This is a genomic window from Amaricoccus sp. B4 (assembly GCF_043226085.1).
Classification (GTDB): Bacteria; Pseudomonadota; Alphaproteobacteria; order Rhodobacterales; family Rhodobacteraceae; genus Amaricoccus.
This window is the reverse complement of sequence record NZ_CP171225.1, coordinates 1-55,183: the sequence shown is the minus strand read 5'-3', so window position 1 is coordinate 55,183 and position 55,183 is coordinate 1. Positions and strand designations below refer to the sequence as shown.

54 protein-coding genes, 1 tRNA gene and 1 riboswitch (1 of these 56 cut by a window edge) are annotated in these 55,183 nt (G+C 65.8%); of the genes, 22 read left to right on the top strand and 33 right to left on the bottom strand.

Annotation, left to right across the window (positions count from 1 at the left end; genetic code table 11):
• From ACF66B_RS00275 to ACF66B_RS00260, 4 genes are all read left to right on the top strand, one after another.
• On the top strand, positions 1–441 hold the 3' portion of the coding sequence (locus tag ACF66B_RS00275) for an NAD-dependent succinate-semialdehyde dehydrogenase (protein WP_111428795.1). Its footprint begins 1,035 nt before the window's first position; the window shows 441 of its 1,476 coding nt (coding positions 1,036–1,476); the start codon falls outside the window, past its left edge; it ends in the stop codon at positions 439–441.
• A gap of 655 nt (positions 442–1,096) precedes the next feature.
• A complete protein-coding gene (locus tag ACF66B_RS00270; protein WP_162683173.1) occupies positions 1,097–1,981 on the top strand; it encodes a DUF4102 domain-containing protein in 885 nt (294 codons plus the stop codon).
• Between the two features lie 274 nt (positions 1,982–2,255).
• A complete protein-coding gene (locus tag ACF66B_RS00265) occupies positions 2,256–2,489 on the top strand; it encodes a helix-turn-helix transcriptional regulator (protein ID WP_392663623.1) in 234 nt (77 codons plus the stop codon).
• A 333-nt stretch (positions 2,490–2,822) separates the two neighbouring features.
• Positions 2,823–5,348: a DNA-primase RepB domain-containing protein gene (locus ACF66B_RS00260; RefSeq protein WP_162683174.1), complete on the top strand. Its 2,526-nt coding sequence runs from the start codon at positions 2,823–2,825 to the stop codon at positions 5,346–5,348.
• Between the two features lie 1,087 nt (positions 5,349–6,435).
• Here ACF66B_RS00260 and ACF66B_RS00255 read toward each other — a convergent pair.
• Positions 6,436–6,747 carry a hypothetical protein gene (locus tag ACF66B_RS00255; protein ID WP_162683175.1) on the bottom strand — a complete coding sequence of 104 codons (312 nt, stop codon included), beginning with the start codon at positions 6,745–6,747 and terminating at the stop codon, positions 6,436–6,438.
• Between the two features lie 819 nt (positions 6,748–7,566).
• On the opposite strand from ACF66B_RS00255, the gene ACF66B_RS00250 reads away from it, so the two are divergent.
• The 6 genes from ACF66B_RS00250 to ACF66B_RS00225 all read left to right on the top strand — a co-directional run bounded on the left by ACF66B_RS00250 (position 7,567) and on the right by ACF66B_RS00225 (position 10,455).
• Positions 7,567–8,178, top strand: coding sequence for a hypothetical protein (locus ACF66B_RS00250; RefSeq protein ID WP_392663621.1), 612 nt, complete (start codon positions 7,567–7,569; stop codon positions 8,176–8,178).
• 89 nt (positions 8,179–8,267) lie between these two features.
• On the top strand, positions 8,268–8,996 hold the full coding sequence (locus tag ACF66B_RS00245; RefSeq protein WP_111428799.1) for a hypothetical protein: 729 nt from the start codon (positions 8,268–8,270) through the stop codon (positions 8,994–8,996).
• Entirely contained in the window at positions 8,993–9,424 is a 432-nt protein-coding gene (locus ACF66B_RS00240) for a hypothetical protein (protein ID WP_111428800.1), read from the top strand. Before ACF66B_RS00245 ends, ACF66B_RS00240 begins: the two co-directional genes overlap by 4 nt.
• Positions 9,421–9,900 (top strand): hypothetical protein, encoded by a 480-nt coding sequence (locus tag ACF66B_RS00235; protein WP_111428801.1) that lies wholly within the window; start codon positions 9,421–9,423, stop codon positions 9,898–9,900. Before ACF66B_RS00240 ends, ACF66B_RS00235 begins: the two co-directional genes overlap by 4 nt.
• On the top strand, positions 9,893–10,207 hold the full coding sequence (locus ACF66B_RS00230; RefSeq protein ID WP_111428802.1) for a hypothetical protein: 315 nt from the start codon (positions 9,893–9,895) through the stop codon (positions 10,205–10,207). Before ACF66B_RS00235 ends, ACF66B_RS00230 begins: the two co-directional genes overlap by 8 nt.
• Positions 10,204–10,455 (top strand): hypothetical protein, encoded by a 252-nt coding sequence (locus tag ACF66B_RS00225; RefSeq protein WP_111428803.1) that lies wholly within the window; start codon positions 10,204–10,206, stop codon positions 10,453–10,455. The genes ACF66B_RS00230 and ACF66B_RS00225 overlap by 4 nt, the downstream gene beginning before the upstream one ends.
• Positions 10,456–10,590: 135 nt before the next feature.
• Here ACF66B_RS00225 and ACF66B_RS00220 read toward each other — a convergent pair.
• From ACF66B_RS00220 to ilvA, 3 genes are all read right to left on the bottom strand, one after another.
• Positions 10,591–10,666: transfer RNA gene (locus ACF66B_RS00220), tRNA-Thr, on the bottom strand.
• 204 nt (positions 10,667–10,870) lie between these two features.
• On the bottom strand, positions 10,871–11,644 hold the full coding sequence (locus ACF66B_RS00215; RefSeq protein WP_111428804.1) for an alpha/beta fold hydrolase: 774 nt from the start codon (positions 11,642–11,644) through the stop codon (positions 10,871–10,873).
• Between the two features lie 13 nt (positions 11,645–11,657).
• Positions 11,658–12,920 (bottom strand): threonine ammonia-lyase IlvA, encoded by a 1,263-nt coding sequence (gene ilvA, locus ACF66B_RS00210; protein WP_111428967.1) that lies wholly within the window; start codon positions 12,918–12,920, stop codon positions 11,658–11,660.
• Between the two features lie 202 nt (positions 12,921–13,122).
• On the opposite strand from ilvA, the gene ACF66B_RS00205 reads away from it, so the two are divergent.
• Positions 13,123–15,096 carry a bifunctional 2',3'-cyclic-nucleotide 2'-phosphodiesterase/3'-nucleotidase gene (locus tag ACF66B_RS00205; protein ID WP_111428805.1) on the top strand — a complete coding sequence of 658 codons (1,974 nt, stop codon included), beginning with the start codon at positions 13,123–13,125 and terminating at the stop codon, positions 15,094–15,096.
• A gap of 84 nt (positions 15,097–15,180) precedes the next feature.
• Here ACF66B_RS00205 and ACF66B_RS00200 read toward each other — a convergent pair whose 3' ends face one another.
• The gene (locus ACF66B_RS00200; RefSeq protein WP_111428806.1) at positions 15,181–15,378 is read right to left on the bottom strand and encodes a hypothetical protein; all 198 of its coding nucleotides are present in this window, start codon (positions 15,376–15,378) and stop codon (positions 15,181–15,183) included.
• 174 nt (positions 15,379–15,552) lie between these two features.
• On the opposite strand from ACF66B_RS00200, the gene ACF66B_RS00195 reads away from it, so the two are divergent.
• On the top strand, positions 15,553–16,551 hold the full coding sequence (locus ACF66B_RS00195) for a DUF6635 family protein (RefSeq protein WP_111428807.1): 999 nt from the start codon (positions 15,553–15,555) through the stop codon (positions 16,549–16,551).
• Positions 16,552–16,583: 32 nt separating this feature from the next.
• Here ACF66B_RS00195 and ACF66B_RS00190 read toward each other — a convergent pair whose 3' ends face one another.
• The 6 genes from ACF66B_RS00190 to ACF66B_RS00165 all read right to left on the bottom strand — a co-directional run bounded on the left by ACF66B_RS00190 (position 16,584) and on the right by ACF66B_RS00165 (position 22,592).
• Positions 16,584–17,264, bottom strand: a complete 681-nt coding sequence (locus tag ACF66B_RS00190) for a PQQ-dependent catabolism-associated CXXCW motif protein (protein ID WP_111428808.1) — start codon at positions 17,262–17,264, stop codon at positions 16,584–16,586.
• Positions 17,261–18,103, bottom strand: coding sequence for a substrate-binding domain-containing protein (locus ACF66B_RS00185; protein WP_162683176.1), 843 nt, complete (start codon positions 18,101–18,103; stop codon positions 17,261–17,263). Before ACF66B_RS00185 ends, ACF66B_RS00190 begins: the two co-directional genes overlap by 4 nt.
• Positions 18,084–18,620, bottom strand: a complete 537-nt coding sequence (locus tag ACF66B_RS00180; RefSeq protein WP_111428810.1) for a c-type cytochrome, methanol metabolism-related — start codon at positions 18,618–18,620, stop codon at positions 18,084–18,086. The genes ACF66B_RS00185 and ACF66B_RS00180 overlap by 20 nt, the downstream gene beginning before the upstream one ends.
• Positions 18,621–18,706: 86 nt before the next feature.
• The gene (locus ACF66B_RS00175; protein ID WP_111428811.1) at positions 18,707–20,509 is read right to left on the bottom strand and encodes a methanol/ethanol family PQQ-dependent dehydrogenase; all 1,803 of its coding nucleotides are present in this window, start codon (positions 20,507–20,509) and stop codon (positions 18,707–18,709) included.
• A gap of 113 nt (positions 20,510–20,622) precedes the next feature.
• Positions 20,623–21,453, bottom strand: coding sequence for an S-formylglutathione hydrolase (gene fghA / locus ACF66B_RS00170; RefSeq protein ID WP_111428812.1), 831 nt, complete (start codon positions 21,451–21,453; stop codon positions 20,623–20,625).
• Positions 21,454–21,461: 8 nt separating this feature from the next.
• Complete coding sequence (locus ACF66B_RS00165) at positions 21,462–22,592, bottom strand: S-(hydroxymethyl)glutathione dehydrogenase/class III alcohol dehydrogenase (protein ID WP_111428813.1); 1,131 nt, start codon at positions 22,590–22,592, stop codon at positions 21,462–21,464.
• A gap of 169 nt (positions 22,593–22,761) precedes the next feature.
• On the opposite strand from ACF66B_RS00165, the gene ACF66B_RS00160 reads away from it, so the two are divergent.
• Positions 22,762–23,367: a hypothetical protein gene (locus ACF66B_RS00160; RefSeq protein WP_111428814.1), complete on the top strand. Its 606-nt coding sequence runs from the start codon at positions 22,762–22,764 to the stop codon at positions 23,365–23,367.
• A 19-nt stretch (positions 23,368–23,386) separates the two neighbouring features.
• Here ACF66B_RS00160 and ACF66B_RS00155 read toward each other — a convergent pair whose 3' ends face one another.
• Positions 23,387–23,950: a manganese efflux pump MntP family protein gene (locus ACF66B_RS00155; protein ID WP_111428815.1), complete on the bottom strand. Its 564-nt coding sequence runs from the start codon at positions 23,948–23,950 to the stop codon at positions 23,387–23,389.
• A gap of 28 nt (positions 23,951–23,978) precedes the next feature.
• Positions 23,979–24,120: riboswitch (yybP-ykoY riboswitch) on the bottom strand.
• A gap of 70 nt (positions 24,121–24,190) precedes the next feature.
• Positions 24,191–25,231: a quinoprotein relay system zinc metallohydrolase 2 gene (locus ACF66B_RS00150; RefSeq protein WP_111428816.1), complete on the bottom strand. Its 1,041-nt coding sequence runs from the start codon at positions 25,229–25,231 to the stop codon at positions 24,191–24,193.
• Between the two features lie 194 nt (positions 25,232–25,425).
• On the opposite strand from ACF66B_RS00150, the gene ACF66B_RS00145 reads away from it, so the two are divergent.
• Positions 25,426–26,241, top strand: coding sequence for a quinoprotein dehydrogenase-associated SoxYZ-like carrier (locus ACF66B_RS00145; RefSeq protein ID WP_111428817.1), 816 nt, complete (start codon positions 25,426–25,428; stop codon positions 26,239–26,241).
• Positions 26,242–26,246: 5 nt separating this feature from the next.
• Here ACF66B_RS00145 and ACF66B_RS00140 read toward each other — a convergent pair whose 3' ends face one another.
• The 6 genes from ACF66B_RS00140 to ACF66B_RS00115 all read right to left on the bottom strand — a co-directional run bounded on the left by ACF66B_RS00140 (position 26,247) and on the right by ACF66B_RS00115 (position 32,435).
• On the bottom strand, positions 26,247–26,600 hold the full coding sequence (locus ACF66B_RS00140; RefSeq protein ID WP_111428818.1) for a hypothetical protein: 354 nt from the start codon (positions 26,598–26,600) through the stop codon (positions 26,247–26,249).
• Positions 26,597–27,241, bottom strand: coding sequence for a hypothetical protein (locus ACF66B_RS00135; protein WP_111428819.1), 645 nt, complete (start codon positions 27,239–27,241; stop codon positions 26,597–26,599). The genes ACF66B_RS00140 and ACF66B_RS00135 overlap by 4 nt, the downstream gene beginning before the upstream one ends.
• A gap of 85 nt (positions 27,242–27,326) precedes the next feature.
• Positions 27,327–29,315 carry an ATP-binding protein gene (locus tag ACF66B_RS00130; RefSeq protein ID WP_392663608.1) on the bottom strand — a complete coding sequence of 663 codons (1,989 nt, stop codon included), beginning with the start codon at positions 29,313–29,315 and terminating at the stop codon, positions 27,327–27,329.
• Between the two features lie 269 nt (positions 29,316–29,584).
• Positions 29,585–30,751: an FIST N-terminal domain-containing protein gene (locus tag ACF66B_RS00125; protein WP_111428821.1), complete on the bottom strand. Its 1,167-nt coding sequence runs from the start codon at positions 30,749–30,751 to the stop codon at positions 29,585–29,587.
• Complete coding sequence (locus ACF66B_RS00120; RefSeq protein WP_111428822.1) at positions 30,748–31,437, bottom strand: response regulator transcription factor; 690 nt, start codon at positions 31,435–31,437, stop codon at positions 30,748–30,750. The genes ACF66B_RS00125 and ACF66B_RS00120 overlap by 4 nt, the downstream gene beginning before the upstream one ends.
• Positions 31,438–31,601: 164 nt before the next feature.
• On the bottom strand, positions 31,602–32,435 hold the full coding sequence (locus tag ACF66B_RS00115) for a hypothetical protein (RefSeq protein WP_111428823.1): 834 nt from the start codon (positions 32,433–32,435) through the stop codon (positions 31,602–31,604).
• A gap of 193 nt (positions 32,436–32,628) precedes the next feature.
• Here ACF66B_RS00115 and ACF66B_RS00110 point away from each other — a divergent pair, with 193 nt between their 5' ends.
• The 6 genes from ACF66B_RS00110 to ACF66B_RS00085 all read left to right on the top strand — a co-directional run bounded on the left by ACF66B_RS00110 (position 32,629) and on the right by ACF66B_RS00085 (position 39,003).
• Positions 32,629–33,093 carry a MarR family transcriptional regulator gene (locus tag ACF66B_RS00110; RefSeq protein WP_111428824.1) on the top strand — a complete coding sequence of 155 codons (465 nt, stop codon included), beginning with the start codon at positions 32,629–32,631 and terminating at the stop codon, positions 33,091–33,093.
• A 289-nt stretch (positions 33,094–33,382) separates the two neighbouring features.
• A complete protein-coding gene (speA, locus tag ACF66B_RS00105) occupies positions 33,383–35,278 on the top strand; it encodes a biosynthetic arginine decarboxylase (protein ID WP_392663603.1) in 1,896 nt (631 codons plus the stop codon).
• Between the two features lie 16 nt (positions 35,279–35,294).
• Entirely contained in the window at positions 35,295–36,506 is a 1,212-nt protein-coding gene (locus ACF66B_RS00100) for a saccharopine dehydrogenase family protein (RefSeq protein ID WP_111428825.1), read from the top strand.
• 30 nt (positions 36,507–36,536) lie between these two features.
• Positions 36,537–37,700, top strand: a complete 1,164-nt coding sequence (gene nspC / locus ACF66B_RS00095) for a carboxynorspermidine decarboxylase (protein WP_392663601.1) — start codon at positions 36,537–36,539, stop codon at positions 37,698–37,700.
• A gap of 148 nt (positions 37,701–37,848) precedes the next feature.
• Positions 37,849–38,694 carry an agmatinase gene (gene speB, locus ACF66B_RS00090; protein ID WP_111428827.1) on the top strand — a complete coding sequence of 282 codons (846 nt, stop codon included), beginning with the start codon at positions 37,849–37,851 and terminating at the stop codon, positions 38,692–38,694.
• A gap of 111 nt (positions 38,695–38,805) precedes the next feature.
• Complete coding sequence (locus tag ACF66B_RS00085) at positions 38,806–39,003, top strand: CsbD family protein (protein ID WP_111428828.1); 198 nt, start codon at positions 38,806–38,808, stop codon at positions 39,001–39,003.
• A 74-nt stretch (positions 39,004–39,077) separates the two neighbouring features.
• On the opposite strand, the gene cobU is transcribed toward ACF66B_RS00085, so the two are convergent.
• On the bottom strand, positions 39,078–39,599 hold the full coding sequence (gene cobU / locus ACF66B_RS00080; RefSeq protein WP_111428829.1) for a bifunctional adenosylcobinamide kinase/adenosylcobinamide-phosphate guanylyltransferase: 522 nt from the start codon (positions 39,597–39,599) through the stop codon (positions 39,078–39,080).
• Between the two features lie 197 nt (positions 39,600–39,796).
• Between cobU and cbiB the strand changes: the two genes are divergently transcribed.
• A complete protein-coding gene (gene cbiB / locus ACF66B_RS00075; protein WP_111428830.1) occupies positions 39,797–40,738 on the top strand; it encodes an adenosylcobinamide-phosphate synthase CbiB in 942 nt (313 codons plus the stop codon).
• Positions 40,739–40,871: 133 nt separating this feature from the next.
• Positions 40,872–41,432 carry a hypothetical protein gene (locus tag ACF66B_RS00070; RefSeq protein ID WP_111428831.1) on the top strand — a complete coding sequence of 187 codons (561 nt, stop codon included), beginning with the start codon at positions 40,872–40,874 and terminating at the stop codon, positions 41,430–41,432.
• Here ACF66B_RS00070 and ACF66B_RS00065 read toward each other — a convergent pair whose 3' ends face one another.
• The 13 genes from ACF66B_RS00065 to dnaA all read right to left on the bottom strand — a co-directional run bounded on the left by ACF66B_RS00065 (position 41,433) and on the right by dnaA (position 55,183).
• A complete protein-coding gene (locus tag ACF66B_RS00065; RefSeq protein WP_392663596.1) occupies positions 41,433–42,089 on the bottom strand; it encodes a thiamine diphosphokinase in 657 nt (218 codons plus the stop codon).
• An 11-nt stretch (positions 42,090–42,100) separates the two neighbouring features.
• The gene (locus ACF66B_RS00060; RefSeq protein WP_392663594.1) at positions 42,101–42,598 is read right to left on the bottom strand and encodes a CreA family protein; all 498 of its coding nucleotides are present in this window, start codon (positions 42,596–42,598) and stop codon (positions 42,101–42,103) included.
• A 16-nt stretch (positions 42,599–42,614) separates the two neighbouring features.
• A complete protein-coding gene (locus ACF66B_RS00055; protein WP_111428833.1) occupies positions 42,615–42,851 on the bottom strand; it encodes a DUF2842 domain-containing protein in 237 nt (78 codons plus the stop codon).
• A gap of 113 nt (positions 42,852–42,964) precedes the next feature.
• Positions 42,965–43,693 (bottom strand): sulfotransferase family 2 domain-containing protein, encoded by a 729-nt coding sequence (locus ACF66B_RS00050; RefSeq protein ID WP_111428834.1) that lies wholly within the window; start codon positions 43,691–43,693, stop codon positions 42,965–42,967.
• 112 nt (positions 43,694–43,805) lie between these two features.
• Entirely contained in the window at positions 43,806–45,098 is a 1,293-nt protein-coding gene (locus ACF66B_RS00045) for an adenylosuccinate synthase (RefSeq protein ID WP_111428835.1), read from the bottom strand.
• Positions 45,099–45,336: 238 nt separating this feature from the next.
• Entirely contained in the window at positions 45,337–46,929 is a 1,593-nt protein-coding gene (gene serA, locus ACF66B_RS00040) for a phosphoglycerate dehydrogenase (RefSeq protein WP_111428836.1), read from the bottom strand.
• A 1-nt stretch (position 46,930) separates the two neighbouring features.
• The gene (locus tag ACF66B_RS00035; RefSeq protein ID WP_111428837.1) at positions 46,931–47,425 is read right to left on the bottom strand and encodes a GNAT family N-acetyltransferase; all 495 of its coding nucleotides are present in this window, start codon (positions 47,423–47,425) and stop codon (positions 46,931–46,933) included.
• Positions 47,426–47,443: 18 nt separating this feature from the next.
• The gene (locus tag ACF66B_RS00030; RefSeq protein ID WP_111428838.1) at positions 47,444–48,637 is read right to left on the bottom strand and encodes a phosphoserine transaminase; all 1,194 of its coding nucleotides are present in this window, start codon (positions 48,635–48,637) and stop codon (positions 47,444–47,446) included.
• 136 nt (positions 48,638–48,773) lie between these two features.
• Positions 48,774–50,768, bottom strand: coding sequence for a monovalent cation:proton antiporter-2 (CPA2) family protein (locus ACF66B_RS00025; RefSeq protein ID WP_111428839.1), 1,995 nt, complete (start codon positions 50,766–50,768; stop codon positions 48,774–48,776).
• 79 nt (positions 50,769–50,847) lie between these two features.
• Positions 50,848–51,285: a VOC family protein gene (locus tag ACF66B_RS00020; RefSeq protein WP_111428840.1), complete on the bottom strand. Its 438-nt coding sequence runs from the start codon at positions 51,283–51,285 to the stop codon at positions 50,848–50,850.
• A 6-nt stretch (positions 51,286–51,291) separates the two neighbouring features.
• A complete protein-coding gene (gene recF / locus ACF66B_RS00015) occupies positions 51,292–52,383 on the bottom strand; it encodes a DNA replication/repair protein RecF (RefSeq protein ID WP_111428841.1) in 1,092 nt (363 codons plus the stop codon).
• A 130-nt stretch (positions 52,384–52,513) separates the two neighbouring features.
• The gene (dnaN, locus tag ACF66B_RS00010; protein ID WP_111428970.1) at positions 52,514–53,632 is read right to left on the bottom strand and encodes a DNA polymerase III subunit beta; all 1,119 of its coding nucleotides are present in this window, start codon (positions 53,630–53,632) and stop codon (positions 52,514–52,516) included.
• A gap of 123 nt (positions 53,633–53,755) precedes the next feature.
• Entirely contained in the window at positions 53,756–55,183 is a 1,428-nt protein-coding gene (gene dnaA, locus ACF66B_RS00005; RefSeq protein WP_392663589.1) for a chromosomal replication initiator protein DnaA, read from the bottom strand.

The following is a 55,183-nucleotide window of genomic DNA, read 5'->3' as shown; positions in this document are numbered from 1 at the left end:
GAGAAGGTCGAGGAACACATCGCCGACGCCCTCTCCAAGGGCGCCGAGGTCGTGACCGGTGGCAAGCCGCACGCCAAGGGCGGCACGTTCTTCGAGCCCACGGTGCTGACCGGCGTCACCCAGGACATGAAGGTCGCCTCCGAGGAAACCTTCGGCCCGGTGGCCCCGCTCTTCCGCTTCGACGATGTCGAGGACGTGATCGCGAAGGCCAACGACACCATCTTCGGCCTCGCCTCCTACTTCTACGCCCGCGATCTCTCGCGCGTCTTCCGCGTGGCGGAAGCGCTCGAATACGGCATGGTCGGCGTCAACACCGGCCTCATCTCGACCGAGGTCGCGCCCTTTGGCGGCGTGAAACAGTCGGGCCAGGGCCGCGAGGGCTCGAAATACGGCTGGGAAGACTACATCGAGGTCAAATACATCTGCCTCGGCGGCATCTGAGCCAGGCCCGCAACGCCTCCGGCCGCCCCGCTCCGGGCGGCCGGGATCAGGGCATCGCCCGGCGCCCAGGCTGACGGCCGGGCACCCGCGCCGCCAGGCCTGTCGCGCGCCATCCCGGCGGAACGGGATACCTCTGGCCGGAAGAAATCGGCATGTGCCGCGACCGTGCAGGCTGTCCCACATCTCGCAGAGTCACGAACCGATTTTCGGAGCATGAAGCTCAGCGCTTCCTTTGAGACAACGCGATCGAAAGGGGTTACTGCTGAAAGATTGGCGCAATTAAATTGAGCCATACGTATTTCTTGTTATTTTCGTATCATCAATATTAACGTTTTATGGCATCAGACTGCCTGCATCCTTTCAAGCGGTCGAGCTGATTTCCAGGAGGCGGCACACATCAGCATTAAACAATGCTGTTTCTCGTGATCTTGCATCTCCGATGCCTGAAAAGAGTGGCGATGCAAAAACAGGAGTTTCATTTCCCGGATCGGGAAATGGTGCCGGTGAAGGGAACCGACCCCTATTCCAGACTGTTCCGGGAACGTCCATATAACCGTTAACCATCAATGCCTTGGGTCTCTGTGTATTCTTGACGGCTCCACGATTGTCCGCCATGTTCCCAAAATAATTGTTGGGCGTGATGTGGGGCGATACCGTGGGCAAGGCTACGGGACGGCACAAGGACAAGAGGCTCTCGGCGGCAGATGTGCGGTCTCTCAAGCGGGGCTTCCATGCTGACGGGCACGGGCTCTATCTCAAGGTTGAGCCGAACGACGCCAGACGGTGGATACAGCGGATCACCATCGGAAAGAAGCGGCGGGATATCGGGCTCGGCTCGCCGCCGCGGGTGTCGCTCAAGGAGGCTCGCGAGAAGGCGCTCGACAACCTTCGCATCGCCCGAGCCGGTGGCGACCCGACGGCGAAGCCCGCCGCCGTGCCGACATTCGAGGTGGCGGCACGTGCCTGCCTAGCGGAGCTTGCGCCGACCTGGACCGGGCCTCGGCAGTCTGCCATCTGGTGGCGCAGCATGGAGGCTTACATCTTCCCCGCACTCGGCTCGCGCCCTGTTGATGAGATATCGGCACAGGCGGTGCGCGCCGTGCTGGAGCCCGTCTGGACCTCGAAGCCCGAGACGGCGCGGAAGCTTGTCCGCCGGGTGCAGGCGGTCTTCCGGCACGCGCTGGGCAGGGGCTATATCCGCGAAGACCCGTCCGCCGGGGTCACCAACACCCTCCCTAGGCACACGGACCGGGCCGCCCACCATGCCGCCCTGCCCTATGCCGAGGTGGGTGCTGCCGTCGAGAAGATCCGGGCGACACAGGCTTGGGCGGGCACGAAGCTCGCTTTCGAGTTCCTCGTGCTGACGGCTGCGCGCTCGGGCGAGGTCCGGGGCGCACGGGTTTCGCGCGAGCTTCCGCATGTGGGGAGGCGAGGAGACGTCGCACCCGAGGGAGATCATCGAGCACGCCCTCGCGCATGTGCCTGCAAGCCGGGTCGAGGCCGCGTATCTCCGGGACGCTCCCCTGCTGTCGAAACGTAGGGCGCTCATGGTCGAGTGGGCCGAATATGTGATGGGATGTCACAATCTGAAATAATTCGTGATGTCCGGTGCGTTTCCCAGGTGGTCCGAGGAATGGTATTTTGTCCACATCGGCAGGGTGAGACCAAACGCGCCACCTGAACACCCAGTATACATCGGTCGGAGAGCCTCCCGGCCAACATCCTGGCCGACATAGCCTCAGAGACATTGGGTCGTCTCCAGGCATTTCACGAGCGAACGGCATTCGCTTGTGCAGTGCACTTGGAGGACACCCGTGCCTGACGCGAACGATTTCGGCATCGAGCCGACCCGGCTCTATCGGCGCCCTGCCGTCGAGGCCGCAACCACCCTTTCCCGGTCTCAAATCTACCTGCTCATGGATGCTGGCGATTTTCCCCGCCCGCTACGCCTCGGCCCGCGCTGCGTGGCTTGGAAGGGCAAGGACCTTCTGTCGTGGCTGGAGAGCCGCGAGGTGTCGGACCCCCGCTCGCACGGGGTTTCGCGATGAGCGACGTTACCTCAGCCGGAGTAGGCATTGGGGTTGGCATCAAGTTCCCGGCCCCGGCGCAGAAGCCCAAGCCCACAGAACCCGAGCCCGCGAAAGAAGAAGCCCGGCGGGCAACCCCGCCGGGCCAAGGAGAACGTAACCGTAACACCGATTGCGCAGGCGTGGAGAACCTGTGCCGAGCCACCGGGAGCCCCGATGACATGCCCGAATAGTATACCACAGCATACCGAGAGGCAACTGCGACAGGACCATGCGGACCGGGAAAGGTTCATTGCCGAGATCCTGGGCGGCGACGTTGGCAGGCTCTTTCACTGGAACGGAGACGCAGGCGGCATGCACCGTGCCACCGAGCGCGATGCGCACCTCGCCAGCGTCTACTGCGTCGCGGACACCGGCCGGAACGGCGCGAGGAACGGCGCCAGCTTCAAGGCGCTGCACCTGATCGTGCTGGATGACATAGGCCACAAGGGGACCAGAGCCCCGAGCGCCCTGCCGCAGCCTGCGGCGATCGTAGAGACGCGGCCGGGCTCGCAACAGTGGGTCTATCGCCTCGCCTCGCCGGTCACGGACAAGGCCGAAGCCGACGCCCTGATGCGGGCCGTTGCCGCGGCAGGCTTCGGTGACAGCTCGGGTCACAACAAGGTCAGGGTTGCACGCCTGCCGGGCTCACAGCCCTCGGGCAAGGAGAAGGCGCGGCTCGTCTCGCTCGAGCCTGGGCGGACGATAACCGGGCTGGCCGACCTCGGCATTGCCCCAGCGCCCGAGCCGGAGCACGTGCGGCGGACCGGGAGCGGACCTGTCGGCCCTGCCATGCCGCTCTGGAAGGTGGAGGCCCTGCTCGCCCTGATGCCGTTGGGCGAAACCCCCGACTGGTGGACCCGCGACGATTGGGTGAAGGCGATGCACGCGATCCGGGCGGAGACAGACAAGGCCGACGACTTCGAGGCATACGAGCGGGCGTTCTACGACTGGACCTCGGGCTTCCCGGACGGCGATGCCGAGGGCGACGTGGAGAATTTCCGGCAGACGGTCCCGCACGGCGCCACCGGCGGAAGTCTGGCATGGCTGGCGCAGCGTTGGGCGGGCAAGGAGGCCGTCGAGCGGGCCGTGCGGCAGGCAAAAATGGCCGAGATCCGGCAGCACCCGCCGAGGGAGCGGCCCGACTACAGCATGTTCCTCCCTCCGGTGGAGAGCCTCGAGGAGCCCGACGAGCCCGCGGAGGATGACAGGGCGCCCCTGCCGCCCGACGTGGTTGCAGGGGTCGCGCGGGTGCGCCGGGCCGTGCTGGAGGCTGCCTGCGGCGCCGGGGCGGACGATGAATTTGTCTTGGCGGTCTCGGCCTGCCTGGACGACGAGGCGCTTGGATCGGCCTTGAGCGCGGCGTTCTGGCGGACCTCGGGTGACAAGCCGGTCCAGTATCTGACGCGGGACGGCCGCCTCCACGGTTACGCCGAGACGCGCGCCCCGGATGCGATGAACGAGGACAGGCCGCACTTCGCCCCGCATCTGGCGATGCCTGCGCTATCGGACTTCGTTTCTGCCAAGACTGCGGTCCACAAGGAGAGCGGATCCAACGCCACTCTGGAAGTGCCCGACGCCGCCGACGTGGTGAAGGAGCTGCGCCGCGCCTGGATCGCGGCGATCCGGGACTTTCTCGAACGCCAGCGGCAGGCGCACCGGCTTGATTGGGACGTGGACCCTTGGGCGACGGAGCCGCGCGTCGAGTTCCGGGGCAATACGGGCCGGGTGCTGCTCCCGCTCCCGCCGGTGCCGCACGAGGAAGGCGTCCCCGAGGCCGACGCGAAAGCCGTGTGGGCGGATTACACCGAGGCACTGCCGGGCGCTGCTGATCTGCCAGGGCTCATCGCGGCGTCCTGGTTTGCCTCCGACCGGCGGCAGGCGTTCGTATGGCTGCATGCGCCGTCCTCGTTTGGTAAGGGCATGCTGGCGTCGGCCCTCGCGGATCTCGGGTTGGTGGTAGAGACGAACGTCCGCGAGATCGAGGCCATGCTCGAAGGCAAGCCGGTGGGCAAGAGCCCGTCCGAGTTTGCCCGGAGCGCGGTGCTTCTCGTGAACGAGTTCAAGGCGGTGAAATCGGAGATAAAGCAGCTCGAGCGCGAGGTGCAGCTCGCGCCCAAGTTCCAGATGGCCTCGACGGCGCCGCTTTTCGTGAAGTTGTTCCTGAGCGCCGAGAGCGTGGCGTCTCTTGTCGGTGCTGACGGCGGGACGGCAGAGGACCAGTTCATCAACCGGTTTGCCTACTGGACCCCGGCCGAGGATGCGAAGCCCGTCTCGCAGCACGAGAGCTTCGACAGGCTGGGGGCGAGCGGCTACCGTCGCGCGCTTTCGGAGGCCCTCGGTTCGCGCATCCGGGCCGACGTAGCGCGGTATCTGGCGATGGAGCCTCGGGCGGCAGAGCGCGCGGCCGAGAAGGCCATCGCGGAGATGCATAGACGCCACGGGCTGGGCAACTTTGTCCAGTCCGTCACCGCCCGGCTGCCCGAGATCGCCGCGGAGTTCCTCCACTGGATTGACGAGAGCCGGGCCTACAACGGACGCGTGCTGTCGGCGCTTGTCGAGCGCGAAGACGGGCATCGGGTGCTGAAGGGCGGCGCTAACCTCTACTCGCGCTGGCTGGACGAGACGCACGACCGATCCGAGGCGGGGACGCTGGGGCGGCGCTGGCTCGACGTGGCGAAAGCTCTGTCCGTGGATGGTAAGGGTGTCGGGGTCCGCAAGGCGAACGGCGCCAACCACAAGGGCCTGCTGATCCCGGCGGCAGGTTCCCGACTGCGTCCGAGCTATCTGAGTGTGGTGGCGGACGAGGGGCGGACGCCCGAAGACGAGGTGCCCTGGTAGGCTGGGCGCTCGACCGGGTGAGATCAGGGGGCGGGCCGCAAGGCTCGCCCTTCTCCGTTGGGGCCGTGGGTGAGAGCAGCACCGCCCCGCTACCTCCCGCTACCTCCCCGCTACCTTGCCAAGTCATTGAAAACGTTACTCGGCTACCTCGCTACCTCCCTTTCTACTTTTATAGGGAAAAGAAAATTAGATGAGAGAGGAGTGTATATATAGAATACGCAAAACCGAGGTAGCGAGGTAGCGGGCGCGCCCCCGTGCTGTCATGGCATTGAAATAAAAAGATAATTCACGGCGCCACCCGCTACCATGGCAAGGTAGCGGGAGGTAGCGCCCCCATCTGTGCCGTCACCCGGCACGCATTGGAACAGTCGCGGCATTACCCGCTCCTGGCACATCAGCGGGCACTCAAACTGGATCGGGGTCAGTCGCAGAAAAGCAAGGAAGATATGACTGTCGTGGCGTTTGGGATGGCCTGAACGATGAACCCTGCTCCTATTAGTGCCAGGCCTTGTAGGGTTACGACAGTTCGCTCAGCTGTGGCTTGCCTTAGTTTGGTTAGCTCAGCTGCTCCTCTGGCTCTCTTGCCACGAATGAGCGCGGAAGCCAAAATGAACAACTTCTCCACATGAGGGGTGCGAAGATACCGGTCTGACATCAAGAATACACCGGAAACTTCCAGTATTGTCCCAGATAATTGTAGTAAGGAGCTAAAAATTTCGGACAAATTAAAGGGGATCAATTCTAATGCATCTATGAAATATCACGCTGCGGTCTATTCGCATAGTGAGTAAAAGAGCATGATTGCAGTCACCAGTATCAACATAGAACATGTTATCCTTAATTTGAATGTATTTTTCCGGTTCAATTCCAGAAGTGGAAAACCTAGATAAGAATTTATCTATGCAAACTATTTCTTCATCATTGGGCGTATTGCCTAGGTCATTTCCAAACTGTGCAGTGAAGCGCGGAATGCCCTTAATTGGGCCTAAAACAAGTTTATTAGGTCCTATCATGGCATCCATTCAAGCATTTCAGGGGCAACAAGGAGAATTCTATTTGTTCAGAATGACGAGTTGCAAATTACTTCCTAGGTTGCTGGGATACCTAACCTGCGCTTGACGAAGTCACGGAATTTCTCGACTGTTCCAACGTTCTTCCCGTTGCTAAAATCAGCACTGTCGCTCAACGATTTTTTCATCTTTTCAGGATCTCGCGCGAGGTCAACAGCCGCAACGAGTAGCCGATATCTTGACGATGACATGCCGACAAAGACGGGTTGATTTTCTTGGTCACAAGCTAGAAACACCTCAGGATGCTCAGCATCAAAGCCCTTCTTTCCGCTACCGAAAACCTGTTCAAGCAATCGGGGGGAAACCTGTAGTCGTTTCAGCGCCATCAAGATGCCCTTTCCCATCACAATCCAATTCGCGCAGATTGTCTATTTTGGTTAATCGTTGCAAGCGCGGCCGCCTCGCCTAGGGCGCGGAAGGCAAAAATAGACAATATTGTTGCGGAAAAGCCGACGCATCATTGCGAACATATCCCGTTGCGGCAAAGCTGGATGGCCGGGTCGCGTCTGTGATCGGGCAGGCTTCAGTGTGGGATGATTACAGAGATCGAATCAATCCCGATTCCACTTTGAGCTGTGTGGGTTAAACACAAACTCGAGGTGGCCTTTCTTGTCGACGACGAACTCTAAGGTCCCATCCGAGGCTGCGAACCTTACAAGGCGCCTGTAGCTCGAGTATGCCTTAGTGATCTCCTCGGGCAAAGGCTTCGCCGCGCCGAGTTCGGCGGCCCGCTTAAGAAACAGATCGGAGAAAGCATCTAGGTCCATAGTGGCTCCGGGGGGGCCTGCAATTTGGCCAGAACTAGCTAAATTTCGCTACTAAGAGTTTAAAGCACTCATACTTAGTCCACTCATGATTGTGCGCGCGCTTCGTTAATGCGTCAGATAGGGTTTTTGCGGGATTGTTCTAGGCGTGACGCTGATTCGTGACATTTGCCGTTGATCTGTGAACTCAGAACCCACTACTTGCCCCCCCCGAACAACTCCCCCATATCGGGCTTGGAAAGTGCCCGTGTCATGGATTTGGGCGCTCCCGGAGTGCTCGGGGAGCGTCGGGGGATGTAGCGGCACACTCGGCGGACGGTTCATTACCCGGACGAGGGTCAGGGCGCCATCGTCCGGATCACAACTACTGTGCTGGCAGCCGTGATGGCCTATCCATCCTTGGCGACTGGCAGCAGTCTCGCGGGCTCCGCTCGCGTAGTTGATGGCGACACGCTGGATTTTGGCGAAGTCACCGTGCGCATAAACGGCATCGACGCGGCCGAACTCGGGCAGAAGTGTGCTTTGCGCGCGGGCGGCGCATGGGCCTGTGCTGATGCGGCACATGGCCCTATCCCGACCCTGGGCCGCCGTAACAGAAAAATCGGCACCAACCGTCACTGCCGTAACACCGCCACTTCCATATTTCTCCCCATGTCACGAAAAAACATCATGTTGTGCCGTTCCCGGGCAATATTCGCCGTGGTATACTTCATGTTGCGCAACAACCCAAGGAGGCCGATGCCCCTGAGCCCAACAGGAAACGATATGACCGACAACCCCGACAACACACAGGCGCCCGACCTGATGACTGCCGACGAGGCGGCGGCAATGCTGAAGATGAAGCGTCCTGCCCTCTTGGCAGCCGCACGCGCAGGCCGCGTGCCAGCGCCCGCCCGCCTCGGCGGCCCGAAGACACTTCGCTGGGATCGGTCGCAGGTGACAGCTTGGATCGCAGTCCGGCTCGCCGAGGCCAAAAACGGCGGAGGTGCAGCATAACCCCGGCGCAGAAGGAAGCGGGCTGGGGCGGGAAGCCCGCCGAGACGCACAATGAGCGTGTTCGGAAGAACAAGGCCGAGACGGATCGGATGGGCGCGGCTACTCCCTCGGACAGCCGGGAGGTCAAGGCCACTGCCGCCTACTGGCTGGACCGTGAGAAGGAAGCCGCGAGTGCGAACGTCGCCCTGGCCGAGGGCCGTGTCTCCGAGGCAGAGAAGGCACTCCGTGCTGCCAGGGCTGAGTTGACGGCAGCCAAGACGATGAGGCGACCCGAACCTTCGGACATTCGCACAGCGAGGCGGAAGATTGAGGCCGCCGAAGAACACCTCTACGACGCCTCTGAGGCCGCCGAGGCGGCGGCACGCCATGCGATCCGGGTGAACGAAGCTGCAGATGGTGCCGAGCAGTCCGGTGCCGAAGCCTTGGAAGTCCATGCCAAGCTCGTGGCGGCCACCGCGGCCTTCAACGCAATGCTCGTCCGCGATGCGCGTCCGACTTTCCTCGCGCTGATGGGCGCCGTCCAAGAGGCGCTGGCGCTCCCCGGCGGAGCCCCTCAGATCGGAGCTGACGACAAGGCGGCCATGCCCGCCAAGCACATCATTATCGGCGAGAGCAGCGTGGATCCTGGCGTGTGGCTCCGATTGGCGGAAGCCCCCGATGAGGTCCGAGGGGACCTGGAGCGGCACATCGAAGTGGTCGGAGGCGTCGAGAATTTCCTCGTCGGTGCGGACGCCTTGGTTATGAGGGCCGTAAAACGGGCCGTTGACCAACACGTGCGGGCGGCAGAGCTGGCCGCGCTTGAAGGAGAAGCCGAATGACCGAGAGCAACAACGATCAGGCAGCAGCCCGCGACCTATCGGCCTACCAGGAGAAGATGGCCGATAAGGACTTCCTCGGGCGCCTCTACTCGGACCAGGAAGGCGTTAGGCGTGGCGCCATGGCCGAGATCCGGCCCTACAGGGAGGCGGCCCTACGTGCTGCGCCCAGCACTGCCCGGTCCGACGCGGGCGTCCACTTCGGCGCCACCGCATCCGTGGGCGCGGGCGGCGGGCGCGTTCTCACTGTCCCGGCAATGACGGCCGAGATCAAGAAAGCACAGGCGGATTATGACGCGCTGGCCAACTCGGAGGAGCACCTTGCTCGGAAGTATGGCAGTCGTGAGCAGGACCGTAGGGCCGCGGTTATCGCGGAGCGCGAAGCCTGGGACCGCGTCTTGAAAGCGGCCGGGAAGGGGCCGAAGCCATGACGGAGGAGCCCGACAAGGTGTCGCCTGCAGTTGGTGAACGACCTCCGCACGGGGGGCTGTTGAACCGGGCCGGGCGCAAGCTCGGCAGCCGGAACGCGGTATCGAGGAAGGCTCTCGCGCGGGCCAACGACCCCGAGCTGATTGACGCGGCCTTTGATGCTCTTCGCAACGCTGTGCTTGCAGGCGACGTAAAGGCAGCTGAGATCGTATTGTGCACTGCCCTGCCAAAGCCGAGGCCGGCTCCAGCGCCAGTGCCCGGCGGCCTCGACGTGCAGGACGCCGCGGGACTGCTCGAAGCCTTCAGGAAGCTCGTGCTCGCGCTCGGAAATGGCACGCTGGCGCCCTCGGAGGTCAGTCAGGCGAGCGCGGCGCTCAAGGGGCTGGCCGAAGCCATGTCGCTCTCGGATTTTGAGGGGCGCCTTACTGCTCTAGAAGATGCGGCACAGGCGAAGGCGAAGGGAGGCCAGAATGAGTGAGCGGGCGAAACTGCTCCGCGAGGGGCGCCGACTGATAGCGATGGCCGAGGCCAAGGAGAAGAAGGCCGCGGAGGATGAGGCGAAGCGACGCGACGAGAGGATCGGCGCACTCATCCTGGAGCGGAACCATCTCGACCCCTGCAACCCACGCCATGCTGCATTCGTCCGGGCGGTCCGCGAATTTACCGGCGGGCGCGGCTGGCCGTTCCCGGATGTCGAGACGCGCGACGTTGTGGTGAAGCTCATCGGATCGAACACGTTCGTGCAGGAGTTGGGGCGGCTAGGTGTTGAGGAGGGTAAGCCTTGAGCGCCAGAGACCAACTCAAGCGCCTTCAGGCCGTAGAGGCCGAGCTGGCCTCCCAGCGCCACGTTGCCGAGCGCGCGGCGGTTGTTGAGGCCCTCCATGCCGAGGGCCGGGTGCTGTATGAAGCACCTGTGCTCGCGGTCCTGGTTCGGGACGAGAGGGAGGCCAAGGAGCTGGAGGCCCAGCTCGGGGAGGAGGCTATCCTGGTCGCGTGTAGCCGAGAGTGGAAACGCCGGGGGCTGCCCGACTGACCGCGGCACGTGTCGCGCATCACGAGATCGAGAGGGCCGCCATCGCGCGGCCCTTGTCGTGCCGGGCACCGCGCAGCGTCATGTGGGGCCGATTGTTGGGCGCGTGGCCACTTTCCTAATGAAATCAGGGAGAAGTGGTGCCGGTGAAGGGACTCGAACCCCCGACCCCATCATTACGAATGACGTGCTCTACCAGCTGAGCTACACCGGCGTCTGCGCTCCGCGTTGCGAGGGCTTTTGCGGGGTGTCCCGCTCCGGTCCCCGCCTCCCGAAGCCGCCGTTGCAAGGGTCTTGCAGGGCTGCCGCAGGGGAGCGACGTGCTGTGCGAGGGCGTTTAAACGCTCGGGGCGGCAAGCGCAAGCGGACAATCGCGTTTCCGTCCGCATTTCCCGAAGGCCTGCGGAAAGCCTCCCGCTCAGACCGGATGCGCCTCGAGAAACGCCTCGACCTCGGCGAGGAACGGGCGCGGCGCCTCGGCGTGGAGCCAATGCCCGGCGCCCGCCACCACCCGGCGTTCGGCGGCGGGAAACAGCGCCTCGATCCGCGGCCAGTCGGCATCGCTCACATAATCGGATTGCTCGCCGGTGACGAACAGCGCCGGCCGGTCGAATTGCCCCTCGACGTCCGGGAAGCCGACGATCTTCGCCATCTCGCGCCCCAGCACATCGAGATTGAGCTTCCAGCGCGCGCCATCGTCGTCGATCTCGATGCTCTGGAGGAAGAAGGCCCGCAGCGCGGGCTCGGGGACGCTTGCGGCGAGCTGGGCGTCCGCATCGCTGCGGCGGCTCACCGCGGAGAGATCGACCGCCTTCATCGCCTCGACATACTGGATCTGGGAGTGGGTATAGGCGACCGGGGCGATGTCGGCGACCATGAGCCGCTCGATCAGATCGGGCTGCGACAAGGCCAGCACCATCGCGGCCTTGCCGCCCATCGAATGGCCGAGCAGATCCGCCCGCCCGCCGTGCGCAGCGATCACCTCCGCGAGGTCGGACGCCATCTCGGGATAGCCCTGCACGGTTTCCCGCGGGCTCGAGCCGTGGTTGCGCATGTCGACCGCGATCACCTGGCGCGTCTCCGAAAGGCGCTTGGCGATCACGCCCCAGTTCCGCGCCGAGCCGTAGAGCCCGTGAGCGATGACGAGCGGCACACCCGCGCCGGGTGCACCATGGAGGATGGTGTTGAGCATGGCGCCTCTCCTCTCAGACGATCAGACTGGTGATGACCGTGTCCTCGGTTATGTCCTGGTAGATGAAGCCGGAGGCATCCATCCGCGCCTCGAGCGCCTCGAAGGCCGCGCGGCCGCTGGTCTCGATGCCGAGCAGCACCGAGCCGAAGTTCCGCGCCGACTTCTTCAGATACTCGAAACGCGTGATGTCGTCGTCCGGGCCGAGCGTGCCGAGAAAGTCGCGCAGCGCACCGGGGCGCTGTGGCAGGCGCAGGATGTAGTATTTCTTCCGCCCCTCCCAGCGCAGCGCACGCTCCTTGACGTCCGGCAGGCGCTCGAAATCGAAGTTGCCGCCCGAGACGACCACGACCACGGTCCTGCCCGCGATCTCCGGCAGATCGCGCAGCGCATCGACCGCCAGCGCGCCGGCGGGCTCGAGCACGAAGCCTTCGGTGTTCAGCATGTCGAGCATCGTCGCACAGAGCCTGTCCTCCGGCGCGAGCAGCACATGCTCCGGCGGGGTTCCGGCCAGCACCCGGTAGTTGAGATCGCCGATCCGCGCCACGGCGGCGCCGTCGACGAAATTGTTGACCTTGGGCAGTGTCACCGGCGCGCCCGCCTCGAGCGCGCGCTTGAGGCTCGGGGCGCCACATGGCTCGACGAAGCGGATCGCCGCCCCCGGCGCCGCGGCGCGCAGGACCTGAACGCAGCCGGCCGAGAGCCCGCCGCCGCCTACGGGCAGCACCACGATGTCGGGCGTAACCCCCTCGGGCAGCTGCGCGAGGATCTCGCGTGCACAGCTCGCCTGCCCCTCGACGATATCGGAATTGTCGAACGGCGGCAGGAAGATCGCGCCCGCCTGTGCGCAGAAGTCCTGTGCCGCCTTCAGCGTGTCGTCGAAATAGTCGCCCACCAGCCGGATCTCGACCTGTCCGCCGCCGAACTGCCGCGTCTTGTCGATCTTCTGCTTCGGCGTCGTCACCGGCATGAAGATCACGCCCTCGGTGCCGAAATGATGGCAGGCATAGGCCATGCCCTGGGCATGGTTGCCGGCCGAGGCGCAGACGAAACGCCTCCGGTCGGGCTCCGCCGCCAGAGCCTTGCGCATCGCATTGAAGGCGCCCCTGATCTTGTAGGAGCGCACCGGCGAGAGGTCTTCGCGCTTGAGCCAGACATCGGCGCCGTATCGCGCCGAAAGATAGGCGTTGCGCTGGAGCGGCGTCGGATCGAACAGCACCCGCAGGGCCGCGGTTGCGCTGTCGACCGTGCCGAGGAAATCGGCGGATGTGTCTGTCATTCCGCCCGCTACCATGCGGCGCGGCGCAATGCCAGCGTCAAGCTCGGCCATTTCGGCCGCCCGCCCGGACCTTCGCGGCCCGCCCGGCCGATGCAGAGCATTGTGCGCGAATTTCGCTCTTGCCGCTCGCTTTGAGATTGATGCTGTGCCATCCTCGCCGGCATTCACCGGCCGTCACATTTGCCCCGCGGGAGATCTGTCCATGCCCGAGCCATTCTCCCGACGCCGCTTCCTGGCCTCGACCGCGGCATTCGGGGGCCTCGCGGCGCTCCATCCGTTCTCGGCACGGGCCGACGCGGGCCAGGCGCACCTGCGCATCATTTCGACCACCGATCTCCACTGCCACGTCTACCCTTACGACTATTACGCGGACCGCCCCTCCGACATGGTCGGCCTCTCGCGCACAGCGAGCCTCATCGAGCAGCTCCGGGCCGAGGCGACCAACTCGATGCTCGTCGACAACGGCGATTATCTCCAGGGCAACCCGATGGGCGATTACATCGCCTATGACCGCGGCATGGCCGAGGGCGATCTGCATCCGGTGATCGCGGCGATGAACACCCTGCGCTACGATGTCGGCACACTCGGCAATCACGAGTTCAATTATGGCGTGCCCTTTCTCGACAAGGTGAATGCCGGAGCGAACTATCCTATCGTTTGCGCCAACTTCGCCCGCTCGCTCGGCGCAACGCCGCGCGAGGATGCGCTCTACCTCCGGCCCTGGGCCCTCCTCCCGCAGACCGTGATCGACGGCAACGGCGCCGTGCTTCATGGCCTTCGGATCGGCTTCATCGGCTTCTTGCCGCCGCAGGTCATGCTCTGGGACCGCAACCACCTCGAGGGCCGTTTTGAGGTCCGCGGCATTGTCGAGGCCGCCCGCGCCCATGTCCCGGCGCTGCGTGAGGCGGGCGCGGATCTCGTCATCGCGCTCTCGCATTCTGGTATCGAACCCGGGCCGGACACGGAGCTGCGCGAGAACGCCTCGCTCCAGCTCGCCGCCGTCGAGGGCATCGACGCCGTGGTGACCGGCCACCAGCATCGGGTCTGGCCCGCTCCCGATTTCACCGGCGCGGGCCTTGATCCGGCGACCGGCCTCATCGGCGGCAAACCCGCAGTGATGGCAGGCTTCTGGGGCTCGCACATGGGCCTCATCGACCTGCTGATCGCCCGTGAGGGCGGCCGCTGGCGGATCCTGGCCTCCGAAGCCGAGGCCCGGCCGATCTACCGCCGCCGGGAGGACCGGACCATCGAGCCCCTCGTTGGCGACTACGCTCCGCCGCTCCGCGCCACCGCCGCGAGCCACGAGGCGACGCTGGCCTATGTCAGGGCCGAGGTCGGGCTCACCACCGCCCCGCTGCAATCCTACTTCGCCACCGTTTCGGACGATCCCTCGGTTCAGCTCGTGAATGCCGCACAGACCTGGTATGTCGAGATGCTCGTCGAGGGCACCAAATGGGCCGGGCTGCCAATCCTTTCCGCCGCCGCGCCGTTCAAGGCGGGCGGCCGGGGTGGCCCGGAATACTATACCGACGTACCCGCCGGCCCCATTGCCATCCGCAACGTGGCCGATGTCTATATCTACCCCAACAGGCTTCAGGTGGTGGAGATTTCCGGGGCAGAGGTGCGCGAATGGCTCGAGCGGTCGGCGGGCCAGTTCCGCCGCATCGAACCGGGCGGCGCCGGACAGCCGCTGCTCAACCCCGACTTTCCTGCCTACAATTTCGACGTGATCGACGGCGTCACCTACCAGATCGATGTGACGCAGCCGAGCCGTTACGATACCGAGGGCGTGCTCGTCGATGCCGACGCCCACCGTATCCTCGATCTCGCCTACGATGGCGCACCGATCGACCCCGAGGCGCGCTTTCTCGTCGCGACCAACAACTACCGCGCCGGCGGCGGCGGCAGTTTTCCCGGCGCCGACGGCTCGACCGTCGTCATCGCCGCGCCCGATACCAATCGCGATGTGATCGTGCGCTACATCGTGCAGCAGGGAGCGATCTCGCCCGGGGCCGATGGCAACTGGAGTTTCGCCCCGGCGGGCGGCGCCACGGTGCTCTACGAGACCGGCCCGGCGGCGGCGACCTATCTCGAGGACGTCCGCGACCGCGGCCTGACAATCGAACCTGCGGGCGATGCGGGCGATGGCTTCGAGCGCTACAGCATCACGCTCTGACGGGGTACGGACGCAAGCGCGCCCCTCCGGCGGGAGCGTCCGGGGCCTGTCCCGAACGCTCCCGAGGGGCGCGCTTCATGGTCCTCAGGCGGTCTCGGCGCTCCCGGATCCTGCGGCGAGGTACTGGTAATCCTCGTCATAGGACCACGCGGGCGCGGTCCGCGGATACACCCTGTCCCGGCGCGGCAGCGTGAAGGCTGTCGCATCGGCCTCGTGGGGCTCGCGGAACCGCACATCGTCAAAGGCGCGCCATACGCCCAGGGCCTGCTCGACAATCGACATGCTTAACGCTCCTGTTGGGGTCTTTATCTTTTCTTCATCCTTCGGCGAGCATCGTTAACAACTCCCTAACAACCGGCGGCCCTGCGGCACCTTTTCGCCGTCCGACTGGCGCAGCCCCCTGGAGCGCCCCATATCCTCACAGGGCATCAAGGCATACCGGAGGGCGTGAGGGAAATGGACGGCGGCATCGCGGAACGGAAACCGGGTCTGGCTGAGGCGGAAGCCGATGCGATCGTCACCGAAGCGGCCTCGCGCTATTTCGACGACTGCCGCACCCGCATTCCCGGCTTCGTCGACGAGACCTTCAGCTTCCTCGGCTCCGCGCGGCTGCACCGCCACGCCGTCGGCTGGGACGTGTTGCGCGCGCCCGCCAACGCGCTCCTGTCCCTGCCCCAGGTGGGCATCAAGCTCACGGCCCTCGGGGCGCGCGGCCTCGGCCGCAAGCGCTCCGCCGCCTGGCTCGAACGCCAGAACATCCTGCTCGAGACCGCCGTGGCGCGCGAGCTGCGCTGGCGCATCGTCACCGGCCTCCTGCGGCAGCCGCTCCGCGACGGGGACCGCGAATCGACCGTGAACGGTCTCGCCGAGGCGATCATCACCCACCCCAGGGTGCAGGATCTCGTCGAGGAAGCCGCGGCGACCGTCGGGGCGCGCAAGGACGATCCGGTCTTTCGCGCCCGGCTCGACGCCGCGCTGACCGAATACACCGGCACCCGCGCCGCCGCCGCCGAAATCACCACCGCGCTCGTGACCCTCGGCACCGGCGCCATCGCCTTCAAGAAGGCGACGCCCGGCGCACTCGCCCTCGGCCCCGCCGTCGCCGCCTCGATCGCCCAGCAGCTCGCCGTCGCCTCCTTCCCGCTCGGCGCCACCGCGGGCGGGCTCTGGTACGGGCTCTTCCCGGCGCAGGCCTCCTCGCTTCTCGTGGCGGGCTCGACCGCAAGCCTCATGGGCGTTGCCGCCATCGCCACCGCCTTCGCGGGCATTCTCTCCGATCCGGTACAGCGCCACCTCGGCATCCACGAACGCCGCCTCAACGCGCTGATCGACGGGCTCGAACGCTCGTTCTCCGCCGAGGATGCCCAGGGCTTCGTGGCCTATGACCTCTATGTCGCCCGGCTGATGGATCTCTCCGACGTGCTGATGAGTGTCGCCCGCGCTTTCCGCGGATAGCGCGGCCCTCCCGCGACGAGGCAAGCTCAGGCCTACTGCCCTCCGGGTTCGGGCTCCACCGGTTCGAGCGGGTAGCCGGCATCGCCCCAGCCCGTGCTGCCCTCGGGCATCCAGTAGACGCGGGAATAGCCGTAGCTCATCGCCCGCTTTGCCGCATTCCACGACATCCAGCACTCGGGCAGGCAGAAGAAGACCAGCGGATGCGCCGGATCACCCCCGCTCGCCGCGCTCAGGCCCGCCCGAAACCAGGCATCCATCACATTGGCCAGCCCGCCATACCCCACGTTCGGAAGCCAGACCGCACCGGGGATCGAGAGCCGCGGCTTCTCGTGCCAGAGCGTGCCTTCCGGCAGGTTGGCAGGCTTCGGCGCCCGCGGCATCACGTCGATGAAGGCGGCCTCGCCTGCGCTCCAGAGCGCATGAGCCTCCGCCGGCGTCACCACCACCGCACCGGCCAGCGTTGCCGGCACCGGGGCGCGATACTCGTCCTGCCGGTAGCCCGCAGGCTCCTCGACCGCCGCCTGCGCCGCGCCGGCGAGAAGCCCGATCAGCAGGAGAGCGCCAGCGAAAAAGGATGCGCCCGCCCCGATGGGGGACGGAGCAGGCGCGGCCCGGCACGACGGCCGGGCATACCGCAGGACAAGGGCAAGGGCAGACCCGCACCGCGCCCCCCTCCCGGGTATTTCCGTGCGGAGCCGCACGGGCGGGGTCATTGCCCGATCTCGAGCGGCCCCGTGCCCATGTCGTTCAGCAACGGCACCCCGGCATCGATCAGGATCGCGTTGATCTCGTCCTGATTGCGCCGGATCAGTGAATTGAGCTTGCGCGACCAGTCGTGATCGCTGCGCCGCACCCCCATCGTGATGCGGTAGAAGAGCTTCGGCTGCATCCCCTCCTCGGCCAGCGGCGTCACCACGAGATCCGGGTGCCCCTGTTTGACCAGCGGCCCGCCAATGGGCCCCCAGAGGATCGCGGCGTCGATCCGACCTGCCTCGAGATCGGCCAGCATGTCGTCGGCAGGCGATTCATAGCGGCGGTCCACGAAGAGGTCGTAGGGTTTCGCCTTCGCCATCAGCCCGAGCCGCGTCATGTGGCTCGCGGCCGGGCTTCCCGCCGTCACCCCGATGCGCATCCCCTGCAACTTCGGATCCGAGAGCTGCGAGACCCCGGCCAGAGGCCCATCCTTCGGCACGATCAGCGCGAAGGCCGAGGTGTAGTAATGGTTGGTGTTCTGCACCAGCTCCTGAAGCTGGGTATAGCCCATCACCACGTCGCAGCGGTCCGCCCCGAGCGTGTTGCGGACGAACCCCGTCGACATCGGATACCAGGTATATTCGAGCGGCAGATCCAGCTCGCGGGCAAAGAGCGCGGCGATCCTGTTCTCGAACCCCGATCCATCCTCGACGGACATCGGCGCGTTCGCGGGATCGGCACAGACGCGGAAGGCGTTCTTCGAGACGAGATCCGCCGTCTGCGCTTCTGCCGCCGGAACCGCACCGATGAGGACGAGGAGCGCGAGCGCTCCCGCCCGCCTAGCTGCCCATGCACGCATCTTCCGCCTGCTGGATTGCATCGGACTTCGCCTCTTTCTTCGCCGGACGGCCACGCGGAATGGCATCGGCGCCGCGGGCCTTGAGATAGACATAGATATCATCGAGATAGCACATGACGTTCTTGTTGGTGCCGAAGGTGGGCATCACCTGATGCTCCGCCGCGTTCACCACCTGACGCCCGTTCGTCACGACGTCGACGAAATCGTAGTAATCCATGTTGATGGCCGATTTCTTCAGCGCGGGCGCGTACGTCGAGCCCTCGCCATCCGGCCCGTGGCAGACATGGCATTCCGCATGATAGCGCCGGAAGCCCGAGAAGGTCGGCCAGTCCACCGTGCCGTCCTCGGCGACGTGGAAGGTCGGAACGTCGTCGGCCGTGAAGTAGCGCCCATCCTCATCATAGGCGGCGGTGATGTTGTCCGTCGCGGCATCCGTGCTGCTCTGGGCGGCTGCGGATGTGCCAGCGACGATCAGGCCCGTCGCCAGGACGGAGGCTAGGTGTCGTGCGTTCATCATCTTACCTTTGAACCGGGGTGGGACCGGCGCCATTGCGCCGGTCCGGTCGGAGTGAAGGCGGGCTCCCCGCCCGGGGAGCCGGCGCATCAATCCGGCAGCTTGAACACCGTCAGCTGTCCGCCGAGCGCGGTGTAGTCGCTGAGCGAGGCATAGCCGCCCACGGCGCCAAGGCCGTCGTTGGGGTTGGTGAGACCCGCCGCCAGACCGATCCCGGCCCAGCCGCCGACACCGGAGAGCACCGCGACATACTGCTTGTCGTCATGGGTATAGGTCATGACGTTGCCGATGATGCCGGACGGCGTCTTGAAGCGGTAGAGTTCGTCACCCGTCTCGGCGTCGACCGCCTTCAGGTAGCCCTCGAGCGTGCCGTAGAAGACCACGTCGCCCGCGGTCGCCAGCGCGCCCGACCACACCGAGAACTGCTCGGGGATCGACCACTTGATCTCGCCCTTGATGTTGTCCCAGGCGATGAAGTTGCCCATGCCGCCATGGCTGTCGGGCGCGGGATACATCGCAAGCGTCGCCCCGACGTAGGGCTGGCCGGCGGTGTAGCTCACCCGGAACGGCTCGTAGTCCATGCAGACATGGTTGGTCGGGATGTAGAAGGTCTCGGTCTTCGGCGAATAGGCCGAGGGCTGCTGGTCCTTGGTGCCGAGCGCGGCCGGGCAGATGCCGGTCGAGTTCACGTCCTCGCCGTTCTGTTCGGTCGAGAATTCGGCGACGACCTGCGGGCGGCCATACTGGTCGCTGTCGGGGTCCATCACGACCTCGGTCGCCCAGTTCACCGCCGGATCGTATTTCTTCGCCACCAGAAGCTCGCCGGTTTCGCGGTCGAGCGTGTAGGCAAAGCCGTTGCGGTCCGGATGGGTCAGCAGCTTGCGCATCTGCCCGTCGACTTCCTGATCCGTGAGGATCATCTCGTTGACGCCGTCATAGTCCCATTCGTCATGGGGCGTCATCTGGTAGAACCACTTGGCCATGCCGGTATCGGGATCGCGGGCCATGATGGTCATCGACCAGCGGTTGTCGCCCGGGCGCTGTGCCGGGTTCCAGGTCGAGGGGTTGCCGGTGCCGTAGTAGACCAGGTTGAGCTCGGGGTCATAGGAATACCAGCCCCAGGTGGTGCCGCCACCGATCTGCCACTGGTCGCCTTCCCAGGTGCTGAGCGAGCTGTCCTTGCCGATCGGCTTGCCGAGCACGGTGGTCTTTTCCGGATCGACGAGCATTTCCTCGTCCGGTCCCATGGAATAGGCGCGCCAGGCCATCGAGCCGTCGGAGATGTTGTAGGCGGTCACGGAACCGCGGACGCCGAACTCGCCGCCCGAGATCCCGACGAGCACCTTGTCCTTGACCGGCATGACCGTCGCGGTGTTGGTTTCGCCCTTGCTCGGATCGCCGTTCTTGACGCTCCAGACCACCGAGCCGTCCTCGGCGTTGAGCGCGACGACCGTTGTGTCGGCCTGATGCAGGAAGATCTTGCCATCGGCATAGGCGACGCCGCGGTTGACCGTGTCGCAGCACATCACCGGGATCACGTTGGCGTCCTGCTGCGGCTCGTATTTCCAGATGATCCGGCCGTTGTCGTTGAGGTCGAGCGCATAGACGGTGTTCGGGAACGGCGTGTGGACATACATCACGTCGCCGATAACGAGCGGCGAGCCCTCGTGGCCGCGCAGCACGCCGGTCGAGAAGGTCCAGGCAACCTGGAGATCCCCGACATTCTCCTTGTTGATCTGGTCGAGCTTGGAATAGCGCTGGTTGGCATAGTCGCCGGTCTGGATGACCCACTGGTTCGGATCATCGATCAGCGACTGAAGGTCCGAATTGGCCCCTGCGCTCACCGCCCCGGTCACCGCGAGCAGCGCGGCAAGGCTGATTGTTCTTCGCATGCTAAACCTCCCTGAAGGTCATGTCGCTTGTAATTGCCCGCAGCCGGTTAATTCCGGTTCTTCCGGGACTTCCTCCTTCTCCGATGCGCACCGCTCGCGGCGCGCATCGGCCTTCACACCGCGCCGAGCTTCTCCGCGTGCCAGCGGACATGGTCCTCGGCAAATGTCGCCACGAAGAAGTAGCTGTGGTCGTATCCCGGCTGCATCCGCATGACCGAGGGCTGACGGCGCTTGGCGAGCAGCTCCGCCATCGCCTCCGGCCGCAGCAGGTCGAGGAACTGGTCGTCCGCGCCCTGGTCGATCAGGATCTCGCCATCCCAGCCCGTCTCCGCAAGCAGCAGGCAGGCGTCGTGCTTGGCCCAGGTGCTCTCGTCGGCGCCCAGATAGGCCGAAAGCTGCTTGCGCCCCCAGTTCGAGCGCGTCGGGTTCACGATCGGCGCGAAGGCCGAGACCGACTGGTATTTCTGCGGGTTGCGGAAGGCGATGGTCAGCGCGCCATGCCCGCCCATCGAATGCCCGGTGATGCCGTGCTTGCCGTTGACCGGCAGAGACCCCTGCAGCACCGACGGCAGCTCCGTCACCACGTAGTCATACATCTGGTAGTGCTGCCGCCAGGGCTCCATCGTGGCATTCACGTAGAACCCGGCGCCCTGCCCCAGATCGTAGGCCTGATCGTCGGCGACGTTCGAGCCCCGCGGCGAGGTGTCGGGAAAGACGAGCGCCAGCCCGTGGCGGGCTGCATATTTCTGCAGCCCCGCCTTGGTCATCGCGTTCTCGTGCGTGCAGGTGAGCCCGGAGAGATACCAGAGCACCGGCACCGAGCGCTTCTTCGCCTGCGGCGGCAGGAAGACCCCGAAGGTCATCTCGCCGCCACAGACTTCAGACATGTGCTTGTAGACCGCCTGGGTCCCGCCGAAGCACTGATTTTTCGCGACAAGTTCCATGCCCCCTCTCAGTATTCGACGACCGCGCGGATCGACTTGCCCTCATGCATGAGATCGAAGCCGTGATTGATCTCATCAAGCTTGAGGCGATGGGTGATCATCGGATCGATCTCGATCTTGCCGTCCATGTACCAGTCGACAATCTTCGGAACGTCGGTGCGGCCGCGGGCCCCACCGAAGGCCGTCCCCTTCCACACCCGGCCGGTGACGAGCTGGAACGGCCGCGTCGAGATCTCGGCGCCCGCCGCCGCCACCCCGATGATGACCGACATGCCCCAGCCGCGATGGGTGCATTCGAGCGCCTGACGCATCACCGTGGTGTTGCCCGTCGCATCGAACGAATAGTCCGCGCCGCCGATCGTGTCGCCGCGCCGCTTGGTGAGGTTGACGATATAGGGGACGACGTCCTCGCCGATCTCCTTCGGGTTGACGAAATGGGTCATGCCGAAATGCTCGGCCATGGTCTTCTTGTCGTTGTTGAGATCGACACCGATGATCATGTCGGCGCCCGCGAGCTTCAGGCCCTGGATCACGTTGAGCCCGATGCCGCCGAGCCCGAAGACCACCGCCGTCGCGCCGATCTCGACCTTCGCGGTGTTGATGACCGCGCCGATGCCGGTGGTCACGCCGCAGCCGATGTAGCAGACCTTGTCGAAGGGCGCGTCCTCGCGGATCTTCGCCACCGCGATCTCGGGCAGAACGGTGTAGTTCGAGAAGGTCGAGCAGCCCATGTAGTGATGGATCATCTCGCCATCGAGCGTGGTGAAGCGCGAGGTGCCATCCGGCATCAGGCCCTGGCCCTGGGTGCCGCGGATGGCCGTGCAGAGGTTGGTCTTCTGGCTGAGGCAGGACGGGCACTCATGGCATTCGGGCGTGTAGAGCGGGATCACGTGATCGCCGGGCTTTACCGAGGTCACGCCCGCGCCCACCTCGACCACGACGCCCGCGCCCTCATGGCCGAGGATTGCCGGGAAGATACCTTCCGGGTCGGCCCCGGAGCGGGTGAATTCGTCCGTGTGGCAGAGACCGGTCGCCTTGATTTCGACAAGAACTTCGCCCGCCTTCGGGCCATCCAGATTGACTTCGGTAACTTCGAGCGGTTTGCCGGCCTCGAAGGCCACGGCGGCGCGCGTGCGCATGTCTGCATTCCCCCTGCAATGGTCGCTTAGCGATGCTCGTTCGAGCGTTGGAGCCAGTATAGGTTTGCACCAACCCCGAACAATTAAGACCTTAGGATGCGCCCAAGGAGCTTCGCAAGTGCACATTTTCGGCTTATGAATCAAGGAATAAGGGAGGAGAACCAGAACCATGGAGAAACACGGCATCCCAGCGGTCGCAGCCCTCTGCGCCACCCTGATCATGCCCCTCGCCGCGGCGGCCCAGCCCGCAGAGGATCCGTCCTGGCCCTGCATACAGCGCAAGGTGGAAACCCTCTCGCTCGGCCTCATGTGGCCTCACCCCGTGGAGGCCGCCGAACCCGATGCGGAGCAGAAGGCACTCATCGAGACCCTCGCGCTGCGCCGGGTCAGCCTCGATGAGGCAAAGAGCCTCGTCGGCGACTATGCCGCAAGCCATCCCGACCTCAGCGAGCAGGATCTCGGCGTGATTTTCGAGGGCGTCTTCGAGCGCCTCTCGAAAGAACGTCGCCGGCTCGTCAACGGCATCGAGCGCTATGCCGAAAGCCAGCAGACGCTGTCGCGGAAGATCGACGAGGAGCGCGTCGCCTTCCGCGAGGCCGAAGCCGTCGAGCCGCCCGACTACGACCAGCTCGACAAGCTCGAGGCCGAGATGGACTGGAACGAGCGCATCTTCCACGACCGCGCCCAGTCGCTCACCTATGTCTGCGAGACGCCGGTCCTGATCGAGCAGCGCCTCTATGCCATCGCGCAGATCCTGCTGCAGGCGAAGACCTGAGCCGGAGGCGCGCGCGCCTTCAGCGGCTCAGCAGATGCTCGGCGAGGATCACGGCCCCGAGCCCGATGAGGGCAAGCCCGCCAAAGGCCTCGATCACCCGGCCGAACCGGCGGCCGAGAAAGCGGCCGGCCAGCGTTCCGGCGGAGCTCATCGCAGCGCTCGTCGCTCCGATCGCGAGGGCGATGACGAGAATGTTGACGTCGAGGAAGGCAAGCGAGATCCCGACCGCCATCGCATCGATCGAGGTGCCGATCGCGACCGCGAGCAGCGTCCAGGGCGAGGAGGCCCGCCGTGCGCTCGCCTCCTCTCCGGCGGAGAAGCTCTGCATCATCATGTGCGTCCCGACGCCTGCGAGCAGGACGAAGGCGATCCAGTGGTCATAGACCGCGACATGCTGGCTGGCCGCAACGCCGAGCCCCCAGCCGATCAGCGGCGTGAGCGTCTCGACGGTGCCGAAGACCATGCCGGTCCGCACCGCGGTGCCGACGCTCGGGTGCCGAGCCTGCGCGCCCCGTCCGAGCGAGGCAATGAAGGCGTCAATGGACATGCTGACGGCGAGAACGCCGATGGCGATCGGTGACATACGGAACTCCCTGGGCGTGGCCAGCGGAAAACGGACCCCGCCCGCAGGGCCCCGCCGCCACGGTCTCGCAAGGCCTTCCGGCTGGACGCGCCACGCAGTGAGACTGCGAGAATGTTGACGCGCCCCCGCATTGCAGCGGTCGCTACTCCCCGATGGCCGCCGAATTAAGGATCAGGCCTGGATTGTCAAGCAAGGACAATCACTTGGAATTGCGACGCACTTGCAACAAGGCGACGTGCCCTACTCCCATTCGAGCTCCGTGTAGGCCTGGGTCGCATTCCGCGGGTTGTAGACGCCGAAGAGCGCCCAGTTTCCCGCCTCGCTCTGGCCGATCTCCGGAACCGCCTCCGAGATCGAAAGCCCCGCATCGAGGGCCGCACGGGTGTCCGATTCGAGCACCGACAGATAGCGCGCGACCGGTTCCGCGCCCTCGGGCCAGGCGAGCACCGGCCCGCCATGGCCCGGCACCACGGCCGCCGCCGTCTCGCCCTCGCTCATCGCCTCGAGCAGCGCGCGCCAGCCCGGCAGCGAACCGTCGAGCGTCGGGACATGTGTCGCGAAGACCAGATCGCCCGCAAACAGCAGCCCGCTTTCGCTGTCGGTGACCGTCAGGTCGTTGGTGGTATGCGCCTTGGGCCGTGGCGTGAGCGTGAGCGCCCGGTCGCCGAGATCGAGTACAAGCGGTTCCGCGAGGCCGCGATCCGGCGCAACGACAGCGGTGCCGAGAAAGCCCTCCACACCGATCGCATTGCGGAAACGGTCGAGATAGGTCTCAGCGCGGTCGGCAAGCGCGCGCGCAAGCCCCGCGTGGCCGACGATCTCCGCGCCGGCTTCCGCCAGCGGTGCGGCTCCGAGCACATGATCGGGATGCATGTGGGTGAGCACGAGATGGGTGATCGGGGCCTCGGTCACGGCCCGCACCGCGAGATAGATCTGCTCGCCCACGGCCCGCGATCCGCCCGCGTCGATCACCACGACCCCGTCCGCCCCGCGGACGAAGGCCACATTCGCGACATCGCCGCCGTTCTTCGGCCCCGGTTCCGCAATCGCCCCGCGGTGGACGAAGACACCGGGCGCAACCTCCTCGAAGGCAAGCCCCGGCGCGGGCCGCGGGCCGCAGTGTGGCGCGCCCGCGGTGCCGAGCCCCGCAAGCCCGTCGGCCGCCCCGGCGAGGTCGGCCTCGCAGCCGGCGCGCGTTTCCGCGGCGTGGCCGGGCAGCAGCACCTCGCGGCAGTGCGCATCCGCGCCGAGCGCGCAGAGGGTGACGAATGCCTCGAACATGGCCGGACCTCCCTTCGCCTTCCGTCCTGACACAGCGGCCCGCCGCTGCTCCACGCATCCGAAAGGCTCGGTTCGCGGCTTCGGGCGCGTATGGTATTCTGCCATATGGATTCCATACGGATTCCATATGCATTCCATATCGGCGCGCCGCCGCCTTCCGGCCTTCCGCGCCGTCCTGACGGAGCTCCGCGCCCATGTCCCGTCTTGCCGCAATCCTCGCCGCAACTCTCCTCGCAGGAACCGCGCAAGCTGCTGATCCGCCTCGTGAAAATCCCCTGATCGAGAGCGAGACCTGGGATTTCATCAAGGGCGACATCGTCGGCGACACCGGCCTGCAGGACGGCGCCCCCCTCTTCGATCTCGAGGCCCCCTACCGCGCCAACGACGCCGCCACAGTCCCCGTCGTCATCGACCAGAAATCCAATGATTTCGGTCCCTTGGAGCGCCTTCGTCTCGTGATCGATGAAAATCCGTCGCCGCTGGCCGCCGACATCACCTTCGGCCCCGCCATGCAGCCCGTGCATTTCGAGCTCCGCGTCCGCGTCAACCAGTATTCCAACATCCGCGCCATCGCGACAACACCCGACGGCAGCTTCATGACCGGCCGCTTCGTAAAGGCAAGCGGCGGCTGCTCCGCCCCGGCCACGCGCGACCCCGAGCAAGCGCTTGCAAACATGGGGGAAATGCGCCTCAAGCTCTTCGGAGCGCCGGAGCCTCGCATCTCGAAGCCGCGGCAGGAAGCCCAGATCATGATCCGCCACCCCAACTATTCCGGGCTCCAGCGCGATCAGATCACACAGCTCTTCATCGGTGCGCATTTCCTCGACAGGATCGAGGTCTTCCAGGGCGACGATCGTCTCTTCCTGATCGAGGGCGGCATCTCGATCAGCGAGAACCCGGTGTTCCGCTTCGACTATTCCGACAACGGCGCCGAAACCCTGCGTGTCGTTGCCCACGATACCGAGGGCAACGTCTTCGAACGGGAACTTCCCAAAACGAGCCCCAGCTAGGAGCCTCAGAAACAGAGGATCTCCGCCTCGGCCTGCGCGCGCCGCAGGGCCGCGACATAGTTCTTCGCCATCTGGGTCGTGCGGAAGATCGACATCCGCTCGCCGCCAACCTGCTGCATCGAGAGCACCGTCTCGGCCTCGACATAATCGTCATAGGGAAGGATCGCCGCAACATGATCGACCGAACAGGAGCACTTGCGCAGCATCTCCCGCGTCTGCCCGTTCGCCGCCATGCAGGCAAAGACATAATCCGCCCGCGCCTCGGTGGGATAGTCGTTGAGCCGCTCTGCCACCGACTGGGCGCCCGCAGGTGCCGCAGCGAGGGCCGCCATGGCCAGGAATACCGCAGCCCGTCTCATTGTTCTGGCTCCTCTGCAGAAGTGAGGTCGAGGCGGGTCTCGTAGACCGCGCCTTCCGGTCCGTCAGCGCGCGCATCAAGCGCGACATACCAGCCGGGAACCTCGTCCGAGACGGTGATTTCCAGCGTGAGCGTGTCATACCCCTGCATCCGGGCCGCATTCTTGTCGCCTTCGAGCGGTTGCAGAACGAACCGCTTGGCCGCAATCTCTCGCCCCTCGAAGCGCGCGGTCACCGGCTCGGCGGGGGTTTCCTCGAGCAGCACCTCCTTCACACGATTGCGGACATAGAACGGACTTCCGCCCGCAAGCCGCGCAACGTCGCGGACTGCCGTTTCCATGAAATACATGATAAGCGGATTGCCGACCGATGTCGGAAAGCTGCCGATCGCCCCCTCACGACCGCCTTCCTCGAGCACGAGTTCGGTGTTGTCATGTGCGCCGATGGTGAGACGGACAGTGCCGTCACTGTCCTCCGTCCCGCCGGGCTCGCGGGCCATGCGGCTGTACTGGATCACGCTCGCCTCGGGCAATCCGTCGAGACTGCCCTCGCGGAAGATCATGTCGTAGGTATCACTCGCCCCTGCGGCACAGGCGGTGGCAATGCAGCAGGCCGAGAGGCCGCCGAGCAACCAGCGCATCATCCGGTTTCCTCCCTGTTGTTTTCCGGCGATCATATTCCTTGCACACCCGGCGTCACCGGCGACCTTTGTCTGTGGGCCGGCAAGATCATGGACCCAGATGGCGTGTCTTCCAGTCGATGAGCGCCCGCAGCCGCGCCAGCCGGACCGGCTTGGTCAGCACCGCGAAATCACAGGCCTCGCCGGCACGGAGCAACGCATCACTCCGGCTTGCCGTGATCATCACCGCCGGGATGTCGAGCCCGGCCTCCGCCCGCAGCGCCTCGATCGCGGCAAGCCCGGTATCGTCACCGTCGAGCTGATAGTCGGCGAGGATGATATCGGGCGGGCTGCCGAGGTCGCGCATCATCGCGAGCGCCTCCGCGGTCGACCCGGCGGCAAGCACGCTTGCCCCCCAGCCCTCGAGCTTGCGGACCGTGGCATCCAGCACTTCCGGATCATTCTCGACCACCAGGATGATCCGGTCGAGATCCCCCTCCGCAACGCTCGGCTCGGGCATCGGATCGGCAACATCCACCTCGCCCGGTGCGGCGCGCGGCAGTTCGATCGAGAACATCGAGCCCACGCCCGGCGTCGAGCGCAGGGCGACGCGGTGTCCGAGATGGCGGCAGGCGCGCTCCACGATCGACAGCCCGAGCCCTACTCCGCTTCCGGCGCAACTGGTGCCGACCCGGGTGAACTCGTCGAAGATCCGCTCCTGATCCTCCGGGGAGATACCGATGCCGGTATCCCAGACCTCGATCACCACCTTGTCACCGCGGACGCGCACGCCGACGAGCACCCTGCCCTCGGCGGTGTATTGGATCGCATTCGCGACGAGGTTCTGCACGCACCGGCGGAGATAGCGCGGATCGCTCCTGACCCAGCGGCGTGAGGGCACAATGCGAAGTTCGATCCCCTTTTCCGCCGCCAGAGCCGTCATGTCGCCGCTGAGACTGCCCAGCACCTCGTCGAGACGGAAATCCGTCACGTTGAACTCGGCACCACGCGAGTCGAGGCGCGAGATCTCCAGCAAGGCATGGAGCAGGGTCTCGATGGAAGAGAAAGACCGTTCGAGCCGCGCCGCCGTCTCGATCACGTTTTCCTGCGTCGGCTGTTCGCGCAGGGTCGAGATGTAGAGCTTTGCGGCGTTGATGGGCTGGAGCAGATCATGGCTCGCGGCGGCGAGGAAGCGCGTCTTGGTGCGGTTGGCCTCTTCGGCGGTCTCCTTCGCCTCCCGCAAGGCCTCTTCGGCACGGGCCTGCTCCTCGTACTGCAGCCGCAGCAGCCGGTTGGTTTCGGTGAGCTCGGCCGTGCGCTCCTGCACCCGGCGCTCGAGGGTCTCGTTGAGCCGCCGCAGGCCTTCGCTCGCCTCCATCTCGCGGGTCACGTCCATGATCGTTGTCATGAAGCCGCCATCGGGCAGGCCGTGGATGCGCACGTCGAGCGTGAGGTCGGGCCGCCGGCGGAGGCGCACCTGCACCGCGCGGCCGCTCCGCACCGCGCGCACCCATTTCATCAGGTCAATGGCATCGCCCGTGCCGTTGAGATCACGGGTGCGCTCGAGGAAATCCGCGATGCGGCCCACACCCGTGCCCTTGCGCAGAAGCGAGAACGGCAGGCCAAGTAGTTCGCCAAAACGTTCATTGAAAACGAGAAGATCGCCCGCGGCCGAAAAGGTCGAGATGCCGAGGCTCATGTGGTCGAAAGCGGCCTGAAGAAAGAGCGCGTGCTCGTCGATCAGCCGATCCTTCTCGCGGCGGCTTTCACGGACCACGTCGGTGATCTCGGTCTGGAGCACCGCGATATTGCCCGAGCCGGTCTTGCGATGCGAAACCTGAATCCAGCGGTCGTGCTTGAGCGGCAGCACGAAGGAGGCATACTGCCGCCCCGTCGGATCGGGCAGGAGCGGCAGCCAGTCCGCATCGTCGGGGCCACGCTCGGGGCGGAGAAACTCGCTCTTGGCAACTGCGGCGAGATAGTCGCGATACTCGAGGCCCGGGCGCACCAGCGGCGCGACATCCGGCAGCAGCGCCTTGAAATGCTCGTTGCAGATCTGCAGCCGATCCTCGGAGAACAGCGCAAAGCCGCCCTCCATCGCGCCCAGCGCATCGGCGAGATTGGCCTGGCTGCGTTCCTGGGCATGGTAGGCGGTGGCAAGCTCGCTGCTTGCCCGGCCAAGCGTGTCGAGCGCCTTCTCGAGGTCACGGGTCTTTTCCCAGAGCTCGGCCTGCAGCGCGATGGCGGACTGGAAGAGCGAATAGGCAGAGCCGGTGACCTCGTGCCGTCGCTCGGCGCGGTCGATCAGGGCACGAATGATCTTGCGCTGTTTCTCGACCTGAATATCGATCGGGTCGTCCGGGTCGGTCAGAATGGCGCAATTCCTTTCGGCCGGAAGAAGGCGACGCCCACGAAGGTCTGGTTCACATGCACCCCGAGGTGTTGCTCGCCATAGGTATTGAAGCCGATCACCCGATGTTCGCGGAGCAGGCGGGAGGCGTCAGCGGCGAGTTGCTTGTGCTCGATCTCGAGCTTGCGGAGAAAGCAGTCGAAGCCGAGGATGAAATCCGGGCTTTCGCCGTGCTCGCCGCAGACATCGAGCCCGGCATCGAGGGTCTCGATGATCTCCTTTCCCCGGCCGAGCGTAAGCAGAAGCCCCTCGTCGATCGCGGAGAGGAGGGTGAGACCGCCGCTCTCGTGAATCTGCTGGATGGCGCGCACGTGGTAGACGCTGCCGTTGCGCACGAGGACGGGGTTCTCGGCGAACACGATCGGCGAGAGCGTCTCGACCGGCAAGCCGAGAAGACGGGCATATTCCCGTGCCGCCGGCGCGCCGTTGATCTCGAGCACAAGGCGCTCCTCGGGCACGGCGCCCGTGACGACCATCTTGCGTTCGGTCGGCTGGAAATGATCGAAGCCGAGGCCGCGGAACTCGAGATCGGTCTCGAGCAGCAGCAGGAGCGCGGCGTTGGTGTGGAAACGCCCGGCGTGGAGCACGTAGGTCGTCTGGAAGTTCTGCCCGTCGCCGGCCGAGCCGCCGAAGACCGGCACATCCTTGAGACCGGCGTGGAGGGCCGCGACGAAGACGTCCTCCTGTTTCGAGAGACCGTCGGCAAAGACGAGCGCAAGCCGGTTGCGCCCGGCGGTCGGGCGAAACTGCGCGGCCATGCGCTCTGCCTGCCGCGCGGTCGCTTCGATCGCCACAGGCGAGAGCGGTTTGAAGAGCTGGGACGAAAAGCGGAAATGCGAGGCCGGAAAGGCGAGTGCAACCAGCGCGTCGTTCTCGTAGCCCTCGGGCGTGATCTGGCCGGCCGTGGTGCAACCGAAGACGGTGGTATCGAGAAACGTCTCGCGCAGGCCCGCCTCGAACTCCCCGAGATCGAGACGCGGCGGCAGCAGCAGGAAAACGAAACTCGGAGCCGCGCCGATCAGCTCGGCCGCAACCTCACGCAGGGCCGCACGCGCCGAGGGCGCACGCGAGATGCCGACACGGACGAGCGCAGCGGGTTGCGCTCCCGCAATCAGATCCTTCATTGCAGGCCGGAGACCATGTTTGCCTCCTTGATGAGCAGCGCGGCCTGGGTCCGGTTGCGGACGCCGAGGCGGCGCAGCAACGCCGTGATATGGGCCTTGACCGTCGCCTCGGCGAGCGAGAGCTCGAAGGCGATCTGCTTGTTGGCCTTGCCCTTGCAGATGAGGTTGAGGATGCGGCTCTGCTGCGGCGAAAGCCCCTCGATGCGGTGGAAGATGTCGGCGGCGACGGTATCCTCGCTGCGGCAGGAGACCGCACGGCGGATCCCCGGCGGCGCATAGACCTTGCCATCCCAGACCGTCCGCACGGCATCCGAAAAATCGTTGCGCGGCAGATCCTTTGGAATGAAGCCCGCCGCCCCCGCACAGAGCAGCGCCTGGATCGTCTTCTCGGACGTGCTCGCCGAGATCACGATGACGGGCACGTCGGGATTGCGATCCTTGATCTTGAGAAAGCCGTTCAGCCCCGCGACGTCCGGCAGGTTCAGATCGAGCAGAATCAGATCCGGGGAATAATGGGAATTGAGGAGACGCATGCCTTCCGAAAGGCAGGAAACGGAGCGCACGTCCTCGATGTCGAAAATCCCGCCGATGGCGCTGGCGAGCGCGTCGCAATAGAGTGGATGATCGTCGATAACGAGGACGGATCCTATTGCGCCGTCCTGATGCGCCGTTTGTTGGTTTTGCATATGGTTCTCTCCCTGTGCCGCGGAAGATATCAAACTGATGCGCCACTTCAAATGAAATGCACAAATGTGCGCAGTGAATTGATAATGACGCTGCGGGCGGGCGGATTTTCCGGCCTCCGCCCCCCCCCCGAGCGAATGGCTGAAACCCCACAACCTGGGGGGAATTAGCGCCGCCCGGAATTTCCCCGCCCTGGCCGGAGCCGGAGGCCGCGGCGGTCGAGCGAGAGCACGGTCCCGTCAGGCAGCACGACCCGCTTGCGAATGCCGAGCGCCTGCGCCGCGGCACCGATCGTGTCGGCATTCATCTCGCGCATGGCCGTGCCGAGATCACTCGCACGGGCCGCACCACGCGCTGTGCCCTGCGACGCGCCCGCGGCGGCCCTGATCGGCACGAAATCATCGGGCCGGGCCCGGGGGGCAAGCGGGGGAGGTCCGACTGCGGCAACCGGGATCGCAAAGCGGCCCGCCGCGGCAGTGGCCGTCGGCAGGCCCGGATCGTCGGAGGCAAATGCCGGCGTACGTGGGGCGGCGGCGGCCATCCACGGCTCCGGAGGCGGCGACCCGAGACGGAGCGCGAAGAACCCCGCTCCGCCGAATGCCAGCAGCAGGATGGCGGCAGCAGCCGCGAGCCGGGGCCTTTGCGCCGCCCGCCGGCCGCGCAGAGGTACGGGCCGGATCGCCCGGGGCAGATGCGGCTGCGGGGGTGCAGCGGCCACCGACCCCCGCTCGCGCGCCGGAAGGTGGCGCACCAGACGCTCGAAGGGCACAGACGGCATGGAGGCCGCCTGTGGGCGATCCGGCTCGGCCAGGGCAGCGGCCGGTTGTGCCTTGGACAGAGGTTCGGCGCCGGCCTCCCGCGCGGCCTTCTCGGCGCGGGCCGCCAGGGCGACAGCACGGCGCGCCCGCGCCTCCTCGAGCCGTCGCGCGAGGGCTTCGGGGTCCATCAGCTCCGCGAGCGTCGGTTCATGCGCGAGGGCCTGTGTCGAGGATCTGTCCATGCACTCCGGCTTCGGGTCAAATCGGCTTCGGCCCTGATATCTAGCGCAGATCCGGACCTCAGGCCATCCATCGCCCCACGACAGCTCCACAACCGGCGAGCGCCTGCCGAGGCAGCCCGATTCCGTCTGTTGACAGTTGCGGGGCAAAATCAAAAGATGCTGCGCCTCTCTGAAAGCATGGCGGAGGATATCAATGACCGACAAGCTCCAGGAGATGCCGGGCCACCTGATCCGGCGTCTGCATCAGATTTCGGTCGCCGTGTTCAGCGAGCATGTTGCTGCCGCGGGTCTCAACCTCACGTCGGTTCAGTATGCCGCGCTGTCGGCGATTGCGGCGTCACCCGGCATCGATCAGGCGACGCTTGCCGGATCCATCGCCTATGACCGCGTCACCATCGGCGGCGTGGTGGATCGTCTGGTGCAGAAGGGGCTCATTGACCGGCGCACCAACGAACGCGATCGCCGGGCGCGTGTGCTGCACATCACGCCCGAGGGCGAAACCGTGCTTCGGGAAATCGAGCCCGTCGTCGCGGGGGTTCAGCGCGACATCCTCGTTGGCCTGAGCGAAACGGAACGCGCGACGCTCATCGCCCTGATGCGGAAGGCGACCGAGGCCGGAAACGAGCTCAGCCGCGCTCCGCGCATCGCCGAAAGCTGACCGTCACAAAAAATTCACGGGCCGCAGATCCCGACGCGCCTCTGGCACCATGACGACGCCCTCTGCGGCCCAGTTTGTCGCAATCCCGGCCGAATCTCGCGCTTCCGCAAGGCCACCCGGGCTGCGCGAAGAACCGCCATCGTCTCATCTCGGCTCGAAAAGGCATATTTTATCCCCAGATTTAGGCGCTCGAAGGGGGCGCCCTCTGTTCCTGCCCGCCAAGTTTGCGTTTATGTAGCGCCGCGGGCCGGAGGTCGTTGCAGTCCGGAAGTGAACGAGGGAGGAGCGAGTGACAACCCAGGATACGTCGCCGTATGCCATCTATGGGATCGATCGCTGGGGCAAGGGCATGGTCACGGTCATGCCGGACGGAGATATCGGCCTCCTGAACCCGACGAGCGAAACCAGCAAGGCCGTCAGCCTGCCGGGCATCATCCGGAACCTCGAGCGCCGCGGCATTCATACGCCCGTGCTGCTGCGCGTGAGCTCCTATCTCGAGCAGGGCATCCGCTCGATCAACGAGAGCTTCCGCACCGCGATCTCGCGCTCCGGCTATCGCGGCGTCTATCGCGGCGTGTTCCCGATCAAGGTGAACCAGCAGGCGCAGGTCGTGCAGCGCATCGTCGAGTTCGGCCGGCCCTACGGCTACGGGCTCGAGGCGGGCTCGAAACCCGAGCTCGTCATTGCGCTGAGCCGGACGCTCTCGAAGGACGCACTCATCGTCTGCAACGGGGTGAAGGACGAGGAATTCGTCCGCCTCGCTATCCTCTCCCGCAAGCTCGGCTTCAACACGGTGATCGTGCTGGAGAGCCCGAAGGAGGTCGAGACGGTCATTTCGGTCTCGCAGGATCTCGGTCTCGAGCCGCTCCTTGGCGTGCGTATCAAGCTCACCAACCGGATCAGCGGTGCATGGGCCGCAAGCTCTGGCGACCGCTCGACCTTCGGCATGAACTCCGACCAGCTCGTCGCCGCAATCGACCAGCTCCGGGAGGTCGGGCTGCTGCATTGCCTGATGCTCCAGCACTCCCATCTCGGCTCGCAGATCCCGGACGTGAACGATGTGCGCCGTGCGGTCAACGAAGCGTGCCGCTACTTCGCCGAGCTCACGCGCGAGGGCGTTCCGCTCACGCATCTCGATCTCGGGGGCGGTCTTGGCATCGACTACACCGGCGAGATGAAGGCCACCGAGAACTCGGTCAACTACACGGTCGACGAATACTGCCTGAACGTGGTCGAGACAGTGCGCTATTCGATGGATGAGGCCGGGCTCCCGCACCCCACGCTGGTGACCGAAAGCGGCCGTGCCGTGGTCGCGCTCTCCTCGATGCTCGTCTTCAACGTGCTCGAGGCGACCTATTTCGACGTGGAAACCGCCCCGGAAGTACAGGAGGGCGACCATCACCTGATATCCGACCTGGCCGCGATCGGCTCCTATCTCGTCCCCGAGCGGTTGCAGGAGTGCATCAACGACGCGACCTACTACCGGGACGAGTTGCGCGCGCTCTTCCGCCGCGGCTACGTCGGGCTGCGCCAGGTCGCCCGCGGCGAGCGGATCTATCTCCAGCTCATGTCTCGCATCAAGCGGCTTGCCGTTACCGCGGAGACGACCGCGGAGGTCGATGCCCAGCTCGAGCAGCTTGCCGACATCTACCACTGCAACTTCTCGCTCTTCCAGTCGCTCCCCGATGTCTGGGCGATCGACCAGCTTCACCCCGTGGTGCCGCTCCAGCGGCTCAACGAGGCACCCGACCGCCGCGCCGTGCTCTCTGACATCACCTGCGACAGCGATGGAAAGATCGACAATTTCATCCTGTCCGACGGGATCTCGCCGTCCCTGCCGGTCCATACGCTGACGGATCACGAATCCTACTATGTCGGCGTCCTCTTCGTCGGGGCCTATCAGGAAACTCTGGGCGATCTGCACAACCTCTTCGGCGACACCAATGTGGTGACCATCGAGCTGCGCGAGGATGGTGGCTTCGATCTCCTGCAGGAGGTCGAAGGCGATACCATTGCGGACGTGCTGAGCTATGTCGAATACGATCCGCGCGACTGCGTGGACGATTTCCGCCGGATCGTCGAGACCGCGATCTCCGAGGGCCGGCTGAATGTTACCGACCGCAAGACACTGATCGCGGCCTATCGCGACAGCATCAACGGCTATACCTATTACGAATCCCACTGATACCGGAGGGCGACCCATGGGCAAGACACTCGTGATCGGCGCGGGCGGCGTGAGCAACGCCTGCGTGAACAAGATGGCGATGAATGCCGATATCTTTACCGAGATCACCCTCGCGAGCCGGCGCAAGTTCAAATGCGACGAGATTGCCGAGGGCGTGAAGCATCGCACCGGCGTCGAGATCCGGACGGCGGAAATCGATGCGATGGATGTCGGCGCCGTCGTGGCCCTCATCAAGGAAACCGGCGCCGAGCTTCTCGTGAACCTCGCGCTGCCCTATCAGGATCTCGCGCTGATGGATGCGTGCCTCGAAGCGGGCATCCACTATCTCGACACCGCGAACTACGAGCCGCCGGAAGAGGCGAAATTCGAGTATTCCTGGCAGTGGGCCTATCAGGAGCGCTTCCGGGAGAAGGGCCTGACGGCGATCCTCGGCTCCGGCTTCGATCCGGGCGTGACCTCGATCTTCGCCACCTGGATCCGCAAGCACAAGCTTTCCGGCATCAGGCAGATCGACATCCTCGACTGCAACGGCGGCGACCACGGCAAGCCCTTTGCCACCAACTTCAACCCGGAAATCAACATCCGGGAAGTGACGGCCCCTGCGCGCCACTGGGAAGGCGGCGACTGGGTGGAATCGCCTGCCATGTCGAAAAAGGTACCGTACGACTTCCCGGGTGTCGGCGAGAAGAACATGTACCTCATGTATCATGAGGAGCTCGAAAGCCTGAAGACGCACTTCCCCGAGATCGAGCGGGCGCGCTTCTGGATGACCTTCGGGGATGCCTACATCAATCACGTTACCGTGCTGCAGAACGTCGGCATGACCTCGATCGAGCCGGTGATGCACAATGGCGTCGAGATCGTTCCGCTCCAGTTCCTCAAGACCGTTCTGCCCGATCCCGGAAACCTTGCGGAACTCACCAAGGGCAAGACCTGCATCGGCGACATTATTACCGGCCCGGCGCAGGACGGCGGCGAGGAGAAGACCTACTGGATCTACAACATCTGCGACCATGAGGAATGCAACCGCGAGGTCGGGTCGCAGGCGGTTTCCTACACCACCGGCGTGCCCGCCATGATCGGCGCGGCGATGGTGCTGAAGGGCATCTGGCGCGAGCCCGGCGTGTGGAACACCGAACAGCTCGACCCCGACGCCTTCATGGAGATGCTGAACACTCAGGGGCTTCCCTGGCAGGTCGAGGAAAAGCCCAGCCCCGTTTCCTTCTGAGATCGGAGGACTGATCCCTTGGCGGAGTACATGCAAACCCAGGCGGGCGATCCGGGTGCATTTCGCGATTTCGATCTCTCGCGGGTTCCGAGCCCCTGCTTCGTCGTCGACGAAGCGGCAATCCGGCGCAACCTGAGCATCCTCAAGGATGTCTCGGACCGCTCGGGCACGCATGTGCTCGCAGCGCTGAAGGCCTTCTCGATGTTCGCGCTCGCCCCGGTCGTGCGCGAATATCTTGCCGGCACCTGTGCCAGCGGGCTCTTCGAGGCCCGGCTGGCACGGGAAGAATACGGAGGCGAGGTCGCCACCTTCTGCGCCGGCTACAAGGCCTCGGAGATCGATGCGATCATCGCGCTTTCCGATCACATGATCTTCAACTCGCCGGCCCAGAAGGACCGGTTCCTGCCGAATGTCCGGGCAGCGGGGCGCAGCGTTTCCGTCGGGCTCCGGATCAATCCCGAACATTCCGAGGGCGAGATCGCCAAATATGATCCCTGCGCCCCGTGCTCCCGTCTCGGGATGCCCGTCTCGCAGCTCACTCCCGAAGCGCTCGAGGGCGTTGACGGGGTTCATATGCACACGCTTTGCGAGCAAGACTTCGAGCCGCTGGCCCGCACCTGGGAGGCGGTGAAGCCGACGCTCGCGCCCTTCTTCTCCCGGCTCAAATGGCTCAATTTCGGCGGTGGGCACCATATCACCCGCGCTGACTACGATCGGGAAGCCCTGATCGGTTTCCTGCGCCAGGTCCGCGCCGAGACGGGGCTTGAGGTCTATCTCGAGCCGGGCGAAGCGGTGGCGCTTGATGCCGGGATTCTCGTCGGTGAAATTCTCGATCTGCCGGTGAACGGAAAGCCGCTCGCGATCACGGACATATCCGCGACCTGCCACATGCCCGACGTGATCGAGGCCCCCTACCGCCCAGCCTTGCTTGGCGAGGCGGAAAGCGGCCACAGCTATCGTCTTGGCGGCCCCTCCTGCCTCGCGGGCGACGTCATCGGGGATTACACGTGGGCGCGCCCGCTTGCGATCGGGGATCGCTATGCCTTTCTCGACCAGGCCCACTACTCGATGGTCAAGACCAACACATTCAACGGCGTCCCCCTCCCCTCGATCGCGCTCTGGAACTCGGAAACGGACGATTTGCGCATGGTCCGCGAATTCGGATACGACGACTTCCGCAACCGCCTGTCATAGGCGCCGGAAGGCGGCCTTTGCCGCCAATCTGGGCGCGCGGTGCGCGCATATTTCTTTTGTTGGGCGGACGCGCTTTCGCGTCCGCCTGACTGCTCTCCAGGTTAGCAAACCTGTATGAAATCCTTCTGGAACGCCCGGAGCCTGTCCGATGAGCATCTTTCTCGATAGCGAACTGACCGAAGCCGAACGCCGCGAAGACGCCCGCTTCCGCATCATCCCCATGCCGCTCGAGCGCACCGTTTCCTATGGTTCCGGCACCGTGAACGGACCTTCGGCGATCATCGCGGCGAGCAACGAGCTCGAGCGCGGTACGGCCGGGTCCGAGCCCTGTGCGCGCGGGATCCACACCGAGGCGCCGGTCGACTGCTCCGGCCCCCTTCCCGAGGTCATGTCGCGCCTTGCCGCGCGCACCCGGGCGGCGGTGGAGGCGGGCAAGATTCCGGTGACGCTCGGCGGCGAACACTCGCTCACCTATGGCGCGGTGATGGGGGTGCTCTCCGCAACCCATCGTCCCCTTGGCATCGTGCAGGTCGATGCCCATGCCGACTTGCGCGTCGCCTATCAGGGCGAGGTTCATTCGCATGCCTCCGTCATGCATCTTCTCGCCGAGGAGGGGGTGAGGCTCGCGCAATTCGGCGTGCGGGCGCTCTCCTTCGTCGAGATGGAAAGTCGCCGCAGAAACAGGGTGTTTCACGTCGATGCTGAGGAGATCGTGACAAAAAACCTCCACGCGATCGACTTGCCGGAAGACTTTCCCGAGGATGTCTATGTCTCCTTCGACGTCGATGGGCTCGATCCGAGCGAGATGCCTGCGACCGGCACGCCCGTGCCCGGCGGGCTCTCCTATTATCAGGCGCTTCATCTGGTAGAAAACGCGCTCAAGGGCCGTCGCCTCGTTGGTCTCGACGTGGTCGAGCTCGCGCCAGATGGCAACGAGGCCTGGGACTTCACTGCGGCCCAGATTGTCTATCGACTGATGGCGCTCGGAGCATAGTTCACTTCTTTTTCCGTGATGGAACTTCGGCGCCTGTCGCGCATTTTATCTCCACTTGGCGGGCGGAAACGGTTCGCCCCGAGATTGAAAATGAACAGCAGGAGGCAAGTCATGAACTGGGATCAGGTCAAAGGGAATTGGAAGCAGTTTTCCGGCAAGATGCGCGAGCAGTGGGGTGAACTCACTGACGACGAGATTGCAAAGGCCGAGGGCAACCGTGAACAGCTCGTCGGTTTGATTCAGGCCAAATATGGCCGCTCGAAGGAAGAGGCCGAGCGCGAGATCGATTCGTGGCTTAACGCCGCCTGATCTCTCGGCGCTCGCTTGAAACCTAGACTTCAAGGCCCGGCTCTGCCGGGCCTTTTTGTTTCAACATGTTATGCCTATCCCTTGAGAGACAGGGCGAGGCCTGCCGCGACAAAATCGACATGCGGCACGGCAGCGGCGATGCGCTGGTTGAGGCGGCCCTGTTCATCGCGGAAACGGCGACCGAGAGGGGTTTCCGGGACGAGGCCGAGGCCGATTTCGTTGGAGACGAGAATGCAGGGGATCGGCTGTGCCTGCAGGGCGGAGACGAGATCTTCGGTTTCGGAAACGGGGTCGCGTTTGGCGAAGAATATGTTTGAAAGCCAAAGGGTTAGGCAATCGACCAGGATCACGTCCGCGTCGGTTGTCGTGGCAATCGCGTGGGAGAGGTCGAGCGGGGTTTCGAGTGTGCGCCAGCCTGGGCCGCGTTCGGCCTGGTGATGGGCGATGCGCTCGGCCATCTCGGCATCTCCGGCTTCGGCGGTGGCGATGTAAACCCTTGTTGCACCTGTAGATTCCGCAAGCGCCAGGGCATGCCGCGTCTTGCCTGAACGCGCGCCTCCGAGCACGAGGCGGTGGCCGAACCGAGCTTTTTCCATGCAGACCCTCCTGTCGCCCGGACCGCTTAGCGCGGCCGGCCGGCGAGGAAAACCGCGATATGGAATGCGTATGGAATGCATATGGAAACCGTATGGCAACCAAAGGCGTCGGGAATTGCCAGTGCACGGCTTGTGCCCGCCGCAGACATGGAGGATGCAGGGCCGGACACCGCCACGCCCTTGCCCTTGGAGCCCCCATGAACTGGCCCCTTGTCATGTTGATCGCGCTCGTCATCGAGTGGAGCTTCGGCTGGCCCGACGGGCTCTACCGACGCATCGGGCACCCTGTCACCTGGATCGGTCGGCTGATCTCCCGGCTTGATCGGGCCTGGAACCGGCCCGATCTCGATCCCGGCCGCAACCGCATCGCGGGCGCCGCGGCGGCGCTGCTTGTCATCGCCGCCGCGGTGCTGCCGGCGCTCGCCCTGACAGCCCTGCTGCCGGACAGCCTTCCCGGGCATCTGATCGCCGGGCTCCTTGCCGCGCCGCTGATCGCGGCGCGAAGCCTCCGCGATCATGTGGCCGCGGTGGGCGAGCCGCTTGTGCGCGGTGATCTGACCGGGGCGCAGATCGCGGTGAGCCATATCGTCGGGCGCGACCCGGAGCGGCTTGATGAGGCCGGGGTGGCACGGGCCGGGCTCGAGAGCCTTGCCGAGAATGCCTCGGACGGGGTGATCGCACCGCTCTTCTGGGGCGCGATCCTCGGGCTGCCGGGGATTGCCGCCTACAAGGCCATCAACACGCTCGACAGCATGATCGCCCATCGCACCCCCCGGCACGAGGATTTCGGACGCTTTGCCGCCCGCCTCGACGATGTGGTGAACCTGCCCGCCGCACGCCTCACCGGGCTCCTCTTCGCGCTTGCGGGCGGACGGCCGCGGCGCGCCCTCGATGTCATGCGGCGCGACGCCCCGAAGCACCGCTCGCCGAATGCCGGGTGGCCGGAAGCGGCGTTGGCGGCGGCACTCAACTGCCGGCTTTCGGGACCGCGCGTCTATCACGACCGGATCGCCCCCGAGCCCTGGATCAACGGCTCGGCCCCGGATCCCGCCGCGGACGGGATTCAGCGCGGTGTGAACCTCTATCGCCGGATGATCGCGCTCACGGCGGCGGCACTCTGCGCAATCGCGCTCGCCTGACGCGGCATCCCGGCCGGCCCGTCTTCGACCGGGGTTGTCGGCCTGCGAGTTCCAGCCTAAGTCCTGACGGGGCACGACTTCTGCCTCCCGACCCGAGCGTTCGGGCATAAGACATTCTGAGAGAGGGACCTCCATGAAATTTGCTTACGCCGTGACCACCGCCGCCATGCTGGCGCTGGCCGCCTGCTCGAATCTCGCCGGACCGCGGCCGCCGGTCAGCGAGCAGCTCATCACCGCAACCGCCACGATCGATTCCGTCAACAAGACCGACCGCATCGTGCAGCTGCATGACGACCAGACCGGTCAGGCCTACACGGTCTATGCCAATGACGGCATCAAGAACCTCGATCAGCTGACTGCCGGCGATGTCGTGGTCGTCGAGTATTACGACGCCACCGCCGTCTCGATGGCGACGGCCGACTCGCCCGAAGCATCTGCCGCCATGGTTGCCGGGGAAGCCCCGAAGGGCGCCCTTCCGGGCGGCATCGCGGTGCAGACCGAAACCATCGTCGTCGAGTTCCTCTCCTACAGCGATGGCATCGCGACCTTCCGCACGCCCGATGGCCTGACCCGCCGCACCGCGGTCAAGCCCGAGCTGCAGGACTTCGCGAGCAAGGCGCATCGCGGCGACATGATCCAGGTCACCATGACCGAAGCCGTCGCGATCTCGATCGCAAAGGCCCCGACGACCTGATCAGGGCGCGCCCTGAAGCAAGACCTCCGTCACCTGCGCGAGCAGGTGACGGGGCAGGATGACCAGCGCGCCCGGGCCATCGAAGCCCATGCGCATCGCGCCACCGAGCGCCATGTTCGAGGTGCCGATCTGGCCATCGGGCCGCATCGCGAGCCCCTCGATGGTCCAGCGCAGCCCTTCGGAAAGACATCCCGTGAGGGGCGCCATCGGGAAGATGGACACGCGGGTCCCTGCCGCCAGATCGAGCACGAGGGTGTCCCGGCAGTGAAAGCAGATGTCCTCGCCTCCGAGCAGCACGAGCGGCGCGCCCGCATGGCGCACCAGCGCGTTCATCGCCGCGAGATTGTGATCCGCCCGGCCGCCGAGAAACCCGAGGCCGAGCAGCAGCGGCGCCTCGATCGCGCGCAGGCATTTCTCGAGATCGGTGCTGTCCTGCTCGTCAATCCGGTGCACCGGATTGCCCTCGGCGGCAACGGCATCGGCATCGGCGGAATCCATGTCGCCGATCACCGCGAGCGGCCGGATCGCGCGGTCTGTCAGATGCGCCACGCCGCCATCCGCGGCAACAAACCCGGCGGTGAGGCCGATGGCCTCCTCGATGTCCTCCGCCGCGACCGGCCCGCCCCCGATCAGGGCGAGCGGCCGCGGGGAGCGCACGAGCGGCACCCTCATTCGGCGGCCGACTGCCCGGTTTCGGGATCGGCGGCGGTCCAGTCGCGGACGACCACGGCCGAAAGCGAGTTTTTCGGCGAACCGTCGATCATCTTGTCGGAATAGGTGAGATAGACCAGCGTGTTCCGTTTCTTGTCGAAGAAGCGGACGACCTGGATGCGCTTGAAGAGGATCGAGGCGCGGCGGCCGAAGACCTCCTCGCCATCCTCCAGCTCATCGCGGAACTTGATCGGCCCGGTCTGGCGACAGGCGATCGAGGCATCCGAGGTATCTTCGGCAAGCCCGAGGCTGCCGGAGATGCCCCCGGTGCGGGCCCGGCTCACGAAGCAGGACACGCCCTCGACCTTGGGGTCGTCGAAGACCTCCACCACGATGCGGTGATTGGCGCCGAGCAGCTTGATCGCAGTGGTAACCTCACCAACCTCTTCGGCAGCGGCGGGCACGGCGGCAGCGCCTGCGAGCGCCGCGGCGAGGCAAAGGGATTTCAGCATCATGTCTCCTTTGGAGGCGCTATTTCCGGGGCCTCTCGCCGTTTTCCGCGTCCGGGTCGGCCCGTCCAACGCCGAGGAAGACGAAGCGCAGCGGCAACATCCAGAGGAAGCCGAGACCGGCGAAGATCAGGAGCTCCCAGAGCACGCCGGGGCGGTCGAACATCGCGACGAGATTGACGGCGAGCACGATGTAGAGCGGGAGCCAGACGAGCAGGGCCACCAGCGAGAGACGGCGGCGCGCCTTGTAGGACAGCATGGTTTTCCTCTCCCGTTCCGGCCCCGGCCTTGCCCGGCCGCGCTCCGCAACGTGGTGCGGCGGGGCCGGGGTGTCAATGTGTCGGGGGCCGATTCAGGGCCGCTTTCGGGCGATCAGACCGTGGCCGGGCGGCTGTAGCGGAAGGCCTCGATCTCCTTGCGGCACAGGAGGCCAATGATCGCCTCCTCGTCCGGGCCGATCAGGCTTTCGCGCGGCGCGACCTTCGGGCGGTAGCTCCCCTTGGCATTGATCGCCTTCATGTCGTCGTGAATGTTGTGCGGCAGGCCGATGCGGGCGCTGATCCGGCCGAGGTCTTCCGCGAGATGCTCGTAGCGCACGACATCGTCGGTGAGGAGCTCGTCGCCGGCGGTATAGATGAGCCAGTTCTCGTTCACGAAGTCGGCGCGGTAGCGGATGAAGCGGGCCAGATCGGCGACACCCAGGGTTTCGCGGTAGCGCGGCCGCATCTTCATCGTCCAGTGATAGCGGCTGACCATGCGGTCGAACGGGTTCCGGACGATGGTGAACTTGAAATAGCTGTTCCAGATCTCCGCGCCGAGCCGTTCGCGGATCTCGACGCCGGTCATGTGCTCGGTGAAGCGGGCGGGCCTGCGGCGGCGCGTGATCCAGCGGAGGTAATCGCCGGCGCCGAAGCTCGAGAGCGGCATCTCGTGATTCTGGGCGCGCCTGGCGGAGTGTTCGGTGCGGGCGGCCTCGTCGTAGTTGATCGGCGTCAGGATGTCGTCGGGGCCGCAGTATTTCGAGAGCGCGATCTCGAGCGAGGTCCCGGCGGTCTTCCGGGTCTTGAGGAAGATGAACCTGTGCCTGTGCGATACGATCATGCCCGTCCCTTCCCTGCTCCGATCGCGCGTATTGGCGTTACGCGAGTGATACCGGAAGGGGATTTCGCGCCGCAACACGAAAGTCGCGGCGCGGCGCCGTATCGCCGACGGCTCAGCCGGCGAAGGGATCGGTGACGAGGATGGTGTCCTCGCGCTCGGGGCTGGTGGAGAGGAGCGCGACCGGGCACTGGATCAGCTCCTCGATGCGGCGGACATACTTGATCGCCGCGGCGGGCAGCTCGGCCCAGGAGCGCGCGCCGGCGGTGGTCTCCGACCAGCCCGGCACCGTCTCGTAGATCGGCTTCACCCGCTCCTGCAGCGCGGCCGCCATCGGAAGGTGGTCGATGCGCTTGCCGTCAAGCTCGTAGGCAACGCAGATCTTGAGCTCCTCGAAGCCGTCGAGCACGTCGAGCTTGGTGAGCGCGATGCCGTTCACGCCGCTGGTGGTGCAGGTCTGGCGCACCAGCACCGCATCGAACCAGCCGCAGCGCCGCTTGCGCCCCGTCACGGTGCCGAATTCGTGGCCGCGCACGCCCAGCCGCTCGCCATCCTCGTCGTGCAGCTCCGCCGGGAACGGGCCCTGCCCCACGCGCGTCGTATAGGCCTTCACGATCCCCAGCACGAAATCAACCGCGCCCGGGCCCATGCCGGTCCCGGTGGCCGCCATGCCCGCGAGCGTGTTGGAGGAAGTCACATAGGGATAGGTGCCGAAATCGATGTCGAGGAGCGCCCCCTGCGCCCCCTCGAAGAGGATGCGCTTGCCCGCGGCGCGCGCCTCGGCGAGTTCCTTCCAGACGGGCGCGGCATAGGGCAGGATCTGCGGCGCGATCTCGAGCAGCTTCGCGCGCAGCTCGGCCCGGTCCACCGGCTCGGCGCCGAGGCCCTTGCGGAGCGCGTCGTGGTGGGCGAGCAGCCGGTCGAGACGCGTGTCGAGCGTCGCTTCGTCGGCGAGGTCGGCGACGCGGATCGAGCGCCGCCCGACCTTGTCCTCATAGGCCGGTCCAATGCCACGACCGGTGGTGCCGATCTTGGCCTTGCCAGCCGCCTCCTCGCGAATCAGGTCGAGATTCTGATGCAGCGGCAGGATGAGCGGGGTATTCTCGGCGATCAGCAGGCTCTCGGGGCTGATCTCGACGCCCTGCGCGCGCAGCTTCCCGATCTCGGCAATCAGGGCCCAGGGATCGAGCACAACACCGTTGCCGATCACCGAAAGCTTGCCCGACCGCACGATCCCCGAGGGAAGCAGCGAGAGCTTGTAGGTGACACCGTCGATCACCAGGGTATGGCCCGCGTTGTGGCCTCCCTGGAACCGCGCGATCACATCCGCCCGCTCCGAGAGCCAGTCGACGATCTTGCCTTTGCCCTCGTCGCCCCACTGGGCGCCCACGACAACCACGTTAGCCATGATATCCGGTGCTCCATGCCGTTACGGGGGACGTATAGCGGTCCCCAACGGCGGCCGAAACCTTCATTTTCAGGCAGGAGCCGACCGACGGGTCAAGCTCCACCCTGAAAAGGTCTTCATATGGGCAGAAACCCTATCGAGCAGACAGGGGCCCCGGCCAACAGGCCGGGGGAGACTGGTGTGCGGCCAACGGGCCGCACCGCTTGGGTCCGCCGGATGGCGGACCCTCCGGCCGAGCTCAGAAATTGAGCGCCTTGGCCTGACGCACCTGCGGCAGCTCGCCGATGGCCTTGAGCGCCTCCGCACTGACTTCCTCGTCGACGCCGAGCAGCGCGATGGCCTCGCCGCTCTTCTCGCCGCGGCCGAGCGCGAAGGTCGCGATGTTGATGCCCAGATCCCCGAGCTTGGTGCCGAGCGCGCCGATGTAGCCCGGCATGTCGGTGTTGGTGGTGTAGAGCATGTGGAGCATCGGCTCGGCTTCGAGGTTGATGCCCTTGATCTGGATGAAGCGCGGCTTGCCGTCCGAATAGATCGTCCCGGCGACGGAGCGGGTATGCGCCTCGGTCGTCACGATCAGACGGATGTAGGAGCCGAAGGCGCCCTGGGCATCCTTGCGGGTTTCGGCGATCTGGACGCCACGCTCGCGGGCAAGGACCGGGGCGGACACCATGTTGACGCCACCCTCGCCGACCAGCGGCTTCAGGAGACCGGCCGTCAGGGCGGCGGTCAGCGGCTTGAGGTTCAGCTCGCCCACATCGCCGACATACTCGATCTCGATTTCCGTCAGCGGGTGCTCGGTGACCTGACCGGCAAAGCTCCCGAGCATGCCGGCGAGATCGACCCAGGGCTTCAGGACCGGGGCTTCCTCGGCCGTCACGGACGGCGCGTTGAGCGCGTTCGAGATCGCGCCGGTCACGAGATAATCCGCCATCTGTTCGGCGACCTGAAGCGCCACGTTTTCCTGCGCTTCCGTGGTCGAGGCGCCGAGATGCGGGGTGCAGATGACGTTCGGCGCGTCGAAGAGCACGTTCTCGTTGGCGGGCTCGACGGAGAAGACGTCGAAGGCGGCGCCGGCGAGATGGCCGGATTTCAACGCTTCGGCCACGGCCACTTCATCCACGAGGCCGCCACGGGCACAGTTGATGAGGCGGGCGCCCGGCTTCATCCTGGCGATCTTCTCGGCCGAGAGCAGGTTCGCGGTCTTCTCGGTCTTCGGCAGATGCAGCGTCACGAAATCGGCGCGCGCGAGCAGGTCATCGAGTTCCTCGACGCGCTCGACACCCATGGATTTCGCCTTCTCGGCCGACAGGAACGGGTCGAAGGCGATGACCTTCATCTTGAGCCCGATCGCACGGCTCGCCACGACCGAGCCGATGTTGCCGGCGCCGATCAGGCCCAGGGTCTTGCCGGTGATCTCGACGCCCATGAACTTCGACTTCTCCCACTTGCCGGCGCGGGTCGAGGCGTCGGCGGCCGGGATCTGGCGCGCACAGGCGAACATCATGGCGATCGCGTGTTCCGCGGTGGTGATCGAGTTGCCGAAGGGCGTGTTCATCACCACGATGCCCTTTGCGGAGGCGGCGGGAATGTCGACGTTGTCGACCCCGATGCCGGCGCGGCCGATCACCTTGAGATTGTCGGCCCTGGCGATCAGCTCCGCGGTCGCCTTGGTGGCCGAGCGGATTGCGAGACCGTCGTAGTTGCCGATGATCTCGGCGAGCTTCGCGGCGTCCTTGCCGAGCTTGGGCTGGAAATCGACCTCGACGCCGCGATCCTTGAAGATCTGTACGGCTGCATCGGAAAGGGCGTCCGAGATGAGAACCTTGGGCATTTCAGTCTCCTTGGCGCCAGTTGGCGCGGGTCAGTTCGAACACGAAGCAGGGGTCCGTGCCGAACGTCTGTTGTCTGACGAATTCGAAGCCCAGCCGCCGGTAGAACCGGTGGGCCTCGGTGTTGGTCGCTTGCGGATCGATCAGGATCGACCGAACCGCCAGGTCCGCGAAGCAGCGCCGGAAGGCGGCCCGCATCATCTTTGTGCCGAGGCCTCGGCCCGTCTCCGCGCGCTCGCCGATCCAGATGTCGATGGCGCGCAGGTTCGGGCCGCAATCGCCCCAGTAATGCGCTTCCTCGAGGGCGGGATCGATGATCTGCATGAAGCCCCTGGGCTCACCGTCCACCTCCGCGATCAGCAACGCGCGCCAGGGAGCGGGCGTAGAGATCATCTCCTCCCAGCCCCAGCCGCCGGCACCCGACGCCACGACATGGGGCTGGGTGTCCCAGTGCCGGAGCGTCGGAATATCGGCCATGGTCGCGTCACGCAGGCGCATCGGACCGGCTTGCTTGGCCTAGAGGTCGGCCTTGGCCGCGGCGAAGGCCCAGTCGAGCCAGGGGGTGAGTGCCTTGATATCGGCCGTCTCGACCGTCGTGCCGCACCAGATCCGGAGGCCCGGAGGCGCATCGCGGTAACCGCCGATATCGTAGGCCGCATCATCGGCTTCGAGGAGCTTCACCATCTTCTTGGTGAAGTCGCGCTGCGCGGCCTCGTCGAGCGCCGTGATCTCGGGATCGACGATCTTGAGGCAGACGGAGGTGTTCGAGCGCGCGGCCGGATCGGCCACGAGGTTCTCGACCCAGGGGGTCGCATCGACCCAGGCCTGCAGCGCGGCGGCATTGGCGTTGGCGCGCGCGATGGTGTCCTGCACCGTGCCGAGGTTTTCCATCCACTCGAGCGCATCGACGCAATCGGCGACGCAGAGCATGGAGGGCGTGTTGATCGTCTCGCCCTTGAAGATGCCCTCGATCAGCTTGCCGCCCTTGGTGAGGCGGAAGATCTTCGGCAGCGGCCGGGCGGGCGTGTAGCTCTCGAGGCGCTCGACGGCGCGCGGGCTCAGGATCAGCACGCCGTGTGCTGCCTCGCCGCCCATCGCCTTCTGCCAGGAGAAGGTCACCACGTCGAGCTTGGCCCAGTCCAGATCCTGCGCGAAGGCGGCCGAGGTCGCGTCACAGAACGTGAGCCCCTCGCGATCGGCGGGGATCCAGTCGGCGTTCGGCAGGCGCGCGCCGGAGGTGGTGCCGTTCCAGGTGAAGCAGATGTCGGCGTCCTTGCGGACCTTGGAGACGTCGGGCAGCGCGCCGTAGCCGGCGGTCAGCACCTGGCAGTCGTCGAGCTTGAGCTGCTTGGTGGCATCCGTCGCCCATCCCTGGCCGAAGCTCTCCCAGACCAGCATGTCGACGGGGCGTGCGCCCAGCATCGACCACATGGCCATCTCGAAGGCCCCGGTGTCGGAGGCGGGCACGATGCCGACCTTGAAATCGGCGGGAACGCCCAGGAACTTCGCCGTACGGTCGATCGCGTCCTTGAGCTGCGCTTTCGGTTTCGCGGCACGGTGCGACCGGCCAAGGAAGGCCTTGGCAACGACAGCCTCGGCGCTCCAGCCGGGCCGCTTCGGGCAGGGGCCGGAAGAGAATTCGGGACGTGCCGGTTTTGTCGTGGGTTTCGGGGTCGCGGTGAGAACCGCGTCAGCGGAAGTTTGGCTCATGCGCCAGCTCCGTGTTCAGGGTGAGGTTACCGAGCCCGCCCCGCTCACCCTCGTCCGGGGTCGCGCCCGGAGCTCGGATAGTCGATTCTCGCACATCTGCCAAGCGGATTTTTTCGGCATCCGACGAAAGTCTGGATCAGTGCACGAGCCCCGCTCCGGGCTTGCGATCCCCCACCTCGGTGGGGAGCGGCGGCGCCACGATCGGTTCGCCCTCCGCGTCCTCCTCGGCGGCGTCCGCTGCGGAGCGCGCCAGGGCCGCGGCGCGGGTGCGCGCCTTCTCCGCATCGCGCTCGGCCTTGTCCTTGCCCGGCGTGCCGGCGGCGAGCTGGCCGCGCAGGACGGCCTCGATCGCGGCATTCTGCTCGCGGGATTTCTCGATATAGGCCGTGTTGCGGTCGAGCGGCGTCTTCGGATCCCAGAGCTCGGCGAGTTCGGCGAGCATGTGGCGGTCATAGTCGAAGAATGCCTGCGCCACGCGCTCGACCTCGTCATCGGAATAGCCGAGGGCGGCGAGCGCGTATTTGCCCGCACGCACGCCGCTGTCAAAGACCTCGCGCACGCTTTCGTCGGCGCCCGCGGCATAGAGGGCATAGACGTGGTGGCGGTCGCGGGCGCGGGCGATGATCTCGACATTCGGATGCGTCGTCTTGACATAGCGCGAGAGCCGGACGGCGACGTCCGGGTCGTCGACCGAGAGGACGATGGCGCGGGCATTGGCGAGGCCCGCGGCTTCGAGCAGCGCCGGCCTGTCAACTTCGCCGTAGAAGCCCTTGATTCCGAAGCGTCGCATCCGCTCGATGGTTTCGGGCCGGCTGTCGAGCACGACGGTCTTGTGGCCGAGCCCCATCAGCATGCGGTTCACGATCTGGCCGAAACGGCCCATGCCGGCGATGATGACGGTGCCCTGCTCGTCGATCTCGTCCTCGGGCTTGCGCGGGCCGGCAGCGATGCGGCGGATCAGGTTGTCGTGGATCATGAAGAGCGCCGGGGTGAAGAACATCGAGAGCGAAATGACGAGGAGGATCTCGTCGGCCCGCGCGGCCCCGAGCGCGTTGCTCTGGGCGGCGTAGCTCGTGAGGAAGAAGCCGAACTCTCCGGCCTGCGCGAGCGAGAGGGTGAAGAGCACCCGGTCGCGGCCGGTGATGCCGAACACCACGGCCAGCGCGAACAGGATGGTGAATTTCAGCGCCATGAGCGCGACCACAAGGCCGATGGTCTGGAAGGGTTCGGCGCGGAGGAGGTCGAGGTTCATGCTGGCCCCGACCGTGATGAAGAAGAGGCCAAGCAGCAGGCCCTTGAAGGGCGCGATGTCGCTCTCGATCTGATGGCGATATTCGCTGTTGGCAAGCATCACGCCGGCGAGAAACGTGCCGAGCGCGGGGGATAGCCCGAGCAGGCCCATGACCACGGCGATCGCGAGGATGAACATGAGCGTCGCGGCGATGTGGATCTCGTGGAGGCCGGACATGTTGAGAAAGCGGAAGAACGGCCGGGGCAGATAGCGCCCTGCCATCACCACCAGAATGATCGCTCCGGCCACGAAGAGCGCGCGCATCCACCCCGCCATGTCGATCACGCCCTCGGCGGCGTGACCCTCCGCATGGCCGCCGCCGGCCGTGCTGAGCGCAAGCAGCGGAATGATGGCGAGGAAGGGCAGCGCGGCGATGTCCTGAAACAGCAGGACGGAGAAGCTCGCCCGGCCGCCTTCGGTGCGGTTGAGGCGTTTCTCGTTGAGCGTCTGCATCACGATCGCGGTCGAGGAGAGGCTGAGGATCATGCCCACGGCGACCGCCTCGTTCCAGGGCAGGCCCAGGGCCTGACCGACAAGCGCGATCGCCGAGAGCGTCGCGAGAACCTGGAGACCGCCGAGACCGAGCAGCCGCTGACGCATCTGCCAGAGGGTCGAGGGTTCGAGCTCGAGGCCGATCAGGAAGAGCATCAGCACGACGCCAAACTCGGCGTAATGGCGCAGATCCTCGGCCTCGGAGCCGACGAGACCCAGAACAGGCCCGATCACCACCCCTGCCGCAAGAAACCCGAGAACCGAGCCGAAGCCGAGACGCTGGCTGATCGGAACGGTCACGACGGCGGCGATGAGATAGAGCAGGATCTCCTGCAGAATGGACTGCATGCGCGTATTTCTCCTCTGGATACGCGCAGTTTAGGGGGCGCTGCCGCCGGAATGCAATTCGCCAGACGCGATTGCCCGTTCAGCCGGAGGAGGATTCCGGCAGCGTGAGCGTTCCATCGGAAGAGAGCGGCCAGAACGGGTTCATCGCGACCTCCCAGACATGGCCGTCGGGATCGGCGAAATAGCCGGAATAGCCGCCCCAGAACACCTTCTCGGGCCGCTTGAGCGCGGCCCCGCCCGCCGCAAGCGCGAGGGCGAACGCGGCATCGACCTCCGCTTCGGTGGCGAAGTTGCGCGCGAGTGTCATCGCGCCCGTCCCGAGGGCCGCGTCAGGCCGCCCCTGATCGGCGGCAAGGGCCGAGCGGCCGAAAAGGCCGAGCACCTGACCGGTGAGCTGGAAGAAGACGACGCCCTCGCCGGCCTCGGCCACCCGCAGGCCGAGCGCCTCGTAGAAGGCGTGCGACCGTTCGAGATCCGCGACCCCGAGGGTGACAAGCGTGATCCCCTGACCGAACATCCACCACTACTCCCTTGAAACGGCAGAAATTCCGCCGGTTTCGGTGACCGCGAGGAAGAGCGCCCTGCCGGCAAGCTCCTCGAAGAGCTCGCGCCCTGTGCCGGTGAGCCAGGCCTGCGCCCCGAGCGCGGTCACGGCATCATAGAGAGCCGCCCGGCGGCCTGCGTCAAGATGCGCGGCAACCTCGTCGAGGATCAGGAGGGGCGGCGCGCCGAAATCCTCGGCCACCGCATGGGCATTGGCGAGCACAAGGCTGATGAGGAGCGCCTTCTGTTCGCCGGTGGAGCAGAGCCGCGCGGGCACGCCCTTGGCCGCGTAGGTGGCGCCGAGATCGTCGCGGTGGGGCCCGAGCAGGCTGCGGCCTGCGGCCATGTCGCGGGGGCGGCCCGCGCGGAACGCGTCGGCGAGATCGGCTTCCGCCTCGGGCGCATCGCTCTCGAGGGCAAGGCTCGCCGCCGGAAAGGCGCCCGGTGCGGGGGCCGCAGCGATGCGGGCGAGCGCAGCGCGGCGGTTGGCGCCGAGACGCGCGCCGGAGGCTGCCATCTGCGCCTCGATCGCCTCGTACCAGGCCTGGTCGCGCACCCCGTCTCGCAGGAGCCGGTTGCGCTCGCGCAGCGCCTTCTCGTAGCCGATTGCGGCATCGCCATGGTCGGGCATGAGGCTGAGCGCGATGCGGTCGAGGAAGCGGCGGCGCTCGGCCGCGCTCTCCATCCAGAGCCGGTCCATCGCGGGCGTGAGCCAGAGCAGGCGCGCGACATGGCCGAGCGCGGCCTGGGGCGCGGACTTGCCGTCGATCTCGACGAGGCGGCCGGGGCCTTCCGACCGGATCTCGATCTCGTGGCGGCCATCGGGCGCGGTGAGCCCGGCGGTGATCTTCCAGCCGATGGCCTCGGGGCGGCGGGCCATGTCCTCGGCTGCGGCCCGGCGCAGACCCCGGCCCGGCGAGAGCAGCGAGACCGCTTCGACGAGATTGGTCTTGCCCGCGCCGTTCGGGCCGAAGATCGCGACGGGTCGGCCATCGAGCGCCAGATCAAGGCTGCGATGCGAGCGGAAATGCGAGAGGCAGAGCCGGTCGAGGGCAAGAGACGGCGGGGTCATTGCGCACCGGAGGCCGGGGGGCTGCAAACGCCGCGCATGAGCGCCCTGCCCCCAACGGGACACGCACACACCCGAGCGGGCTTCAGGTCTTCACAGCGGATCTTGGCAGACAGGATGCGATGCCGCGCCGTCACACCCGCATGGGCATGACGACATAGACGGCGGTCTCGTCATTGCCCTCGCGCATGAGCGTCGGCTGGGCCGGGCTGTCGAAGAGGAAGACCGCGTTCTCGCGATCGACCTGGCCGGCGATCTCGAGGAGGTATTTCGCGTTGAAGCCAATCTCGAGCGGCTCGTCGGCATAGGCGACCGCAAGCTCCTCGTCGGCCGCGCCACTGTCGGGGGAATTGACGGAAAGCACCAGCCGGTCCTCGTCGAGCGCCATCTTCACCGCGCGCGAGCGCTCGGAGGAGACGGTCGCCACACGGTCGACGGCCTGGGCGAAATCGGCGGCATCGACCTCGAGGCGCTTGGTGTTGCCCGAGGGAATGACGCGGGCGTAATCCGGGAAGGTGCCGTCGATCACCTTGGAGGTGAGGGTCACGTCGGGCGTTGCGAAGCGGACCTTGGTCTCGCTCACCGAGACGGCGATGGTCATCTCGTCATCGTCGAGGAGCTTCCTGAGCTCGCCCACGGTCTTGCGCGGCACGATGACACCGGGAAGCTCGCGCGCATCCTCCGGCAGCTCGGCATCGATCTGCGCCAGACGGTGGCCATCGGTCGCCACGCAGCGCAGCACCGGGCCGGACGCCGCGGTGGCGGCATGCATGTAGACGCCGTTGAGGTAGTAGCGCGTCTCCTCGGTCGAGATGGCGAATTTCGCCTTGTCGAAGAGGCGGCGCAGCACGGGCGCCGGGCAGCCGAAATTGCAGGAATATTCGCTCGAGGCCATGATCGGGAAATCTTCCCGCGGCAGCGTCGCGAGCGAAAAGTGCGAACGGCCCGCCCGCACCTCGAGCCGGCCGCTGAGCCCGTCGTCGGAGAGCTCGACCATCGCCCCGTCGGGCAGCTTGCGGACGATCTCGTGAAGGGTGTGGGCCGAGACGGTGGTGGCGCCGGCCTTGTTGACCATGGCGGGCGCGCGGTCGATCACCTCGATGTCGAGATCGGTGGCGCGGAAGCTCACCTTGTCGCCCTCGGCCTCGATCAGGACATTGCCGAGTATGGGTATGGTATTGCGTCGCTCGACAACCGATTGGGCCCGGCTCATGGCGCGGAGGAGGGCGCTGCGCTCCATACTCAGTTTCATCATGTCCACCGTTGCGACGATCCGTTCCGCGATCCCGTTACGGTTGCGCGGAAGGCGAAGTTACCGATTTGAACGGAAAGGGCAAGCACCGAGCGGCCGGAAACGGCGCAATCCCGCCCGAATTCACGCTTCGAGCATGCGGCGCAGCAGTTCGACATCCTCGGCGATCTGGCTGTCGGTCACGCGGAGCTCCTCGATCTTGCGGACGGCATGAATCACCGTCGTATGATCCCGGCCGCCGAACTTGCGGCCGATCTCCGGCAGGCTGCGCGAGGTGAGCGTCTTGGCAAGATACATCGCTACCTGACGCGGCCTTGCGACCTGGCGGGCGCGGCGGGCCGAGAGGAGATCGGACATGCGGAGGTTGTAGTGATCGGCCACCTTGCGGATGATCTCGTCGACGGTGACCTTGCGCTCGGAGAAGCGCAGCAGGTCGGCGAGGCATTCCTGCGCCATGTCGAGATTGATCTCGCGGCCGACGAGGCTCGCGAAGGCGAAGAGGCGGGTGAGCGCGCCTTCCAGCACGCGGACGTTGGAGCTGATGCGGTGGGCGAGGAATTCCACCACCCCTGCCCCGATCGTCACGCCCGGATTCTGCTCGAGCTGGGCTTCGGCCTTGGCCTGAAGGATGCCGAGACGAAGCTCGTAATCGGTCGGATGCAGGTCCACCACGAGGCCCCACTGGAGGCGGGACTTGATGCGGTCCTCAAGCCCGTCGATCTCGCCCGGCGCACGGTCGGCGGAGATGACGATCTGCTTCTTCTGGTCGATCAGGGCGTTGAAGGTGTGGAAGAATTCGTCCTGGGTCGAATCCTTGCCGGCAATGAACTGCACGTCATCGACCATCAGCATGTCGACGGAGCGGAACATCTCCTTGAAGCCGTGCATGTCCTTGAAGCGCAGGGCGGACACGAAGCGGTACATGAACTGTTCGGCGGAAAGGTAGAGCACGCGCGCCTCGGGGCGGCTGTTGCGAACCTCCCAGGCGATCGCATGCATGAGGTGCGTCTTGCCGAGGCCGACGCCGCCGTAGAGGAAGAGCGGATTGAAGGTCACGGCCCCGCCCTCGGCCACGCGGCGCGCGGCGGCATGGGCGAGCTCGTTCGGCTTGCCGACAACGAAATTGTCGAAGGTGAAGCGGCCATCAAGCGGCGAGGTCGGCAGATCGACATCGGCCGCCGTCTCGTGCTCGTGAACCGGCGCCGGCCGCGGCGCAACCTCGGGCGCCCGCGCTGCAGGCGCGCCGCCCCCGGCCGCGGCACGGAGCTGCACAGGGGCCGCCTCGACGGCGAATTCGAGCCGGCTCACGCGCAGGCCGCGATCGGCGAGCAGCGTGCAGACCCGGTCACCGAAATGGCGCTCGACCCAGTTTCCGATGAAGCTCGTCGGAGCGGAGAACCGGCCGACCCCATGCTCACAGCCATGGAAGGTCAGCGGCTCGATCCAGTTCTGGAAATTGTCCCTGCCGATCTCGTCCCGAAGCCGACCCCTGATCTCAGTCCAAATGTCGGCGGCGGGGTCCATTTCGCGGGAAACTTTCTGAGGCTTCAT

What these genes read in the sequence shown, in the direction of transcription:
- ACF66B_RS00045 (WP_111428835.1), bottom strand. Translation starts at nt 45,098, where the DNA reads ATGGCTAACGTGGTTGTCGTGGGCGCCCAGTGGGGCGACGAGGGCAAA.
- ACF66B_RS00175 (WP_111428811.1), bottom strand. Translation starts at nt 20,509, where the DNA reads ATGCGAAGAACAATCAGCCTTGCCGCGCTGCTCGCGGTGACCGGGGCG.
- ACF66B_RS00120 (WP_111428822.1), bottom strand. Translation starts at nt 31,437, where the DNA reads ATGCAAAACCAACAAACGGCGCATCAGGACGGCGCAATAGGATCCGTC.
- recF (WP_111428841.1), bottom strand. Translation starts at nt 52,383, where the DNA reads ATGACCCCGCCGTCTCTTGCCCTCGACCGGCTCTGCCTCTCGCATTTC.
- ACF66B_RS00110 (WP_111428824.1), top strand. Translation starts at nt 32,629, where the DNA reads ATGACCGACAAGCTCCAGGAGATGCCGGGCCACCTGATCCGGCGTCTG.
- ACF66B_RS00240 (WP_111428800.1), top strand. Translation starts at nt 8,993, where the DNA reads ATGACCGAGAGCAACAACGATCAGGCAGCAGCCCGCGACCTATCGGCC.
- ACF66B_RS00050 (WP_111428834.1), bottom strand. Translation starts at nt 43,693, where the DNA reads ATGATCGTATCGCACAGGCACAGGTTCATCTTCCTCAAGACCCGGAAG.
- ACF66B_RS00140 (WP_111428818.1), bottom strand. Translation starts at nt 26,600, where the DNA reads ATGAGACGGGCTGCGGTATTCCTGGCCATGGCGGCCCTCGCTGCGGCA.
- ACF66B_RS00200 (WP_111428806.1), bottom strand. Translation starts at nt 15,378, where the DNA reads ATGTCGATTGTCGAGCAGGCCCTGGGCGTATGGCGCGCCTTTGACGAT.
- cobU (WP_111428829.1), bottom strand. Translation starts at nt 39,599, where the DNA reads ATGGAAAAAGCTCGGTTCGGCCACCGCCTCGTGCTCGGAGGCGCGCGT.
- ACF66B_RS00250 (WP_392663621.1), top strand. Translation starts at nt 7,567, where the DNA reads ATGGCCTATCCATCCTTGGCGACTGGCAGCAGTCTCGCGGGCTCCGCT.
- ACF66B_RS00150 (WP_111428816.1), bottom strand. Translation starts at nt 25,231, where the DNA reads ATGTTCGAGGCATTCGTCACCCTCTGCGCGCTCGGCGCGGATGCGCAC.
- ACF66B_RS00115 (WP_111428823.1), bottom strand. Translation starts at nt 32,435, where the DNA reads ATGGACAGATCCTCGACACAGGCCCTCGCGCATGAACCGACGCTCGCG.
- ACF66B_RS00230 (WP_111428802.1), top strand. Translation starts at nt 9,893, where the DNA reads ATGAGTGAGCGGGCGAAACTGCTCCGCGAGGGGCGCCGACTGATAGCG.
- nspC (WP_392663601.1), top strand. Translation starts at nt 36,537, where the DNA reads ATGCAAACCCAGGCGGGCGATCCGGGTGCATTTCGCGATTTCGATCTC.
- ACF66B_RS00235 (WP_111428801.1), top strand. Translation starts at nt 9,421, where the DNA reads ATGACGGAGGAGCCCGACAAGGTGTCGCCTGCAGTTGGTGAACGACCT.
- ACF66B_RS00025 (WP_111428839.1), bottom strand. Translation starts at nt 50,768, where the DNA reads ATGCAGTCCATTCTGCAGGAGATCCTGCTCTATCTCATCGCCGCCGTC.
- ACF66B_RS00155 (WP_111428815.1), bottom strand. Translation starts at nt 23,950, where the DNA reads ATGTCACCGATCGCCATCGGCGTTCTCGCCGTCAGCATGTCCATTGAC.
- fghA (WP_111428812.1), bottom strand. Translation starts at nt 21,453, where the DNA reads ATGGAACTTGTCGCGAAAAATCAGTGCTTCGGCGGGACCCAGGCGGTC.
- dnaN (WP_111428970.1), bottom strand. Translation starts at nt 53,632, where the DNA reads ATGAAACTGAGTATGGAGCGCAGCGCCCTCCTCCGCGCCATGAGCCGG.
- ACF66B_RS00245 (WP_111428799.1), top strand. Translation starts at nt 8,268, where the DNA reads ATGGGCGCGGCTACTCCCTCGGACAGCCGGGAGGTCAAGGCCACTGCC.
- ACF66B_RS00145 (WP_111428817.1), top strand. Translation starts at nt 25,426, where the DNA reads ATGTCCCGTCTTGCCGCAATCCTCGCCGCAACTCTCCTCGCAGGAACC.
- ACF66B_RS00185 (WP_162683176.1), bottom strand. Translation starts at nt 18,103, where the DNA reads ATGCGTGCATGGGCAGCTAGGCGGGCGGGAGCGCTCGCGCTCCTCGTC.
- ilvA (WP_111428967.1), bottom strand. Translation starts at nt 12,920, where the DNA reads ATGACAGACACATCCGCCGATTTCCTCGGCACGGTCGACAGCGCAACC.
- ACF66B_RS00070 (WP_111428831.1), top strand. Translation starts at nt 40,872, where the DNA reads ATGAAATTTGCTTACGCCGTGACCACCGCCGCCATGCTGGCGCTGGCC.
- speB (WP_111428827.1), top strand. Translation starts at nt 37,849, where the DNA reads ATGAGCATCTTTCTCGATAGCGAACTGACCGAAGCCGAACGCCGCGAA.
- ACF66B_RS00130 (WP_392663608.1), bottom strand. Translation starts at nt 29,315, where the DNA reads ATGGAGGGCGGCTTTGCGCTGTTCTCCGAGGATCGGCTGCAGATCTGC.
- ACF66B_RS00135 (WP_111428819.1), bottom strand. Translation starts at nt 27,241, where the DNA reads ATGATGCGCTGGTTGCTCGGCGGCCTCTCGGCCTGCTGCATTGCCACC.
- ACF66B_RS00260 (WP_162683174.1), top strand. Translation starts at nt 2,823, where the DNA reads ATGCACCGTGCCACCGAGCGCGATGCGCACCTCGCCAGCGTCTACTGC.
- dnaA (WP_392663589.1), bottom strand. Translation starts at nt 55,183, where the DNA reads ATGAAGCCTCAGAAAGTTTCCCGCGAAATGGACCCCGCCGCCGACATT.
- ACF66B_RS00035 (WP_111428837.1), bottom strand. Translation starts at nt 47,425, where the DNA reads ATGCGCCTGCGTGACGCGACCATGGCCGATATTCCGACGCTCCGGCAC.
- ACF66B_RS00085 (WP_111428828.1), top strand. Translation starts at nt 38,806, where the DNA reads ATGAACTGGGATCAGGTCAAAGGGAATTGGAAGCAGTTTTCCGGCAAG.
- serA (WP_111428836.1), bottom strand. Translation starts at nt 46,929, where the DNA reads ATGCCCAAGGTTCTCATCTCGGACGCCCTTTCCGATGCAGCCGTACAG.
- ACF66B_RS00055 (WP_111428833.1), bottom strand. Translation starts at nt 42,851, where the DNA reads ATGCTGTCCTACAAGGCGCGCCGCCGTCTCTCGCTGGTGGCCCTGCTC.
- ACF66B_RS00190 (WP_111428808.1), bottom strand. Translation starts at nt 17,264, where the DNA reads ATGACCCCGCCCGTGCGGCTCCGCACGGAAATACCCGGGAGGGGGGCG.
- ACF66B_RS00100 (WP_111428825.1), top strand. Translation starts at nt 35,295, where the DNA reads ATGGGCAAGACACTCGTGATCGGCGCGGGCGGCGTGAGCAACGCCTGC.
- ACF66B_RS00215 (WP_111428804.1), bottom strand. Translation starts at nt 11,644, where the DNA reads ATGCTCAACACCATCCTCCATGGTGCACCCGGCGCGGGTGTGCCGCTC.
- ACF66B_RS00160 (WP_111428814.1), top strand. Translation starts at nt 22,762, where the DNA reads ATGGAGAAACACGGCATCCCAGCGGTCGCAGCCCTCTGCGCCACCCTG.
- ACF66B_RS00020 (WP_111428840.1), bottom strand. Translation starts at nt 51,285, where the DNA reads ATGTTCGGTCAGGGGATCACGCTTGTCACCCTCGGGGTCGCGGATCTC.
- ACF66B_RS00180 (WP_111428810.1), bottom strand. Translation starts at nt 18,620, where the DNA reads ATGATGAACGCACGACACCTAGCCTCCGTCCTGGCGACGGGCCTGATC.
- ACF66B_RS00125 (WP_111428821.1), bottom strand. Translation starts at nt 30,751, where the DNA reads ATGAAGGATCTGATTGCGGGAGCGCAACCCGCTGCGCTCGTCCGTGTC.
- ACF66B_RS00195 (WP_111428807.1), top strand. Translation starts at nt 15,553, where the DNA reads ATGGACGGCGGCATCGCGGAACGGAAACCGGGTCTGGCTGAGGCGGAA.
- ACF66B_RS00205 (WP_111428805.1), top strand. Translation starts at nt 13,123, where the DNA reads ATGCCCGAGCCATTCTCCCGACGCCGCTTCCTGGCCTCGACCGCGGCA.
- ACF66B_RS00030 (WP_111428838.1), bottom strand. Translation starts at nt 48,637, where the DNA reads ATGAGCCAAACTTCCGCTGACGCGGTTCTCACCGCGACCCCGAAACCC.
- ACF66B_RS00165 (WP_111428813.1), bottom strand. Translation starts at nt 22,592, where the DNA reads ATGCGCACGCGCGCCGCCGTGGCCTTCGAGGCCGGCAAACCGCTCGAA.
- cbiB (WP_111428830.1), top strand. Translation starts at nt 39,797, where the DNA reads ATGAACTGGCCCCTTGTCATGTTGATCGCGCTCGTCATCGAGTGGAGC.
- ACF66B_RS00060 (WP_392663594.1), bottom strand. Translation starts at nt 42,598, where the DNA reads ATGATGCTGAAATCCCTTTGCCTCGCCGCGGCGCTCGCAGGCGCTGCC.